This is a genomic window from Micromonospora sp. DSM 43699 (assembly GCF_055517075.1).
The window spans coordinates 1-40,990 of record NZ_JBTMMT010000058.1; the positions used below are offsets into that span (position 1 = coordinate 1).

The window sequence follows — 40,990 nt, forward strand, 5'->3', positions numbered from 1 at the left end:
GGACGGGGGGGCAGCGGGGCGGGGGCAGGGGGAGTGAGGGTAGGTGGGAGCGGGGGTAGGTGGGAGTGGGGGTGGGGGTAAATGTGTTGAGGGGAGGGGGTTTGGGGGGCAGGCTGGGGGGACCGCCGCCCCGAGTCCGGAGGGAATCTCCATGCGCCTGCTCCGTGATCTCTGGGCCTCCGCGCCGCGTCGCGTGACGGTCGTGATCGTCCTCGTGGTGCTCGGCGCCGCCGGCCAGGCCGCCGCCTCGGCGGTCGCCGGGCCGGTACTGGTGCACCGCTCGGCCGGCTGGTTCACCGCGCTGGTCGTGGCGCTGGTCGTCGCCGTCTGCGCCGAGTTGGTGATCGCGCTGTTGATGGCGGGCATCACCGCCGACTGGTCCGCCGACGTGCGCCGCCGGCTCTGCCGGGTCGCTCTCGGGCAGGACCTGCCCACGCTGGAGGGCACCCCCGTCGGTGAACTGCTCGACCGGATCGACAACGACGTCTACCAGGTCGCCGCCGAGCTGCGGAACAACGGCGTACGGCTCGTCCAGGGGCTGGTGCTCTGCCTGCTCGCCACGGTCAGCGCGCTGTTCGTCTGGTGGCCGGCCGGCGTCGCCATGCTGCTGCTCACCGTGCTGCTCGGGGTGCTGCTGCGCCGCCCCACCTCCGCCATCGCGCCGGCGCGGATGTTCGAGGAGGAGGCCTGGTCGGACCTGGCCGCCGTGATGGAGGAGGCGGTGCACGGCCAGGACGACGTACGCACCAGCCTCGCCCAGCCGTACGTGCTGCGGCTCTACGCCCGGCGGGCGGCCGAGGTGCTGGCCCGCTGCCGCCGGGTCTTCCTGATGTCGGCGCGGGTTACCGCCGTCGCCGCCGGCACCATCCGGGTCGGGATCGCCGCAGTGGTGCTCGCCGGGGCCTGGGCGTTGACCACCGACCGGGTCGACGGGGCCCGGTTGACCGCGATCTGGCTGCTTGCGCTGAGCTTCGGCGCGACCGTCGAACACCTCTCCCGCTGGGTGCCACACCTTCAGTACGCGCTCGGCGCCTGGGCCCGGGTGTTGTTGCTCTCCGACGCCCGACAGGAACCGTCCGGCGGGGTCGTCCCCACCGAGGGCGACCTGACCCTGCGCGGGCTCACCTTCCGTTATCCGGCCGCCGGGGAAGGCGAGCGTCCGGCCGGCGGGGAGGGCGAGCATCGGGCCGCCGGGAGAGGCGAGCATCCGGCCGGCGGGGAGGGCGAGCGCAGGCCGGCACTGCGCGACGTCCGGCTCAGCTTCGTCCGGGGCCGGTCGTACGCGCTGGTCGGCCGGACCGGGTCGGGCAAGTCCACGTTGGCCAAGGTGCTCACCCGGGCGGTCGAGGTGCCGCGCGGGACCGTCCTGCTCGGTGACACCGACCTGTGCGACCTGGACGTCGAGGAACTGCGCCGGTGGATCGCGGTGGTGCCGCAGCGTACCGAGATCCTGGCCGGCACCCTCGCCGAGAACGTCGCCCTGTTCGACCCCGACCTGCTCGACGAGGCACCCCGGGCGCTGGCCGAGCTGGGCCTCACCGGCTGGGTCGCGGAGCTGCCGGAGGGCATCCGGACCCGGCTCGGCGAGGGCGGCCACGTGCTCTCGGCCGGTCAGGAACAGCTCGTGGCGTTCGCCCGCATCCTGGTCCGCGATCCGCACGTGGTGATCCTCGACGAGGCCACCGCGCGGCTCGACCCGGTCACCGAGGCCCGGGTACGCGAGGCGACCGAACGCCTGCTCACCGACCGGATCGGCATCATCATCGCGCACCGGCTCTCCTCCGTGCAGCGCTGCGACGAGGTGGTGGTGATGGCCGACGGGGCGGTCCTGGAGGCTGGACCGCTGCGTTCCTCGGCCCGCTTCGCCGAGCTGCTCGCCACCAGCCACGCCGCCGCGTACGCCCCGGTCGGGGTGGCCCTGGCCGGCGCCACCCGGGGCGGGGTGGACCTGCTCGACGGTCCGGGCGTCACCTGCCCGACCGCCGACGGGCCGGCTCGGGTCGGAGCCGACGGGCCGGCTCGGGTCGGAGCCGACGGGCCGGCTCGGGTCGGAGCCGACGGGGCGACCGGGGAGACCGGGGCGTCCGGGCGGGTGGCGGTTGCCGTACCGAAGGGGGAGCCGCCGCCGCTGCCGGCCGCCGCCCCCGCGCGGACCATGCGGGAGATCCTGCGACTGGCCACCAACGACCCGCGTTTCGGCCTGTTGTCGATCGCGATGTTCGTGGTGATGACCGTGTTCGGCCTGGACGGTACGGTGCTGCCCTGGCTCTGGGCGGACGTGGTCGACGGCGGCAACCCGTGGCTGCCGGCGATCGGCATCGCGGGCGCGCTGCTGGTCGTGCTGCCGTTGCCCTACTGGACCAACCTGCGCTTCCCCCAGTGGTGGGTACGGCAGATGCTGCGGATCAGCCTGCGGCTGGTGAACGGGCAGACCGGCCCGCGCCGGACCAGCGCGCACACCCCGGCCGAGGTGGTGGCCCAGGCTGGCGACACCGAACGGGTCGTGCAGCTCGCCGACAACATGTCGGACCAGTTCATCGCCCTGGTCATCATGGTGGTCATGACGGCGGTGACGGGCAGCTTCGTACCGGCGTTGTTCTTCCTCGGCGCGATGGCCGTCTCCGGGTTCGCCGCCACCCTGTTCGGCCCCCGGCTGGAACGCTCCGCCCGGGACACCGTCGCCGCCCGCGCCGCCTTCGCCACCGCGTTGGTCTCCTCGCTGTCGGCGGCCCGGACGGTCAAGTTGGCCGGCGCGACCCGGCCGGTGCTCGACCACCTCTCGGCGCTGGACCTGGTCCGCAGCGACCGGCAGCGGTGGGAGATCTCGGCGCAGGTGTGGGCCCGGTCCACCCCCTCGCTGGCCAGTGGACTGCTGCCGATCGGTGCGTGGGCGCTCTACCTGGCCGGCGGGCTCTCCGCCGGTGCCACCCTGGTCGCCGTCTCCACTCTCGGCGCGGCCCGCTGGTTTGCCTGGACCGCCGCGTCACTGGTCTCGCAGTACCCGTCGGCGCGGGTCTGGACCCGCCGGACGGTGGCGATGACCGGGACCGGGGCGTACTCGGCGCAGTTGCCCGGGGTGGACCTCGTCGCCGGGACCGCCCCCGCGCCGGAGCCGCCGCCCCGCCGGCCACTGCGCCGGTTGGAACTGGTCGGCTTCGGGGCGGTGCACTCCGACGGCACCCTGGCCGTCCGGGGTGTCGACCTGACCGTGGACCGGGGCCGACTGGTGCTGGTGGTCGGTCCGGTCGGCGCGGGCAAATCGTCGCTGCTGCGGGCGCTGGCCGGGATCGTGCACCACGTCGGCGAGCTGCGCTGGAACGGCGAGCCGGTGACCGAGCCGGAGCTGTTCCTCCGCCCCCAGCAGGTCGGTTACGTCAGTCAGCTCCCCCGGGTGCTCTCCGGCACGGTGGCCGACAACATCGCCCTCGGGCACGACGTGGACGCCGCCGGGGCGGTGACCACCGCCCAGCTCGCCCACGACCTGGCGACCGGGGGCGGGTTGGGGCTGCTCATCGGGCACAAGGGCACCCGGCTCTCCGGCGGGCAGTTGCAGCGGCTGGCGCTGGCCCGGGCCCTCGCGCCGCGTACCGAACTGCTTGTCGCCGACGACGTGTCGTCCGCGCTGGACGTCACCACCGAGCTGGCGCTCTGGGCGGCGCTGCGCGAGCACGGGGTGACAGTGGTCGGCTCCACCTCCAAACGGGCCGCGCTGGTCCGCGCGGACCACGTGGTGGTGCTTGTCGACGGCACGGTCGTCGCCCAGGGCCCGTGGCGTGACCTGGAGGACGACTGGGGCCACCTGGCCGGCTGACCCGGGGCCGGTGCGCCGGGTGCGCCGCTGCGATGCGGGATGGTGCCGCGCCTGGGGTGGGGCGACGTCGGGCAGGGTGGGTGCCGCAGGTTCGTGGAGAGTTCTTGTCGCTGGGGCGACAAGAACTCTCCACAAAGACAGCGACCGCGGGACCGCAGGGCGCGGTGACCCGGCGTGGGCCGCCGCCGGGCCGTCCGGCGCGGGGTCAGAAGGCGCGGGGTCAGAAGGCGCGGGCGTACGGGTCGGGCCAGTCGGGGGTGGCACCGAGCTTGGCGGCGGCGCGGCGTGGCCAGTACGGGTCGCGGAGCAGCTCCCGACCGAGCAGCACCAGATCGGCCTCCCCGCCGGCGACGATCTGCTCGGCCTGCTCCGGCTCGACGATCAGGCCGACGGCACCCGTCGGGACGCCCGCCTCGCGGCGGATCCGCGCGGCCAGCGGCACCTGGTAGCCCGGCCCGACCGGAATGGTCGCCCTGGCCGCCGCCCCACCGGAGGAGGCGTCCACCAGGTCCACCCCGGTCGCGGCCAGCTCGGCGGCGAGGGCCACGCTGTCGTCCACCGTCCAGCCGCCGTCGACCCAGTCGGTGGCGGAGATCCGGGCGAGCACCGGGACCTGCTCACCGACGGCGGCGCGTACCGCGCGGGCCACCTCCAGGGTGAGCCGCATCCGGGCGGCCCGGTCGCCGCCGTAGCCGTCGGTGCGGTGGTTGGTCAGCGGGGACAGGAATTCGTGCAGCAGGTAGCCGTGCGCGGCGTGGATCTCCACCACGGCGAAGCCGGCGTCGACGGCCCGACCGGCGGCGACGGCGAAGGCCGACACCACCTCGGCGATCCCCGCCGCGTCCAGCGCGGTCGGCTGCCGGTAGTCGGGCAGGAACGGCTCGGCTCCCGGCCCGACCGGCGTCCAACCGCCCTCGGCGTCCGGCACCCCGCCGCGCTCCTGCGCCCACGGCCGGTACGTGCTGGCCTTGAACCCGGCGTGGGCGAGCTGCACGGCGGGCACCGCCCCCTGGCCGGCGACGAACGCGGTGACCGGACGCCACGCGTCGACGTGCGCGTCGGACCAGAGGCCGGTGTCCTGGGGGCTGATCCGCCCCTCGGGGACGACGGCGGTCGCCTCGGTGAGGACCAGGCCGGCACCGCCGACGGCCCGGGAGCCGAGGTGCACCCGGTGCCAGTCGGTGGGCAGGCCGTCCGGGCCGGCGCTGTACTGGCACATCGGTGCCAGGGCGATCCGGTTGGGCAGGGTGACGCCGCGCAGGGCGAGCGGGGTGAACAGGGCACTCATGCGGGTGATCCTCCGGTACGGACGGGCAGCGGTGCAGGGCGGGGAGGACCCGGCCGGGTGCCCCACCGCCCCGACGGCAGGGCACCCGGCCGGCGCTCAGGCGGGTGCCGGCGTCAGTTCGTCCCGGCGGGTCGGCCGGTCGGCGTCGGCGGTCTCGTCGTCGGGGTCGATCAGGTCGCGCCGGCCGGCGTTGGCGTAGGCGTCCCGGTCCAGGGTGCCCTCGCGGGCGGCCACGATGGTCGGCACGACGGCCTGTCCGGCCACGTTGGTGGCGGTGCGGATCATGTCGAGGATCGGGTCGATCGCCAGCAGCAGACCGGCCCCGGCCAGCGGCAGGCCCAGCGTGCTCAGGGTCAGGGTGAGCATCACGATGGCACCGGTCAGGCCGGCGGTGGCGGCCGAGCCGACCACCGAGACGAAGGCGATCAGCAGGTAGTCGCCGACCCCGAGGTCGACCCCGAAGACCTGCGCCACGAAGATCGCGGCGAGCGCCGGGTAGATCGCGGCGCAGCCGTCCATCTTGGTGGTCGCGCCGAACGGCACCGCGAAGGAGGCGTACTCGCGGGGGACGCCGAGCCGCTCGACGGAGCGCTGGGTCACCGGCATGGTGCCCACCGAGGAGCGGGAGACGAAGGCCAGCTCGATCGCCGGCCAGGCACCGGCGAAGAAGCGCAGCGGGTTGAGCCGGCCGGCCGTCACCAGCAGCAGCGGGTAGACCACGAACAGGACGATCGCGCAGCCGACGTAGACGGCGGTGGTGAACTTCGCCAGCGGGGCCAGCAGGTCCCAGCCGTACGCGGCGACGGCGTGGCCGATCAGGCCGAGGGTGCCGATCGGGGCGAGCCGGATCACCCACCACAGCGCCTTCTGCACGATGCTCAGCACCGCCCGGTTGAGCTCGACGAACGGTTCGGCAGCCGCGCCGACAAGCAGCGCGGCGGCACCGACCACCACGGCGAGGAAGACGATCTGGAGCACGTTGCCCTCGACGAACGCGCCGACCGGGTTGGTCGGCACGATGCCGGTGAGGAAGTCCGTCCACGAGCCGGTGGTCTTCGGCGGGGTGGCGCCGCCGACGTCCAGGGTCACCCCCCGGCCCGGGTCGGTGAGCAGGCCGATGCCGATGCCGATGCTCACCGCGATCAGCGCGGTGATGCCGAACCAGAGCAGCGTCTTCAGCGCCAGCCGGGCGGCGTTGGCCACCCCGCGCAGGCTGACCACGCTGACCACGATGGCGGTGAAGACAAGCGGCGGTACGGCCAGCTTGAGCAGCTGGACGAAGAGGCCGCCGACGGTGTCGAGGGTGCTGGCCAGCCAGCTCAGGTCGTTGGCGCGGGCGAGGAAGCCCAGCGCCACGCCGAGCACCAGGCCGAGCAGGATCTGGGCGGAGAAGGGGAACTTACGCAGGGCGGAAGCCATCAGGATGTGTCCAAGGTCAGCAGGGGTGGTCGGCGGGCGGCGTCAGGAGCGCGGCTACGCCGGACAGACCCCGCTGGCCTGCCGTCGGAGGTCGACGTACAGGCGCACGGTCAGGTGCCAGACATTGGTCATCGCCTGCCGACGTTACTCCCGGCCGGACGGCAGGTGGAATGAGTGCCCGGCGTGAGGCTCCTTACACGGGTGTTCTCGACCCGGCGACCCGTTCGTCACGTCCGGCCTGCTCCGGATCACCTGTCACGCCTGGTCGGTCAGCTCCGGTCGCACCGGGCCGGACCGCTGCGGGCAGGTCGTGCCGGTGCCGGGTCAGCAGCAGAGCGGTGCTCAGGCCCCAGCCGGCGCAGATCACCAGCAGCACCCGTTCCAGGCCCCCCACCAGGCCACCCCGCCCCACCGTCAGCAGACCCAGCGCGATCACCCCGGCCACCGGCAACGCCACCACCCCGGCCATCCGGGCCACCCGTCGCAGGGCCGCCGTCGCCGGGCGGAGGAACCCGACCACAAGCATCGCGAGCACTGTCGCCCCGGCCGCCGCGATGCTGGCCCCGGCGTGCACCAGGTCGGCCGGCGTCGTCGCCTCGAACGGTGGCAGCGGGCAGCCGGCGCTGCACGTCACCGCACCGGAGAGCGCCGTGCCGGCCGCGCCGGCCGCGAGCAGGCCGGCCGCGAGCCGCAGCGCCGCCGGCAGCGCGGCGGCCAGCACCAGCAGCGCCGCCGCCAGGGCGAAGACCCCCATCCGGTACGTCGACGCGAAAGCGTTGCCGGTGATGCCGGCCTCACTGACGTACCCGCTCGACAGGCTGACCGGACCGGCCGCGACGGCGACCGTCACCGCGACCGTGCCGACCAGCACGCACCCGGCGGCGGCCCACCCGGCGACCACCCGGACCGGTACGGGTCCGGCCTCGGGGCCGGGGGGTGCTCCCGCTTCGGCACCGAGGTCAGGGGCGAGCGCGGGGCCAGCGTCGGACCCGGGGACGGGGTCAGGCACGGCCGTGCGGGGTGAGCCAACCGGCGGTGTCCGGACCCGCCGGCACGACGCCGGTCGGATTGATCTCGCGGTGGGTGGCGTAGTAGTGCCGCTTGATGTGGTCGAAGTCCACCGTCGCACCGAAGCCCGGGGTCTGGAACAGATCCCGGGCGTACGCCCACAGCACCGGCATCTCGGTCAGCTTCTGCCTGTTGCACTTGAAATGTCCGTGGTATGCCACGTCGAAGCGGATCAGGGTGGTGAACAGCCGGACGTCCGCCTCGGTGATCGAGTCACCCATCAGGTAGCGCCGCTCCGCCAGCCGCTGCGACAGCGCGTCCAACCTGTCGAACAACGCCGTGTACGCCTCGTCGTACGCCTGCTGGGAGGTGGCGAAGCCGCACCGGTACACACCGTTGTTGACGTCGGCGTGGATGTCCGCCATCAACGCGTCCATGTCCGGCCGCAGCGCGACCGGGTAGAGGTCGGGGGCGTCCGGGGCGTGGAACCGTCGCCACTGTGTCGACAGGTCGAGGGTGAGCTGCGGATAGTCGTTGCTGACCACCCGGCCGGTCAGTGTGTCCACCAGCGCCGGCACGGTCACCCGGCCGGTGTAGTCCGGGTCGGTGGCGAGGTAGGCCTCGGAGAGGAAAGAGACGCCCAGCGCCGGGTCGACGCCGTCCGGATCCAGGGTGAACCGCCACCCCCGTTCGTCGCGGATCGGGTCGACCGTGCCCAGCGAGATCACCTCGTCCAGGCCGAGCAGACCGCGCACGATCCGGGCCCGGTGTGCCCACGGGCAGGCCCGGCACCAGATCAACCGGTAGCGACCGGCCTCCAGCGGCCAACGCCCCTGGTCGTCCGGGCCGCCGCCCGCGGGCGACGTGGAGTGCGGGCTGACCCGGCCGGTGAACCGGTTGGGCTGGCGGACGAAGGCCCCGCCGCCGGAGGTCTCTGCGCTGAACTGGGCCCGGGTCATACCGCCAACCTATCCGGCGCGGGCCAGGCCGACAGGCGTCCCGTCGTGGCGCGGGTGTGCGGGAAGCCCTCCGGCGCGGGCCCGGATATCCTGACGCCGACGTCCCCCGTGACCCGGGCGACCGCCAGCCCCTTCCCACCCCCGAAGGACGTGCGTCGATGACCGTGGCATACCTCGTGGCCGGAGTCCGTACCCCGATCGGCCGGTACGCCGGCGCCCTCGCCGGGGTGCGCCCCGACGACCTGGCCGCCCACGTGCTGCGCGAACTGGTCTCCCGACACCCGACGGTGGACTGGAACCGGGTCGACGACGTGGTGCTGGGCTGCGCCAACCAGGCCGGTGAGGACAACCGCAACGTGGCCCGGATGGCGGCGCTGCTGGCCGGCCTGCCGCAGGAGGTGCCGGGCAGCACCGTCAACAGGCTCTGCGGTTCCGGCCTGGACGCGCTGGCCACCGCCGCCCGCGCCGTGGCGGCCGGGGAGGCCGACCTGGTGCTCGCCGGTGGTGTGGAGAGCATGAGCCGGGCCCCGTTCGTCATGCCGAAGGCCACCACGCCCTATTCCCGCGCCGCCGAGGTGTACGACACCACCCTCGGCTGGCGGCTGGTCAACCCGCTGATGGAGGCGGGCTGGGGCATCGACTCGATGCCGGAGACGGCCGAGAACGTGGCCGCCGAGTTCGGCGTCGACCGGCGCGCGCAGGACGAGTTCGCGCTGCGGTCGCAGCAGCGGGCCGCCAAGGCGCAGGCCGACGGCCGGTTCGCCGAGGAGATCGTGCCGGTGACCGTGCCGGCCGGCCGCCGGGAGACGAAGCTGGTCGAGGTCGACGAGCACCCCCGGGAGACCACGCTTTCGAAGCTTGCCGCGCTGCCCACCCCGTTCCGGGCCGGCGGCACGGTCACCGCCGGCAACTCCTCGGGCGTCAACGACGGCGCGGTGGCCCTGCTTGTCGCCTCCGAGGCGGCGGTGTCCCGGTACGACCTGACCCCGCTCGCCCGGGTCCGCGGCGCGGCGGCGGCCGGCGTACCGCCCCGGGTCATGGGGATCGGGCCGGTGCCGGCCACCCGCCGGCTGCTGGACCGGCTCGGTGTGGCCCTGGCCGACGTCGACGTGATCGAGCTGAACGAGGCGTTCGCCGCGCAGGGGATCGCGGTGCTGCGCGAACTGGGCCTGCCGGAGGACGCCGAGCACGTCAACCCGAACGGCGGGGCGATCGCCCTGGGGCATCCGTTGGGGGCCAGCGGGGCCCGGCTGGCGTTGACCGCCGCCCTGGAACTGCGCCGCCGGGGCGGCCGGCGGGCCCTGGCGACCATGTGCGTCGGGGTGGGCCAGGGCATCTCCCTGCTGCTCGAATCCGCCGACTGAACCGGCTCGGCCGGCTATCGGTGACCCGCCGCCTGACCCGGCCGGGCCGATCACTGTTGGCCATAGGGCCAGACCGGCCGGGCCGACCGTCGGACCTCCCGCCGATCAACCGGGGCGGGGTGTCCGGTCCGGCTACCGCCGTCACCTTTCGGTGTGCGCTTGACTTCCTACGGTGACCGCAGGTCAGCCAGGCTGTCCGGCCGGCCACAGATCGGGCTGAGCTGATCTCCCGTACCTGGACCGACGGGCCTAGAGTGGTCAGCACCACACGATCCGCGGGTCGGCCGGTGCGGCTCCGCGTGCCCGCGCACGCCGCCGACGCCGGTGCCCTCCCGCACCGCGGCGACACACTGGGGGCCAGGCAGAGATGCAGACGCCGGACGGACTTCCCGCCGAGATCGACCTGAGCCGGCCCAGTGCCGCCCGGGTCTACGACTACTTCCTCGGCGGTGCGCACAACTTCGAGATCGACAGGCGGCTCGCCGAGCAGATCGCCAGCATGACCCCGAACCTCGCCGCCACCATGCGCTCCGGCCGGGAGTTCCTGCGCCGCGCGGTCCGGGTGCTGCTCGACGCCGGCATCGACCAGTTCCTCGACATCGGTTCGGGCATCCCCACCGTCGGCAACGTCCACGAGGTCGCCCAGGCCGCCAACCCGCAGGCCCGGATCGTCTACGTCGACATCGACCCGGTCGCCGTGGCGCACAGCCGGGAACTGCTCGCCGGCAACGACAAGGCCGTCGCCGTCCACGCCGACCTGCGCGAGCCGAAGAGGATCCTGGACGAGGCCCAGGCCAGTGGCCTGATCGACTTCGACCGGCCGCTCGGCATCCTGCTCGCCGGGGTCGTGCACTTCGTCCCGGACGCCGACCGGCCGGCCGACATCCTGGCCATCCTGCGGGCCGCCGCCGTACCCGGCAGCTTCCTGGTCGTCTCCCACTCCACCTTCGAGGACCAGCCACAGGAGATGCTGGACGCGCAACGCCTCTCTGCGCGTACCGACACCGAGATCACGCTGCGGTCCCGCGCCGAGATCACCGGTTTCTTCGGCGACTGGACGGTACTGGAGCCCGGTGTGGTGCACATGCCGTTGTGGCGGCCCGACTCGCCGTCCGACGTGGACGATCACCCCGAGCGGTTCGGGGCGTTCGGCGGCGTCGCGCGGCACGACCGTCCGGCCGGCTGAGCCGGACATGTCCGCCGTACCGGAATCCGGCGGCACCGACGCGGCCCGTCCGGGCGCCCAGGGCTACGCCGCCGACTGGGCCCGGGCGGTACGCCGGCTCGGGTTCGTGCCGATGAGCGCGGACGAGACCGAACGACTGCTGCTCGTGCACACCGTACGGCTGGCGCAGGCCCTGCTCGCCGACGACTTCTCCACCACCCCGGCGGAGGACGTCGGTCGGGCGCTTGTGGAGGCGCACCTGACCGAGCCGAGGATTCTCGACTGGTCGGTGCGGGCGCTGGGTGAGCAGTTGCCGCAGCGGGTGCTGCCCCCGGTCGACCTGCCGGCCGACCTGGCCGCCCGGGTGGCCGCATCGCAGGGCGGGCTGGCGGCCGGGTTCGGCCGCGCGCTGCGGGACCGTACCTTCAGTCAGCAGGAGCGGATCGCCAGGTCGGCCTGGCAGGCCCGGGACTCGGTGGAGCGGGCGCTGCGCGACAGCGAGGCCCGGTTCCGGGCGGTCTTCACCGGCGCGGCCATCGGCATCGGCATCGCCGGCATCGACGGTCAGATCATCGACGTCAACCAGTCCTTCGCCGACATGCTCGGGTACACCCCTGAGGAGCTGCGGCAGGCCAACGTGGCGTCGCTCTTCCACGCCGAGGACGCGGCCGGCATGTGGGAGCTCTACCAGGAGCTGATCGAGGGCAAGCACGACAGCGTACGGGTGGAGAAGCGCTACTACCGCAAGGACGGCACCGTCGTCTGGACGGATCTGGCCGTCTCGCTGATCCGGCACGACGACGGCCGCCCCCGGTTCACCGTCGCGATGATCGAGGACATCACCCAGCGGTACGAGCTCCAGCAGCGGTTACGCTTCCAGGCACTGCACGACCCGCTGACCGGCCTGCCCAACCGGACGCTGTTCTTCGAGACCCTCGGTCAGGTCTTCGCCGACGCCGCCCCGGATCAGCGGATCGGCGTCTGCTTCCTCGACCTCGACGGCTTCAAGGCGGTCAACGACAGCCTCGGCCACGACCTCGGCGACCGGCTGCTGGTCACCATCGCCCGCCGGCTCTCCGACTGCGTCATCGGTCAGGGGCACCTGGTGGCCCGGATGGGCGGGGACGAGTTCGTCATCCTGGTGAACGGCGGCGAGGGGATCGACGACGCGGTGGGGGTCGCCGAGCTGGCGCTCGCCGCGGTGGCCGCGCCGGTGCTGGTCGGCGACCACCAGCTCGCCGTCTCGGCGAGCATCGGGGTGGTCGAGTGCCCGGCCAGCGAAACCAGCGTCTCCGAGCTGATGAAGGCCGCCGACACCACGCTGTACTGGGCTAAGGCGGAGGGCCGGGGCCGCTGGGCGGTGTACGACCCGGAGCGCAGCGCCGCCGACATCGCCCGGTCCGCGCTGGCCGCCGGCCTGCCGGCGGCCCTGGATCGGGGCGAGTTCGTGGTCCACTACCAGCCGATCGTCTCCCTGCTGGACGGCTCGATGATCGCGGTGGAGGCGCTGGTCCGCTGGGCACACCCGGAGCTGGGCCTGGTCGGCCCGGACCGGTTCATCGGGCTGGCCGAGGAGACCGGGCTGATCGTCCGGCTCGGCGAGTGGGTGCTCCGGCAGGCGTGCCGCGACGCCCGCGCCTGGCACCGAGAGTTCCCCGAGGCGAAGCTGGTGGTCAGCGTCAACCTGGCGGCCCGACAGGCGGACGATCCGGCCATCGTGGACACGGTGGCCAGCGCGCTGAGCCGGACGGGCCTGCCGGCGGAGCTGTTGCAGTTGGAGTTGACCGAGAGCGCCGTGATGGGCACCGCCGGGGAGCCGTTACGGTCGTTGTACCGGTTGGCCGATCTGGGCGTACGACTGGCCATCGACGACTTCGGCACCGGCTACTCCAACCTGGTCTACCTGCGACGGCTGCCGATCCACTGTCTGAAGCTGGCCGGACCGTTCGTCGAGGGCATCCGGGGTGACGGCGGCGACTCCCCGCCCGACCACCGCGACGAACGGATCGTGGACGCGCTGGTCCGGTTGGCGCACGCGCTGGAGCTGTGGGTGACCGCCGAGGCGGTGGAGACCGGGGAGCAGGCTGAACGGCTGCGGGCGCTGCGCTGCGACACCGGGCAGGGCCGGTGGTTCGGCGCGCCCGCCCCGGCGGACCAGATCACCGCCCGCCTGCGCGGGGAGACGACGGAGTGACCTGCTCCCCGGCCAGTTCGGGGTGGGGCGGCCGGAAGCGGCCGGTCGGGTGCGGGTGGCCGGCGGGGAGCCCGGTGCTCTGGCATGGTGACGACGTGACCGGGCGGGACCGTGCGGGGGAGAGGTGGCGGGGTGAGCCTGACCGATGGTGGGGCGGCGGTCTCGGTGGTCGCGGCGATCGCGATAGTCGCCGGGCTGGCCGGGGTGGTGGTGCCCGGTCTGCCGGCGCTGCCGCTGTGCTGGGGTGGGGTGCTGCTCTGGGCGATCTTCGGCGACGCCGGGCCGGGACGCTGGGCGGTGCTCGGCGCGGCCACCGTGGTCGCCGCCGCCGGTGCCGTGATCAAGTACGCCTGGCCGGGGCGCAACCTCAAGCGCACCGGGGTGCCGACGTCGTCGCTGCTCGTCGGGGGGCTGCTCGGGTTGGTGGGGTTCTTCGTCATCCCGGTGATCGGCCTGGTGATCGGCTTCGTCGGCGGGGTGTGGGGGGCCGAACGGCTGCGGCTGGGCAGCAACCAGCTCGCCTGGCCGGCGACCGTGCAGGCGCTGAAGGCCGCCGGCCTGTCCATGCTGGTGGAGTTCCTGGCCGGCCTGGTGGTCGCCGCCCTCTGGATCGCCGGCCTCCTCTTCACCTGACCCGCCCACCGTGGACCGGCGATGGACGGGCGGCAGGTCAGGCAGCGGGGCCGATCTGCTTGGCCAGGTCGACGAACGCCTGCCAGGTGTCCGGCGCGAGGGTCAGGGTGCCGCCGTCGCGGTCCTTGGTGTCCCGCACCAGGACGACGCCGGGGAGGTTGTCGGCCACTTCGACACACGAGCCGCCGTTGCTGCCGCTCCTGGTGCTCTTGCGCCACTGTGCGCCGGTCAGGTCCATGTATTCGCTGCTTCCTTGATCAGGTTGAGTGATTGCTTACGGGAGAAGGCTTCGCCTCTGATCACCTCCCACGTTTGCTGGAGGGTAACAAGGTCATCGGTCTCATTCACCACCTGCGCTCGCACTTGATGATCGAGATGTGCCACTACTGAGCCGTCACCAAGGGTGCCAAGAATGAAGCCGCCCTGTAGTCCAGGGTAGAGCCCAGTGTCCTCACTCACCACGAGGATCTGTATGTGCGGTAGCTCGACCATCTCGGCCAGGTGGGTGAACTGTTCCTTCATCGCGGCGGGGTGACTCTTCATTGGGCGACGTAACGCCGCCATGTCGATGACGGCGACGAGTTGCGGGGGCCTGTCGCTGGTGAGGATGGAGCTGCGATCGAGCCGCGAGGCCACGCGCTCCTCGATCTCGTCCGGAGGCAGCAGGTTGTGTCCCAGTGTGGCTCGCGCGTACGCCTCGGTCTGGAGCAGGCCGGGAACCCAGGTGTGTTCGTACCACCGCAGCGCGACCGCTTCGCGCTCCCAGTCGACCCATTTTCTCAGCCACTGTGGCTCGCGGCGCTTGAGGACATCGGGCCATAGGTCACCAACGTCCCGGCCGAGGATGGCGGCCACTGTCACCCGTCGGCGTGGTTGCGGCACACGTCCCGGAGATATCCACCGCGCTGCCGTCTTGGGGTCTACGCCTGTTTGAGCAGCAAGACTCTCTGCTGTCTCGCCGACCTCTGCCATGGCCTCCTGAAGTGCGTGGTTCATCCCGCCTCTATGGTGGATGTCACGAACGTCCGTGAGCATAGATTAACGTCGTGTACTGATCCCATCACGATCTGCTGGTCCTCGTGGCGTCGGCACTGTGGCTCCGCAGGCGACGGACGGCGATCGACGGGGACGACGTGGTCCTTGACCTGGCGGCGTCGGCGCAGGCCCGCCGTCGTCTGGACGATCACCGGAACCCGACTGACGGCAGTAACCTCCGCAGCACCGGTGGCAGCCTCTGACCGGACGGTTCACCGTCGCGGCAAGGGCGGTGCGCATGGTCACCAGGGCGGTCGGCCCGGTGTCGACCGGGTACGGCGATGCGGGACGTCCGTCGGGTACGGCGACACGCCGTACGTGAGAGAGAGGTGGACGCCCCGCGCCGCCGTGAGCCGGGCTCCTGCCGAGCGCCCGGCGTCGGCCCGTCGCGATCGGGCCTGGTCACGGGCTCAAGCATGCGTCGGTGCAGTGCCCGGGGCAACCTGATTACCGCCGGGCCGGGACGTCCCCACCGCCGCGCTGGGGCGACGCGATTTTACGAGTTCGGCACCGGCGACGGATTGACCGTGGTGATCGGCGGGACGAGACTCGGGCGCACTCGCACCGGGACCACCCGGGCAGCACCGGGTACCACCTCAGGGAGGTGTGCTGTGGCCACAACGCCCCCGCCGACCACCGGACAACCGCCGACCGTCGGGCAACCGCACGCGCCGGACGACGACGCCCGACGACTCGCCGAACTCGGCTACCAGCAGGAGCTGCACCGCAAGTGGAGCGGCTTCTCCAACTTCGCCATCTCGTTCTCGATCATCTCGATCCTGGCCGGCTGTTTCACCACCTTCGGCCAGGCGTGGAACAACGGCGGGCCGGTCGCCATCTCCTGGGGCTGGCCGCTGATCTCGCTGTTCATCCTGATCATCGGGTTCTGCCTGGCCGAGCTGGTCTCGGCGTACCCGACGGCCGGGGGGATCTACTGGTGGGCGGCGAAGATGGGCAGGCCGGTGCACGGCTGGTTCACCGGCTGGCTCAACCTGATCGGCCTCGTCGCGGTCACCGCGTCGGTGGACTACGGCTGCGCCACCTTCCTCAACCTGACCCTGTCGGCGCTCTTCGACGGGTGGGAGGGGACGCTACGGCAGGCATTCGTCCTGTTCGTGATCATCCTGGCCCTGCACGGGCTGATCAACATCTTCGGGCACCGGATCATCGACGTACTCCAGAACGTCTCGGTCTGGTGGCACGTGGCCGGCGCGGCCGCCGTGGTGGCCATCCTGCTGCTGGTGCCGGACGAGCACCAGAGTTTCCAGTTCGTGTTCACCGAGCGGTTCAACAACTCCGGATTCGGTGACGGCGACACCGGCGGGTTGACGTTCTGGTTCTATGTGCTGCCGCTGGGATTCCTGCTCACCCAGTACACGATCACCGGATTCGACGCCTGCGCGCACGTCTCCGAGGAGACCCGGGGCGCGTCGCAGGCCGCCGCGAAGGGGCTGTGGCGGTCGATCTTCTATTCGGCGGTGGGCGGCTGGATCCTGCTGCTGGCGTTCCTGTTCGCCGCCACCGACGTGGACGCGATCAACGCGGCCGGCGGATTCTCCGGGGCGATCTTCGAGTCGGCGTTGACCCCGTTCTTCTTCAAGACGGTCATCATCATCTCCACCATCGGGCAGTTCTTCTGCGGGATGAGCTGCGTGACCTCGATGAGCCGGATGACGTACGCGTTCAGCCGGGACCGCGCGGTGCCCGGCTGGCGGCTGTGGTCCAAGGTCGACCGCAACGGCACCCCGGCCAACGCGATCATCGGGGCGACGCTGGCCGGCCTGGTGCTCACCCTGCCGGCGCTCTACCAGAGCGGCGGTGTCCCGGTCGCCTTCTACGCGGTGGTGTCGGTGGCGGTGATCGGCCTCTACCTGTCCTTCGTCATCCCGATCGCGCTACGGCTGCGGATGGGGGACCGGTTCGAGCCGGGGCCGTGGACGCTCGGCCGCAAGTACAGGTTGTTCGGGTGGATCGCGGTGGTGGAGATCGTGATCATCTCGGTCTACTTCGTGCTGCCGATCGTGCCGGCCGGGGTGCCCGGCAACGCGGAGTTCAGCTGGTCGGCGGTGAACTACGCGCCGCTGGCCGTCGGCGGGGTGCTGCTCGGAGTGGGCATCTGGTGGTACGCCTCGGCCCGAAAGTGGTTCACCGGCCCCCGCCGCACCGTCGACGTACCCGGGCCGGGGGCGCATGCGACGGCGGACGCCGCGCGGGCCGACGGACCGGCCTGACCACGGACCTTCCGGTCGCCCACGGTACGCCAGTGGGCAGCCCCTGGCGGAAGCCTCCGGGAGGAGGGCTCCGGCCAGGGGCTGCCCTGGTGCCGGCCGGTGTGCGCCGGTGCGGGTCAGAGGATCAGAGGTAGACGCTGTTGCTGAAGGTCAGCGGGATGAAACTGGTGGAGCCGCCGTAGGTCCAGGTGATGAAGGCGTCCGCACCCGTCTGGTATTGGCCGGTGGACCGGGGGTACTCGGTGTCGACGGTACCGAGGGTGGTGCTGTAAGCCGTCTTGGTGTTGTAGGTGACCTGGGTGCCGTAGCGGAACAGGGCGACCTCGACCTGGATCGCGTAGACGGGATAGGTGCACTGCACTGACGCGAGGCCCTCCTCGCCGCCGCCGTACGGGCCGCCGTAGTAGACGAACGGGGTGCTCGGCGTCAGCGTGCAGGTGACACTGATGGAGCCGACGGTCCCCGTTATCGAGGTCGAGGCGAGCGTGCCGGAGGAATTCGCCGACCGACCGATGTTTCCGGCGGAAAGGGAAGTCAGGGGGCCTGTCGACTCGGCGCCGGAGGGGGGTGCGGCCTGGGCCGGGGCGGCCACCGCGAGCAGCACGGTGGAGAGGGCGATCGCCACCAGGGCGGCGAAGGATCGGGGTGTGCCACGCCTACGTACTCTCGTCATTACCCGTCCTTTGTGCGTCGTGATGGAGCAGTTCGGGCGGTGCTGGAATCCCATCGGGTGCGACGGATGCGCCGACCAGCCGTTTTCCCGATGAACGCACCGCGCATCGCGCGCACCTGCGCAGGTGTTCGCCGGGAAAGGTGGGCGGGTCATTCGATAAAGCGCGGTGCGTCGAAACCGATTGGTCAGAGTCTGGCAAGGCGGCGACCTTCACGCAAGGTCACCGTGCGATTACCGATAACCGGATTGATGGTCTGCCCGAACGGATGAACCGCGTTTCGCCGTGCATCTTTCCCGCGCGCGAAAGGATCGCCTCCGGTGTTGTGCGCTCCTGCAATTCCCGCCTGTATGGCATAGCATCTTCCGCCCGTGTCGCACGGCATCTTCCGCCTGCACCGCAGGGCATCTCGCGTCCGTGTCGCGTGGCGTCCGCACGCGCCGGGGAACCCGAGGGTCGGCCGGAGTACGGTCGCCGGACAGGGGCGGCCGGGTGCCGCCCGGCGACCCGGCCCGGGCCGGGTCGGTGTGCCCGCCGATGGGGGTTTGCCGGGACGTCCGGACGGGGCATTGACGGTGATCCGCTAGGCCGGTAGACCTTGGTGATGGAGGCGCACGGATGAGAAGAGCCCCGCTCACGTTGGAACAGCTCCGGGTCGCCGTCGCCGAGGGCGAGATCGACACGGTGGTGCTCGCCCTGACCGACATGCAGGGCCGCCTCCAGGGCAAACGGTTCCACGCCCCGTTCTTCCTCGACCAGGTGGTGGCCAACGGGAGCGAGGGCTGCAACTACCTGCTCGCCGTGGACGTCGACATGAACACCGTCGACGGGTACGCGATGTCGAGCTGGGAACGCGGCTACGGCGACTTCGCCATGCGCCCCGACCTGTCCACCCTGCGCCGGATGCCCTGGCAGCCGGGGAGCGTCCTGCTCCTGGCCGACCTGGAGTGGCTGGACGGCTCCGGCCCGGTGGTCGCCTCGCCCCGGCAGATCCTGCGCCGGCAGCTCGACCGGCTGGCCGACCACGGGCTGACCGCGTACGCCGGCACCGAGCTGGAGTTCGTCCTCTACCGCGACTCGTACGAGGAGGCCTGGCAGCGCGGTTACCGCGACCTCACCCCGGCCAACCAGTACAACGTGGACTACTCGCTGCTCGGCACCGCCCGGGTGGAGCCGCTGCTGCGCCGGATCCGCACCGAGATGGCCGGCGCGGGGCTCACCCCGGAGAGCGCCAAGGGCGAGTGCAACCTCGGCCAGCACGAGATCGCCTTCCGGTACGACGAGGCGGTGGCCTGCGCCGACCACCACGTGATCTACAAGAACGGGGCCAAGGAGATCGCCGCCCAGGAGGGCGTGTCGATCACCTTCATGGCCAAGCCGAACGCCCGGGAGGGCAACTCCTGCCACATCCACTTCTCGCTGCGCGATATCGACGGCCGCTCGGCGATGCTCGGCGACGGGCCGGCGCAACTCAGCGTGACCGGGCAGCGGGTGCTGGCCGGGCTGCTCGCCACCATGCGGGAGATGAGCCTGCTGTTCGCCCCGAACATCAACTCCTACAAGCGTTACCAGCCCGGTTCGTTCGCGCCGACCGCGCTGCGCTGGGGCACCGACAACCGCACCTGCGCGCTGCGGCTGGTCGGCCACGGGCAGGGCATGCGGGTGGAGAACCGGGTGCCCGGCGCGGACGTCAACCCGTACCTGGCGATCGCCGCCCTGGTCGCCGGGGCGGTGCACGGCATCGAGCAGGAGCTGGAGTTGCCCGACGAGTGCACCGGCAACGCCTACGACGACCCGACGGCCGAGCGCGTCCCGCCCACCCTCCGCGACGCCCTCACCCTCTGGCAGACCTCCGACCTCGCCCGCACCGCCTTCGGCGAAGAGGTCCACGCCCACTACACCAACATGGCCCAGGTCGAACTCGCCGCCTTCGACGCCGCCGTCACCGACTGGGAACTCACCCGTGGCTTCGAACGCCTCTGACCCCCACCCCCGGATCGATCATGGAGTATTGGTGGGCGGTATGTGGCTGATTGTGGCTTATGTGGGGGACCGCAACTCCATGATCGACGGGGAAAGGGGTGGGGCGTGACGCGGGTGGTGGATCCGGCGAGTGGGGCGGTGGTCGCGGAGGTGGCGGGGGCCGGGGTGGGGGAGGTGGATGCGGCTATCGGGCGGGCTGCGGTCGCGTTCGAGAGCTGGCGGGCGGTCGCGCCGGGGGAGCGGGGGCGGATTCTGCGGCGGTTCGCCGGGTTGGTGGACGCGCACCTGGAGGAGTTGGCGCTGTTGGAGGTGCGCAACTCGGGGCACACCATCGGCAACGCGCGCTGGGAGGCGGGCAACGTCCGTGACGTGCTCGACTACTACGCGGGCGCGCCGGAGCGGCTGACCGGGCAGCAGATCCCGGTGCCCGGCGGGTGGGACGTCACCTTCCACGAACCGCTCGGCGTGGTCGGGGTGATCGTGCCGTGGAACTTCCCGATGCCGATCGCCGGCTGGGGCTTCGCCCCGGCACTGGCCGCCGGCAACACGGTGGTGCTCAAGCCCGCCGAGCTGACCCCGCTGACCGCCCTGCGCCTGGCCGAGCTGGGGCTGGCCGCCGGCCTGCCGGAGGGGGTGTTCACCGTGCTGCCCGGCCGGGGTGACGTGGTCGGCGAACGCTTCGTCACCCACCCGGCCGTACGCAAGGTCTGCTTCACCGGCTCCACCGAGGTCGGCACCCGGATCATGGCCGGCTGCGCCGCCCAGGTGAAGCGGGTCACCCTGGAGTTGGGCGGCAAGAGCGCCAACCTGGTCTTCGCCGACGCCGACCTGGAGAAGGCGGCGGCCACCGCGCCGTACGCGGTGTTCGACAACGCCGGCCAGGACTGCTGCGCCCGCTCGCGCATCCTGGTCCAGCGCCCGGCGTACGACAGGTTTCTGGAACTGCTCGAACCGGCGGTCCGGGCGCTCCGGGTGGAGGACCCGGCCGCCGAGACCGCCGAGATGGGCCCGCTGATCTCCGCCGCCCACCGCGACCGGGTCGCCGGCTACCTCGACGGCGCGACTGTCGCCTTCGCCGGCACCCGTCCCGACGGCCCCGGCTTCTGGCACGCCCCGACGGTGCTGCTCGCCGACTCCCCGGCCGACCGGCACTGGCGGGAGGAGATTTTCGGGCCGGTCGTCTCGGTGCTCCCCTTCGACGACGAGGCCGACGCCGTCCGGCTCGCCAACGACACCGAGTACGGCCTGTCCGGCTCGATCTGGACCCGGGACGTCGGGCGGGCGCTGCGGCTGGCCCGCGCGGTGGAGGCGGGCAACCTGAGCGTCAACTCGCACTCCTCGGTGCGTTACTGGACCCCGTTCGGTGGGATGAAGCGTTCCGGGCTCGGCCGCGAGCTGGGGCCGGACGCGCTGCACGCCTTCACCGACGTCAAGAACGTCTTCATCAGCACAGAGGAGTGACGCCAGTGCAGGGTCGGCTACAGGACCGGGTCGCCGTGGTGACCGGGGCGGGCAGCGGGATCGGGTTGGCCACCGTGCGGCGGTTCGCCGCCGAGGGGGCCCGGGTGGTCTGCGTCGACATCGACGCCGAGGCCGGTGGGCGGGCCGCCGAGGAGGTCGGCGGGGAGTTCGTCGCCGTCGACGTGGCCGACGAGGCGGCCGTCCGGAGCCTCTTCGACGGCGTCGCCGAGCGACACGGCCGGGTCGACGTGGCGTTCAACAACGCCGGTATCTCCCCGCCCGACGACGACTCGATCCTCGACACCGGGCTGGACGCCTGGGAACGGGTGCTGCGGGTCAACACCACGAGCGTCTACCTGTGCTGCAAGTACGCGATCCCGCACATGCGCCGGCAGGGCAAGGGCTCGATCATCAACACCGCCTCCTTCGTGGCGCTGATGGGGGCGGCCACCTCGCAGATCGCGTACACCGCGAGCAAGGGCGGGGTGCTGGCGATGACCCGGGAGCTGGGCGTGCAGTTCGCCCGGGAGGGCATCCGGGTCAACGCGCTCTGCCCCGGCCCGGTGGCCACCCCGCTGCTGCTGGAGCTGTTCGCCGCCGACCCGGAGCGGGCCGCCCGCCGGCTGGTGCACGTGCCGATGGGCCGGTTCGGCGCACCGGAGGAGATCGCCGCCGCGGTCGCCTTCCTGGCCAGCGACGACTCGTCGTTCATGACCGCCGCCCAGTTCGTCGTCGACGGCGGCATCACCGGCGCCTACGTCACCCCGTTGTGAGCGGCCCGGGCGGTGATCCCACCAGGCCGGAGGTCCGCGCCGCCGGGCGTCGGGAGACCGGCCGGGCCCGTCCGCTGATCGGGATCACCGGGTACGTCGAACCGGCGAGCTGGGCGGTCTGGCGGGACGTCCCGGCGTCGCTGGTGCCGCAGGCGTACGTCCGTTCGGTGACCGCCGCCGGGGGCCGGGCCGTGGTGCTGCCCCCGGACGACCTGGACGCCGACGTGGTCGACGTCCTCGACGGACTGCTGCTGGCCGGCGGTGCGGACGTCGGCCCGGAGCACTACGGCCAGCCGGTCGATCCGCGCACCGAGCCCCGGCCGGACCGGGACGCCGGGGAGTCGGCCCTGCTGGCCGCCGCGCTCGCCGTCGACCTGCCGGTGCTCGGGGTGTGCCGGGGGATGCAGTTGCTGGCCGTCGCGCACGGCGGGGCACTGCACCAGCACCTGCCGGACGTGGTGGGCCACGACCGGCACCGCCCCGCCCCCGGGGTGTACGGCGCACACCCGGTGCGGTTCGCCCCGGGGAGCCGGACCGCGAGCGTGCTGGCCGGGGTGGACCGGGTCAACTCGTACCACCATCAGGGGGTGGCCGACCCGGGTGGGCTCACCGTCACCGGCTGGGCCGACGACGGGGTGGTCGAGGCGGTGGAGGACCCGGCACGCCGGTTCCTGCTGGGGGTGCAGTGGCATCCGGAGAACGACGACGACCCGCGCCCGGTGACCGCCCTGGTCCGGGCGGCCCGCGCGGTCTGACCAGGGACCTGGGCCGGTCACGGATCGGGCTGGCCGGGCGGGGCCGATGGCCCGAACGGCAGCGCCGGGTAGTCGGCAGGCAGTCCTGACCGGGACGGCCGTCCTGGCTGGCGGGAATGGGTCTCCCGGAATGCGGTCGGCGGGAGCAGGATGGCGGCATGGGGACCGTGTATCCGGCACTCGACGGGCGGCTGCGGGAGTTCGTCGAGGCGCAGCCGATGTTCTTCGTGGCCACCGCGCCCAGTGGTGCCGACGGGCACGTCAACGTCTCGCCCAAGGGGATGCGTGGCACCTTCGTGGTGCTCGGCCCGCACCGGGTGGCCTGGCTCGACTACCACGGCAGTGGGGCGGAGACGATCGCCCACCTGCGGGACAACGGTCGGATCACGCTGATGTTCTGTGCCTTCGACGGCCCGCCGAAGATCCTGCGTTTGCACGGCCGGGGCGTCGCCACCCCGGTCACCGACCCGGGCTTCGCCGCGCTGGTGGCCGATTTTCCCGACCCGCCCGACCTGCACGCGGTCCGGGCCGTGATCGGGGTGACGGTGGAGCGGGTAAGCGATTCGTGTGGCTTCGCGGTGCCCCTGATGGACTACCGGGGCGACCGGGACCTGTTGCTCACGTCACACTCCAGGCGCACCGCCGAGGACCTGGTCGACTACCGGGCGACGAAGAACGCCGCCAGCATCGACGGTCTGCCGGTGTTCTGAGCGCTGCCCGGCCCTCCTCCGCCGATCTCACCATGCGCCGTCGGGGGAATGACGGCAGGATGAGCCGCGGGTTACCAGCGTCTGCGGGAACCCGTGCGTTACGTTCCTGATCCGTCGGGGTAGAAGACGGGGCACGGCCGGCATCTGCCGAGGCGTTGGGGGGCACGACCGCCGAAGCAGGGGGCGCGGATGAGCTCGGCCTACGGGGGCGAGGAGGGACGAGGGCTGTCCTTCCTGCCGGCTACCGACGCCATGCCGTCCGACGACCCTGCGCTGTCCGGCGACATCAGGCCGTCCGGTGGCCTCACGCCGGCCGGCGACGCCGCGCCCGGCGACGGCGCGTCGGCACCGGATGGCGGGCTTTCGCCGGCGCTGGCGGCGTCCTTCGCGGCGGGTGGCGAGCTGGGCCGCCTGCTGCATGGGTACGACTGGGCGACCAGCCCGTTGGGCCCCCCCGACACCTGGCCGCCCGCGCTGAGCCACGCGATCGGCATGATGCTCTCCTCGCGGGCCCAGATCGTGCTGTTCTGGGGCCCCGACCAGCTCGCCTTCTACAACGACGCCTACCGGCCGACCATCGGCGACAAACACCCGCAGGCACTGGGTCGCCCGGCCCGGGAGCACTGGGCGGAGACCTGGGACGTGCTCCGCCCGCTGCTGGACGGCGTGCGCCGCACCGGCGAGTCGTACCGGGGCGAGGACCACCCGTTCCTGCTCGACCGGCACGGCTTCGTCGAGCAGGTCTACTTCGACGTCTCCTACGACCCGATCCGGGACGCCGACGGCAGCGTCAACGGGGTCTTCTGCTTCGTCAACGAGACCACCGGCCGGGTCCTCGGCGAGCGTCGGTTGCGGGCGTTGGCCGAACTCGGCTCGCAGCTCGGCGCGGCGAGCAGCATGGCCGAGCTGGGGCGGGCGGCGGCGGCCGTGCTGGACGGGCACCGGGCCGACATCCCCTTCGCCCTGATCCACCTGACCGACGAGACCGGCCGCCCGACGCTGACCGGGGCCAGCGGCGTCGACCCGGCCCGGGTGCCGGCCGAGTTGCCGACCGTGCTGTCCCGCGTCGCCGCCGGTGGGGTCGCCGCCCAGGTCCACGTGGCCGAGCTGTGCGGCGAGGTGCCTGACGGTGCCGCCGAGCGGGCCCTGGTGCTGCCGCTCACCGCCACCAGCGAGCCGGCCGGGGCGCTGGTGGTCGGCCTCTCCGCCCGGCTGCCACTCACCGACGAGTACCGCGACTTCCTCGACCTGATCGCCGCACAGGTCTCCCGGGTGGTGGGCCAGCAGCGGGTGTACGAGCAGGAGCGGGCCCGCGCCGCCGAGCTGGCCGCGCTGGACCGGGCCAAGACCAACTTCTTCGCCAATGTCAGCCACGAGTTCCGGACCCCGCTGACCCTGGTGCTCGGCCCGCTGGAGGACATGCTGGCCGATCCCACGCTGCCCGCGTCGCACCTCGACCGGCTGACCGTGATGCACCGCAACGCGCTGCGCCTGCTCAAGCTGGTCAACACGGTGCTCGACTTCTCCCGGCTGGAGTCCGGCCGGCTGACCGCCCACTACCAGCCCACCGATCTCGCCGTGTACTCCTCCCGGTTGGCCAGCACCTTCCGTTCCGCGACGGAACGGGCCGGGCTGCGGCTCGTGGTGGACTGCCCGCCGCTGCCCGCACCGGTCTTCCTGGACCGGGACATGTGGGAGAAGATCGTCCTCAACCTGCTCTCCAACGCGTTGAAGTTCACCTTCGAGGGCGAGATCCGGGTCCGGGTGCGCATGGTGGACGGCGCGGCCCGGCTGGAGGTATCCGACACCGGGGTGGGCATCGTCGCCGAGGAGCTGCCGCACGTCTTCGAACGGTTCCACCGGGTGCCGGGGGTGCGTTCGCGTACCCACGAGGGCACCGGGATCGGGCTGGCCCTGGTCCGCGAGCTGGTCGAGATGCACGGTGGCACGGTGGCGGCCGAGAGCCGGGTCGACCACGGCACCACCTTCACGGTGACCGTCCCGTTCGGTGCCGCGCACCTGCCCGCCGACCGGGTGGCGGTGGCCACGCCGCTGCCCCTTGTCGAGTCGTCACAGGCGCCGCTCTACGTCGCGGAGACCGCGCTGTGGACCGCCGGTGAGCAGTCCGTCCCGGCCGACGGCGGGACCGGGCGGGCCGGCCGGGTCCTGCTCGCCGACGACAACGCCGATCTGCGTGAGCACGTCACCCGCCTGCTCGGCGCCGAGTACGAGGTGGTGGCCGTCCCGGACGGCGCGGTGGCCCTCCAGGAGGCCACCGGGAGCGCCTTCGACCTGGTGTTGACCGATGTGATGATGCCCCGGCTGGACGGGTTCGGCCTGGTCGCCGCGTTGCGGGCGAACCCGCGTACCCGGCATGTGCCGATCGTGCTGCTCTCCGCGCGGGCCGGTTCCGCCGAGGCGGTCGCCGGCCTCTCGGTCGGCGCCGACGACTACCTCACCAAGCCGTTCTCCGGGGCCGAGCTGATCGCCCGGGTCCGGGCCAACGTCGAGCTGGGCCAGCTACGCGGGCAGATCATCCGCCGGCTCCGGGCGCTGGCCGACGCCGCCGTGGCGGTCAACACCGCGAAGTCGACCGCCGAGGTGGTCCAGGTCGCCGCCCGGCACGCCCTGCACCTGGCCGAGGCCGCCCGGGTGGTGGTCACCACGGTCACCGGCGCGCGCCACGAGGCCGACGGCGGCGGCACCGCCCGCGACGAGCCTTCGCAGGTGCTGCCGCTGACCGGCACCGCCGGTGGGCAGCTCGGCGAGCTGCGGGTCTGGCGTTGCGACGGTGACGGCACCGAGCAGGCCGCCGTCGGGGAACTGGCCCGCCTGGTCGGCGTACGGCTGGAGAACGCCCAGCTCTACGAGGCCGAACACCGGATCGCCACCACCCTCCAGCACAGCCTGCTGCCCCGTTCGCTGCCCCAGTTGCCCGGGGCCGTGGTGGCCAGCCGCTACCTGCCCGGCAGCACCGACGTCGAGGTCGGCGGCGACTGGTACGACGTGATCGGCATCGGCGACGACGAGGTGGTGCTGGTCATCGGCGACGTGGTCGGCAAGGGCGTCCGGGCCGCCGCCGCGATGGGTCAGCTCCGCAACGGTCTGCGGGCCTACCTGCTGGAGGGGTACGACCCGGGGCAGGCGTTGACCCGGCTCAACCGGCTGGTCGGCTCGACCGAGCGGCAGTCGTTCGCCACCGTCTTCTGCCTCTCCTTCTCTCCGCGCACCGGCCGGCTGCGGTACGCCAGCGCCGGTCATCCGTCCCCCCTGCTGATCCGAGGAGACGACGTGGCCTTCCTGCACGAACGGGCCCTCGGGCCGCCGATCGGCGCGATCGTGGGCACCGACTACCGCACCGTCGAGGGTGAGCTGGCCCCCGGTGGCCGGTTGCTGCTCTACACCGACGGGTTGATCGAGGACCGGCACGCCGGCATCGACGCGGCGCTGGCCCAGCTCCGGGCCGACGCCGGCATCGGCGGCGAGCACGTCACCGACCTGGTGGACGCCGTGGTGCAGCGGGTCGACGGGCGTAACCGGCACGACGACGTCGCGGTGCTGGCCCTGGAGGCCGCCGAGCTGAACCGGTTCGCGTTGCGGCTGCCTGCCGACCCGACCCGGCTCAGTGTGCTACGCAAGCGGCTGGAGGACTTCCTGGTCGCCCACTCCGTCGTCGAGAACGACCTGTTCGACCTGACCGTCGCGGTCTCCGAGGCCGCCGCCAACGCCATCGAGCACCCGGTCGATCCGGTCGAGCCGACCATCTCCGTCGAGGTGTCGATCGTCGACCGGACGGTGGTGGCGACGGTGCGTGACACCGGCCGCTGGCGGGAGTCGACCGGGGCGGGCTTCCGGGGTCGGGGGCTCGCGTTGATCGAGGCGCTGGGCGAGCTGACGGTACGCCGTACCGGGGAGGGGACCGAGGTGTCGCTGCGCCGCCGGCTGACCGACTGAGCCGGCCCGGCCCGGCGCGGACCCGGGCGGGGCCGGTGCGGACCCGGTGTCGGGTAGGGCGGTCAGAGAGGGCGGAGCCACTCCTGGTCGCCGAGGCCGGAGATCTCCAGCACCCGACTGACCTGCCGGGACGGGAACACGGTCAGCGCGCCCGGGAACCGCTGGGCGAGCTGGACCACCGCGTGGATGGCGGCGGAGTCGAAGAAGGTGACCGCGCGCAGGTCGAGGGTGATCTGCCGGGCCGGCTCCCGCAGCGTGGTCTGGACCATGGTGTCGGCGGTCGCCATGTCGACCTCACCGGCCACCGTCACGCGGAGGTGATCGCCGGCGAGCTCCGCACTCGCGGAGAACACGGGAGTTGCGCCCCCTAGATCCACGCAGCCACAATGGCACAGCGTGGTTGCCACGGCAACAACCGCCGGGCCGTGCCGGAGCCACCGGGGTGCCCGGAGATAGTCTGTCGTCATGACCGTCCGTGCCCCGCTCACCCCAGGCACGCTCTCCCCGTGGCGAGCGGTCCCTGGCCACATCGCCCGACCGGAATACGTGGGCAAGAAGCAACCGCAGCAGTGGCGCGGGTCGCACGTGCAGACCCCGGAGACCATCGAGAAGATGCGGGTCGCCGGCCGGTTGGCGGCCCAGGCCACCCAGCTCGCCGGCGAGCACTGCAAGCCCGGGGTGACCACCGACGAGATCGACCGGGTGGTGCACGAGTTCCTCGTCGACCACGACGCCTACCCGTCGACTCTTGGCTACAAGGGCTTCCCCAAGTCCTGCTGCACCAGCGTCAACGAGGTCATCTGCCACGGCATCCCCGACTCCACAGTGCTCGCCGACGGCGACATCGTCAACGTCGACGTCACGGCCTACCTGGGCGGGGTGCACGGCGACACCGACGCCACCTTCTGCGTGGGCGAGGTCGGCGAGGAGGCCCGGCTGCTCGTCGAACGCACCCACGAGGCGATGATGCGGGGCATCCGGGCGGTCCGCCCCGGGCGGCAGATCAACGTGATCGGCCGGGTCATCGAGTCGTACGCCAAGCGCTTCGGCTACGGGGTGGTCCGCGACTTCACCGGCCACGGCATCGGCGAGGCGTTCCACAGCGGCCTCTACGTGCCGCACTACGACAGCCCCCGGCCCACCGACATCATGGAACCGGGCATGACCTTCACCGTCGAGCCGATGATCACCCTCGGCACCTACCAGTACGACATGTGGGACGACGGCTGGACGGTCGTCACCAAGGACCGGAAGTGGACGGCCCAGTTCGAGCACACCATCGTCGTCACCGACGACGGCCACGAGATCCTGACCCTGCCGTGACCGAGACCCCGGCGGCGCTGCGGGAGGCGCACCACGCGGACGTGTCAGGCGGTTGGCTCCGGCCTGCCGTCTTCGGTGCGATGGACGGGCTGGTCACCAACATCGCCCTGATCGCCGGCGTCGGCGGCGGCGGGGTGTCGGCGCACAGCATCGTGCTCACCGGCACCGCAGGCCTGGTCGCCGGCGCGATCTCGATGGGCCTGGGCGAGTACACGAGCGTCCGCTCGGCCAACGAGCAGGTCGCCGCCGAGGTGGCCAAGGAGCGCCGGGAGCTGGAACGCCACCCGGAGGCGGAGGCCCGCGAGCTGGCCGACGCCTGGGTGGCCCGGGGCCTGCCCCGGGACCTGGCCAACCAGGTCGCCGAGGCGGTACGACGTAACCCGGAGGAAGCGCTGCGGGTGCACGTACGGGAGGAGCTGGGCGTCGACCCCGACGACCAGCCCAGCCCCTGGGCGGCGGCGGTCTCGTCGTTCCTCTGCTTCTCCGTCGGCGCGTTGATCCCGCTGCTGAGCTACCTGCTCGGCTTCACCAGCCTGGCGTTGGCGCTCGCCGTCGGCGGGGTGGGGCTCGTCGTGGCCGGGGCGGTCGTGGCCCGGTTCACCCACCGCCCGTGGTGGATCGGCGGGCTGCGTCAGCTGCTGCTCGGCGCGGCGGCGGCCGGCGCGACGTACCTGATCGGCATGTTGATCGGTATCCAGGGCGGTCTCGGCTGACGTTCCACCGGGCCTGCCGGGCTGTCGTGGTGCGTTCCGGACGCCCGGTCACGGTCGGGCGGGGCCGGTCGGGACCAGCCGGAAGATGTGGATCTCCCGGCCGCCGGACCGGCGCACGTACGTCAGGTAGGCCGGCCACTCGGTGACCAGCAGCTGCCAGAGCCGCTCCCGTTCGGCGCCGGTGGCCCGGTCGGCCCGGACGGCGAGCCGGCGACCCTTGACGGCCACCTCCGCCTGCGGCCGGGCGAGCAGGTTCAGCGCCCAGCCCGGCTGCTGCCGCTGGCCCCAGTTGGAGCCGATCACCACGAAACCGTCGCCGTCCGGCACGTACAGCAGGGGATTGCTGCGCGGCAACCCGGACCGGTGCCCGGTGGTGGTGATGATCAGCGACGGGACCAGCCCCAGGGCGACCACCCGGCCCCGGGTGAGCCGTCCGACCAGCCGGTCGACGGGCACCAGCAGACGCATGGTGGTACCGAACCACTCGCGGTGGCCGAGCCGGCGGGTGAGGGTTCCGATGACGGGCACCCGGCCAGTCTGCCCGGTCGACCCGGCATCCGCACCCACCGCTCAGTCCAACCGGCGTTCGACCGCGAGGCGGGAGCGGGTGAACAGGCCCGCGCCGAGCATCGCCACCAACGGCACCACCACCAGCACCCCGAGGGTCTGCCAGGGCACCACCACCGGGTATGGCGGCTGGACGGGCCACGCCGCGGCGTACTGGCGGTTCACCGAGGTCAGGATGATCAGTGCGGAGGCGAGGCCGGCGGCGATGCCGAGCACCGAACCCACCACGGCGATCACCCCCGCCTGGCAGAGGGAGAGCACCCGGCGTACCCGGGGACTGGCCCCCACCGCGGCGAGCGTGGAGAGGTCCCGACGACCCTCCGCCGCCGCGAGCCCGGTGGCCACCCCGGCGGCACCCACCGTGATCACGCCTGCGGCGGCGGCCAGCAGAAGCAGCAGTGCCCGCTGCTCGGAGCTCGGCGGACCACGTTCCGCCTGCGCCGACACCGGCAGCACCGGTCGCAGCGCACTGACCACCCGGTCGAGCTGTGCCGGGGTCGGCACGGTGGGGGTGTCGACGGCGTAGCCGATCGGCTGCGCGACCAGCGCGGCCCGGCCGGCGGCAGCCGGGGAGAGCACCAGTCGATCGACCGGCAGCCCGCCACGCAGCAGGTAGCCGGGGAGGGTGACGGTGGTCGACTCCGACGGTCGGGAGTCGCTGACCGAGCGGTCGACCCGGACCACCACCCGGCCATCGGCGAGGTACCGGGGATCGGTCACCACCGCGCCGCCGGCGTGCAGCACCGCGGTGGCCGCCGCGATCTCGTCCGGTGGGGCCCCGCTGACCGCCCCGAGGGCGGCGCCGTCGTCGACCAGGGTGGGCAGGTAGTAGCCGTTCATCCTCCGTACCGACTGGACACAGCGCGGGTCGGCGAGCGCCTGTCGACGTACCGCCGCCGTACGGTAGGACTCCCCGTCGTACGGGCAGATCCGTTCCGGTGGCAGCACCGGCGCCACCGAACAGTAGTCGTCCGTGCCCTCCTCGGCGCAGCCCGGCACCGCCAACGGCAGCACCGCACCGGTTCCCAACTCGGCCCGGACCCGTTCGGTGACCAGCGGCAGCGGGGGCAGCGGGCCGGTGCCGTCGCGGTCCGTCCGGATCAGCAGCACCCGGTCGGGCGGCAGGCTCGGTTGCCACTCGGCCCGGTTGCGGGCGTCGTCGCTTGCCACGTAGACGCCCAGGGCGACACTGCCGGCGACGGCGGCCATCACCGCCGAGATCGCCGGGGCGGCCGAGGAGCGGTTGCGGCTGGCGTCGCGCAGCGCGATCCGGGGTGCCGGTGGCAGTAGCCGGCCGAGCCGGGCGAGCAGCCCGATCAGTGTCGGCGTGGCGAAGACCAGCCCCAGCTCACCCAGGATCAGGCCGGTGAGGATCACCGGGGTCTCGCTGCGGCCGGCACCGAGGGCGGCGGCCAAGGTGCCCGACACGGTGAGCACCAGCCCGAGGAGCAGCCAGCGGCGGCGGTGCGGCGGCGCGGCCCGGCGACCGGCCAACCCGGCCACCACGTCCTGCCGTGCCGCGGTAAGTGCCGGGGCGAGCGCGGCCAGCACCCCGGCCAGCACCGCGACCGCCGCGATCGCGGCGAGCGCCGCCGGGAAGACCCGGTAACCGCCGCCGCGCGCGCCCAGGACGTACTCCTCGACCAACGACCGGCCGGCGAGCGCGGCGGTGACCCCGAACAGCAACCCGAGCGCCGCGCCGAGACCACCGAGGACCACCCCGTCGGCGAGCACGACCCGCCGCAGGTGGACCGGGTCGCCACCGGCCACCGCGACCAGTGCCAGGTCCCGCCGCCGGCGGCGGACCCCGACCGCGAAGGCCGGCCCGACGAGCAGGACGACCTCCAGCAGGCCCAGCCCACCGACCAGCACCGAGTTGCTCGCCACCACCGGATCGGGCAGCGGGATACCCGAGCCCGGGGCGTCGGACGACCCTCCGCCCGGCACCGGTGTCCGGGCGCTGACCGTCACGCCGTGTGCGTTGAGCCGGTCCACCAGGGCGGCGTCCAGCTCACCCGGGAGGTCGACCAGCCAGCTCTCGTCGTAACCCTGACCGACGCGGGGCAGCCCGCCCGGGGTCAGGGCGACCACCTCGCCCAGCTGGTCGGGGAACTCCACCACGCCGACCACCCGCCACCTGCCGGAACCGTCGGCCGCGGCGACCGTCCCGCCGACCCGTACGCCCAGTCGTGTGGCGGCCCGGGCGCTGACCATGACCTCGTCGGGGGCGGTGGGCACCCGGCCGGAGCGCAGCCGCACCGTCGAGCGGGGCAGCGGGTCCGTGAGGTCCAGCACCCGTCCGTCCAGCGTGATGGTCCGATCACCGATGCGGACCTCGAACGGCACCCACCAGCCGACCCGGCTGATCCGGCTGCCGGCGGGCAGTAATGCCTCGACCTCTGTCCGGCTCACCGGCCGCTCCCGGTTCACCTGCTCACCCTGCCGGGCCCAGGTCGTCTCACCCCAGCCGTCCTGGTGCAGGGGATTCTCCGCCACCCAGCGCAGCTCGACGTCGGCGGCACCGCCCCGCTGGTCGAAGCGCTCGACCCGGGTGAGGTCGGCCATGTCGTAGCTGACCGCGACGAAACTCAACGCCGACACCGGCAACGCGATCATCGCCAGTACCAGCGCGGTACGCCCCCGCGCCCGGCGGGCCTCCCGCCTGGCGATCCGCAACGCCGCCCGCCAGGAGCCGACCGCCTCGCGGAGCCGACCGGGTCGTTCCCGCCGGACCGGCCGGCTCACCGGTCGCTGCCGGAGAGCAGGTGCTCGACCCCGGTCAGCGGCGCGGTGGAGTCGACCAGGACACCGTCGCGGAGGAAGACCACCCGGTCCGCCCAGCCCGCGTGCCGGGCCTCGTGGGTCACCAGCACCCCGGCCGCGCCCGCGTCGACCCGGCGGCGCAGCAGGTGCAGCACCGCCTCCCCGGTCTGCGAGTCCAGCGCCCCGGTCGGCTCGTCGGCCAGCACCAGCCGTCGCTCGCCGACAAGTGCCCTGGCGATCGCCACCCGTTGCTGCTGCCCGCCTGACATCTGGTCGGGAAAACGCCCGCCGAGCCCGGTCAGGCCCACCTCCTCCAGGGCGGCCAGCGCCGCCCGCCGGGCCTGCCGCACCCCGACCCCGTCGAGTTCGAGCGGGAGGGAGACGTTCTCGGCGGCGGTGAGGCTGCCGAGCAGGTTCAGATCCTGGAAGACGTAGCCGATCCGGCGGCGACGCATGCGGGCCAGCCGTCGCCCGTCCAGCCCGCCGAGCGGTTCCCCCTCGACCAGCACCTCGCCCCCGGTCGGCCGGTCGAGGCCGCCGGCCAGGGTGAGCAGGGTCGACTTGCCCGAGCCCGAGGGACCCATCACGGCCACCAGTTCCCCCGGCCGGACGGTGAGGCTCACCCCGCGCAGCGCGTGCACCGTGGCCTCGCCACTGCCGTGGGTCCGGTGGACGTCGCGCAGTTCGAGTATCGCGGAGTCCCGGTCGGTCACCGGCTTGCCTCCTGGTCGGTCCGGTCCACCACCTCCGGCGGTGACCCGCTGCGGGCGGTCGGCGGGGTGGGCCGGTACCGGACCAGACTCGTCTCGCAGTGGTCGAGCCAGCGGACCTCCGCCTCGGCCTGGAACATCATCGCGTCCAGCACCAGCCGCCAGGGCAGGTCCTCCGGCCGGTCGCTGGCGTACTTCAGCCGGGTCAACTCCTGGAGGGTACGCATGGTGGCGCTGCGCTGGGTCTGCACCACGGCCCGGACGTCCACGCCGGGGGTGGTCAGTGCGAGAGCCAGCTTGATGGAGAGTTCGTCGCGGGGTCGGTCGGTGCGGCTGATCGGGGTGACGAACCACAGCGCCAGGTCCGCCCGTCCGGCATCGGTGATCTCGTACGGCCGCTGGCCGCCCTCGTGCTCGGGCAGCGAGCGGACCAGGCCGTCGCGTTCCAGCCGGTTGAGGGTGGTGTAGACCTGCCCGATGTTCAGCGGCCAGGTCGAGCCGGTCGACTCCTCGAACGCGGCCCGGAGTTGGTAGCCGTACATCTGGCCGCGCTCGAGCAGGGCGAGCAGGCCGTGACGGATGGACATGGCAACGGAGTATGCATACCCCGTATGCGGACCGCAACCGCTGCACGTGCGGAACCGCCCTGGAGACCCGCTGAATCGGTCGAATATGCCGGAAAACCCCCGGCCGGGCGGCGGTGATCTGTCTCTCCGGGAAACCGGTGTCGACGCCGGCCCGGCACGTCGGCCGGTCGGTGCGGTCGCCCGGCGGCCGGTTCGGTCAGGTGGGTCGGTCAGGTGGTCAGGTGGGGCGGCCGGGGAACGGGACGGTCAGCGGGGCGATCCCGGCGCTGCGCCGCCAGCGGGTGGCCCGTACCGCGCAGTCGGTAAGCGCGTTGAGCGCCCGGGTGCGGTCCGCGCCGGTGGTGACCGGCAACGCCGCCCGCCAGAACGCCGCGGTGCGCTCCTCCACCTGCACCGCCAGCCGCAGCGCGCTGGCCCGGTCGGTGACCGGGAACGGAAGCGCATAACCGGCCTGGTCGGCGGGGACCGCACCACCGGCGGCACTGAGCTGGAGCACCAGCGCGTCGCGTCGGGCCCGGTGGGCCGCCTCGGCGGTGCGGGCCGCCCGCCGGTCGGCGTCGGTGAGGCGTACCCCGATCGGGCCGTAGGCGTAGATCGCGGCGTACTCGGCGGCCAGCGCGTCGGCGAGCGCGTCGCCGGGGGCGGACGGGGCGGTACGGCGGTTCACTTGAGCGCCTCCAGGTGGGTGGCCCGGGCGGCGGCGATCGAACCGAGCACGGCGACCCGGTCGGCCGGCGCGTCGGCGCAGGCCCTGGCCGCGTTGTCCCGGCCGCTCTGCTCGGCGGCCCGCAGTTCGGTCAGGAGGGTGTTCCGCGCGCCGTCGCCGGTGGTCGGGCCCGGTGACGCCGGGCCGGTGGGTTCGGGGCGGCCGATCAGCCGGCGCAGCTCGTCGGCGTGCGCGGCGTGCGCGTCGGCGATCGGGGTGAGCCGGTCGGCCAGCCCCGGGTCGGCGGCGATCGCGGCCCGGTGCCGGGCGGCCAGCGCCCGGGACTCGCCGGCGAGGGGCTCCAGCGGGTCGGGCGGTGGGGCGGGCTCGTCGCGGTCGAGGAGACCACAGCCGGTCAGCGGTACGGCGGCGACGCCGACCGTCAGGAGCGCGCCGGCGCGCAGCACTGTGCGCCGGGATCGTCCCGTTCCGTCGGGGTGCGTTGTCGTTCTGCCCGTGGCCACCGGACAAGTCAACACCATCCGTGTGGGCCGGCGGGCGACCGCCGTCGGTGCGCCGCCGGGACCGTCGTCCCGACGGCGCGTTACGCTCTGCGCAACCACCGGCGCTGCCGCCCCGGTGGCGTCCCGGCGTGCCGGTCCGACGACCGCCGCCGCTCAGGAGAAGGGTGCCCAGATGACGCAGCGTGGTCGTGCTACCAGGCCGACGGCGCCGGCGGGACGATCCCGTCGCACCGACGGCCCCCGGGGCGGGGACCGCGCGGGCGCATCCCGGGGCGACCTGGCCGCCCGCCGCACCAGGCTGCGCGACGTGATCGGGCCGGTGATCACCGAGGCGGGCTACGACCTGGAGGACGTCTCCGTCTCCCGGGCCGGCCGCCGGCACGTGGTGCGGGTGATCGTGGACGCCGACGGCGGAATCAACCTGGACGCCGTCGCGGACGTCTCCCGGGTGATCTCGGCGGCGCTGGACGCGGCCGAGGAGTCCGGCGGGGACATCGTGGCGGGGGAGTACCAACTGGAGGTCAGCTCCCCGGGGGTCGACCGCCCGTTGACGCTGCCCCGGCACTGGCGACGCAACGCCGGCCGGCTGGTCAAGGTGACCGTCCGGGCCGAGCGGCCCGAGGGGGAGCCCGCCGTGGACCGTCAGGTCACCGGCCGGGTGGTGACGGCCGACGACGAGCGGGTGGTGCTGGAGACCGGGTCCGGCCCGGTGGAACACCGCTACGCCGAACTCGGTCCCGGCCGGGTGCAGGTCGAGTTCCACCGCCTGGACGAGATCGACGAGGCGGACGAGTCCGGCGCGGACGACGAGTCCGGCGACGACACCGACGACGAAGATGACGACGACGAAGATGTGGAGGACGAGGAGAGGTGAACATCGACCTCGCGGCGCTGCGCGCACTGGAGCGCGAGCGGGAGATCCCGTTCGACACGATCCTCGCGGCGATCGAGACCGCGTTGCTGACCGCCTACCGGCACACCGAAGGTGCCGAGTCACACGCCCGGGTGGAGATCGACCGTAGGAACGGGGCCGCCCAGGTCTACGCCCAGGAGCTGGACGACGACGGCAGTGTGGTGCGGGAGTGGGACGACACCCCGCACGACTTCGGCCGGATCGCGGCGATGACCGCCAAGCAGGTGATCCTCCAGCGGCTGCGGGAGGCCACCGACGAGGTGCACTTCGGCGAGTACGTCGGCCGCGACGGCGACCTGGTGACCGGCGTGGTCCAGGCGCACGAGGCCCGCAGCGAGAAGGGCATCGTCAGCGTCGACCTCGGCAAGCTGGAGGGCGTGCTGCCGCAGTCCGAGCAGGTGCCCGGCGAGCGTTACACCCACGGTGAGCGGATCCGCTGCGTGGTGGTGCACGTGACCAAGGGGATGCGCGGTCCGCAGATCACCCTGTCCCGGTCCCACCCGGCGCTGGTGAAGAAGCTCTTCGCGCTCGAGGTGCCGGAGATCGCCGACGGCACGGTCGAGATCGGGGCGATCGCGCGTGAGGCAGGTCACCGCACCAAGATCGCCGTACGCTCCGCCGTCCAGGGCGTGAACGCCAAGGGCGCCTGCATCGGTCCGATGGGTCAGCGGGTCCGCGCGGTGATGAGCGAGCTGCACGGCGAGAAGATCGACATCATCGACTGGTCGGACGACCCGGCGACCTTCGTCGGCAACGCGCTGTCGCCGGCCAAGGCGCTCCGGGTCGAGGTGGTCGACCTGGCCACCCGGACGGCCCGGGTCACCGTTCCGGATTTCCAGCTCTCCCTCGCCATCGGGCGGGAGGGGCAGAATGCCCGGCTTGCCGCGCGATTGACCGGTTGGCGGATCGACATCCGCTCCGATGCGGAGCAGGCCGGCACCGGCGGTCGGGGCGGGGTCCCGGAGCCGGGCGGAGCGATCTCGGGCGGCTAGGGGTAGACTTCTTCCAGTGGTACGACGCGTGCAACCGGAGCGCACCTGTGTGGGTTGCCGGAAACGCGCGCCGGCCAGCGAATTGCTGCGGATCGTCGCGGTCGGTGACGAGGATGGTCACAGTCTCCGGCCTGATCCGAGCCGCAGTCTGCCGGGTCGGGGAGCGAACCTGCACCCGGATCCGGCCTGCTTCGCGCTGGCGGTGCGGCGTCGCGCCTTCGGGCGGGCGCTGCGGCTCACCGGGGTCCCTGACCACGGTGCCGTCGCGGAGCACGTCGATGCGCCAACCACTACGCCCGGTCAACCCGACCGGGCGAGGGTCGCTAGCAAGGTAGGACGACCGACATGAGCACACGATGAAGTCCCTGAAATGACCAGGCTTCAAGTGCAGGAGTGAGGTCGCTGCGGGTGCTGCCCGCACGACCTCGGAGTGAGGAGTGCAGTGGCAGGTAAGGCCCGCGTACACGAGCTTGCCAAGGAGCTCGGGGTCGAGAGTAAGACAGTGCTCGCCAAGCTGAAGGAAATGGGCGAGTTCGTGAAGTCCGCGTCCAGCACCGTCGAGGCGCCTGTCGCCCGACGGCTGCGTGGCGCATTCGTGGCGTCCGCCGGTGGTTCGTCGGCACCGACCGCTCCGGCGGCGGCCCCGAGCCCGGCACCGACCCCGACGCCGTCCCCGACCCCGGGTGCCCCCCGGGTCTCGGCCCGGCCGATGCCGCCCCGGCGGCCGACCGCGCCGACCCCCGGACCGAAGCCCAAGGGCCCGGTCCCTGGCCCGCCGCAGCCGGTGACCCCGGTCGCCAAGCCGGCGAGCGCACATGACATCGAGGTGGCGGCCGCCGAAGCGCGCGCCGCCGCGCTGAAGGCCGAGCAGGAGGCGGCGGTCAAGGCCGCCCAGGCCGCTCGGCAGCAGCAGCGGGACAACGTCCGACGGGAGCCCCCGACCGAGGGTGGTCCCCGTCCGGGTCCGGGTCCGCGTCCTGGTCCGAACGCCGTGCCGCCGCGTCCGGGTACCCCGGCCGCCGGTCGTCCCGGTGGTGCCCCGGCGGGTCCGGGTGCCCGGCCCGGTGGTCGTCCGCCGGCGCGCGGCGCCGGTAACAACCCGTTCGGCATCCAGGGCGGTCAGCCCCAGCGGCCCCCGGCCGCCGGTGCGGGCGGTCCCCGGCCGAGTGGTCCGGCCGGCATGCCGCCGCGTCCGAGCCCGGCCTCCATGCCGCCGCGTCCGAGCCCGGCCTCCATGCCGAGCCAGCGGCCCACCACGGGTCGCCCCGGCGGCCCCGGTGGCGGTCGTGGTGGCCCCGGTGGCGGCGCTGGTCGTCCCGGTGGCGGTGGCGGTGGCTTCCGCCCCGGTGGCGGCGGTGGCGCCGGCGGTGGTGGTGGTTACCGTGGTGGTCCCGGTGGCGGCGGTGGCGCCGGCGGCGGTGGCTACCGTGGTGGCCCCGGTGGCGGCGGTGGCGCTCCCGGTGGCGGTTTCCGTCCGGGTGCCCCGGCCGGTGGCGGTGGTCGTCCCGGTGGCGGCGGCCGTGGCCGTGGCGGTGGCGCCGCGGGTGCCTTCGGGCGTCCGGGTGGCCGACCGACCCGTGGTCGCAAGTCCAAGAAGCAGCGCAGACAGGAGTTCGACAACCTGTCGGCTCCGACCATGAGCTCGGGTGCTCCCCGGGGTCAGGGTCAGGTCGTCAGGCTCTCCCGCGGCGCTTCGCTGTCGGACTTCGCCGACAAGATCAACGCCAACCCGGGTTCGCTGGTCCAGGAGATGTTCAACCTGGGCGAGATGGTCACCGCGACCCAGTCCTGCTCCGACGAGACCCTGCTGCTGCTGGGTGAGCACCTCGGCTTCGACGTGCAGATCGTCAGCCCGGAGGACGAGGACCGTGAGCTGCTCGCGCAGTTCAACATCGACCTCGACGCCGAGGTCGCGGCGGACCGCCTGGTCAGCCGTGCGCCGGTGGTGACCGTCATGGGTCACGTCGACCACGGTAAGACCAAGCTGCTCGACGCGATCCGCAAGGCGAACGTCGTGGCCGGCGAGGCGGGTGGCATCACCCAGCACATCGGCGCGTACCAGGTCCACGTCCCGCACGAGGGCGAGGACCGCGCGGTCACCTTCATCGACACCCCGGGTCACGAGGCGTTCACCGCCATGCGTGCCCGTGGTGCCCAGGTCACCGACGTCGTGGTGCTGGTGGTGGCGGCCGACGACGGTGTCATGCCGCAGACCATCGAGGCGCTCAACCACGCCAAGGCGGCCGACGTCCCGATCGTGGTGGCGGTCAACAAGGTCGACAAGCCGGATGCCAACCCGGACAAGGTCCGCCAGCAGCTGACCGAGTACGGCCTGGTCGCCGAGGAGTACGGCGGCGACACCATGTTCGTCAACGTGGCGGCCAAGCCCGGCATCGGCATCGACGAGCTGCTGGACGCGGTCCTGCTGACCGCCGACGCGTCGCTGGAACTGACGGCGGCGATCGACGGACCGGCGCAGGGTGTGGCCATCGAGGCGCACCTGGACAAGGGTCGCGGTGCGGTGGCCACGGTGCTGGTGCAGAAGGGCACCCTGCGTGCCGGTGACTCGATCGTCGCCGGTGGGGCCCACGGCCGGGTCCGCGCCATGCTCGACGAGAACGGCAACCAGGTCACCGAGGCAGGTCCGGCCCGTCCGGTGCTGGTTCTCGGTCTGACCGCGGTGCCGGGCGCGGGTGACACCTTCCTCGCCGCGGCGGACGACCGCACGGTGCGGCAGATCGCCGAGCAGCGGCAGGCACGGCGGCGGGCGGCGTCCTTCGCCAACTCCCGTGGCCGGGCCACCCTCGAGACGCTCATGGAGCAGCTCAAGGAGGGCGAGAAGACCTCGCTCAACCTGGTGCTCAAGGGCGACGTCTCCGGTTCCGTGGAGGCCCTCGAGGACGCGCTGTTCAACCTCGACATCCCGGAAGAGGTCCAGCTCAGGATCATCCACCGGGGCGTGGGCGCGATCACCGAGAGCGACGTCATGCTCGCGAGCGCCTCGTCCGAGGCGGTCACGATCATCGGCTTCAACGTGCGGGCCGCCAACAAGGTCCGCGAGATCGCCGACCGCGAGGGCGTGGAGATCCGGTACTACACGGTCATCTACCAGGCCATCGAGGAGATCGACGCCGCGCTCAAGGGGCTGCTCAAGCCGGAGTACGAGGAGGTCGAGCTGGGCAGTGCGGAGATCCGCGACGTCTTCCGCTCGTCCAAGATCGGCAACATCTCCGGTTGTATCGTCCGGTCCGGCATCATCCGCCGCAACGCCAAGGCGCGGCTGCTGCGGGACGGGGCGGTCGTGGCGGACAATCTCACGATCAGTTCGCTCAAGCGGTTCAAGGACGACGCGACGGAGGTCCGCGAGGGCTTCGAGTGTGGTCTGACGCTGGCCGGTTTCAACAACGTCCAGGTCGGCGACACCATCGAAACCTTCGAGATGCGGGAGAAGCCGCGCGCCTGATCCGAGGCTGACACAGTGCTCAAGGGGTTTACGCCTTCCGGCGTAAACCCCTTGAGCATGTCCGGGGTGGTTCCGTAACGTCCGGGGCGATGTATACCGGAACCGCACTCTTCGACCTGCTCCTGCCGGGCGACTCCCGATCGCTCAAGGCAAAGAGATCGTATGTCCGGCCGATCGTGGCGGCACTACGCCGCTTCGAGGTGTCGGCCGCCGAGGTGGGCGCGCTCGACCTGCACGGTCGGGCCGAGATCGGGGTGGCCGTGGTGGCCGCTGAGGCGGCTCACGTCCGCGATGTGCTCGACTCCTGCGAACGACTGGTCGCCGACCGCCCCGAAGTCGACCTCCTCTCCGTCCGCCGCCACCTCCACACCCCCG

33 protein-coding genes are annotated in these 40,990 nt (G+C 72.8%); 19 read left to right on the top strand and 14 right to left on the bottom strand.

Annotated elements, in window-relative coordinates; genetic code table 11:
• The first annotated feature begins 151 nt into the window (after positions 1–151).
• Positions 152–3,811, top strand: coding sequence for an ATP-binding cassette domain-containing protein (locus AC0AIB_RS23675; RefSeq protein ID WP_465097507.1), 3,660 nt, complete (start codon positions 152–154; stop codon positions 3,809–3,811).
• A 220-nt stretch (positions 3,812–4,031) separates the two neighbouring features.
• On the opposite strand, the gene AC0AIB_RS23680 is transcribed toward AC0AIB_RS23675, so the two are convergent.
• From AC0AIB_RS23680 to AC0AIB_RS23695, 4 genes are all read right to left on the bottom strand, one after another.
• Positions 4,032–5,099, bottom strand: a complete 1,068-nt coding sequence (locus tag AC0AIB_RS23680) for an NADH:flavin oxidoreductase/NADH oxidase (RefSeq protein WP_328339039.1) — start codon at positions 5,097–5,099, stop codon at positions 4,032–4,034.
• 96 nt (positions 5,100–5,195) lie between these two features.
• A complete protein-coding gene (locus AC0AIB_RS23685; RefSeq protein ID WP_328348893.1) occupies positions 5,196–6,506 on the bottom strand; it encodes a dicarboxylate/amino acid:cation symporter in 1,311 nt (436 codons plus the stop codon).
• A gap of 205 nt (positions 6,507–6,711) precedes the next feature.
• Complete coding sequence (locus AC0AIB_RS23690; protein ID WP_465097508.1) at positions 6,712–7,527, bottom strand: DUF998 domain-containing protein; 816 nt, start codon at positions 7,525–7,527, stop codon at positions 6,712–6,714.
• Complete coding sequence (locus AC0AIB_RS23695; RefSeq protein WP_465097509.1) at positions 7,520–8,485, bottom strand: glutathione S-transferase family protein; 966 nt, start codon at positions 8,483–8,485, stop codon at positions 7,520–7,522. The genes AC0AIB_RS23690 and AC0AIB_RS23695 overlap by 8 nt, the downstream gene beginning before the upstream one ends.
• Positions 8,486–8,643: 158 nt before the next feature.
• Between AC0AIB_RS23695 and pcaF the strand changes: the two genes are divergently transcribed.
• From pcaF to AC0AIB_RS23715, 4 genes are all read left to right on the top strand, one after another.
• Positions 8,644–9,849, top strand: a complete 1,206-nt coding sequence (pcaF, locus tag AC0AIB_RS23700; protein ID WP_328339033.1) for a 3-oxoadipyl-CoA thiolase — start codon at positions 8,644–8,646, stop codon at positions 9,847–9,849.
• 367 nt (positions 9,850–10,216) lie between these two features.
• Positions 10,217–11,035: an SAM-dependent methyltransferase gene (locus AC0AIB_RS23705; RefSeq protein ID WP_328339031.1), complete on the top strand. Its 819-nt coding sequence runs from the start codon at positions 10,217–10,219 to the stop codon at positions 11,033–11,035.
• A 7-nt stretch (positions 11,036–11,042) separates the two neighbouring features.
• The gene (locus tag AC0AIB_RS23710) at positions 11,043–13,208 is read left to right on the top strand and encodes a putative bifunctional diguanylate cyclase/phosphodiesterase (RefSeq protein WP_328339029.1); all 2,166 of its coding nucleotides are present in this window, start codon (positions 11,043–11,045) and stop codon (positions 13,206–13,208) included.
• Between the two features lie 132 nt (positions 13,209–13,340).
• Positions 13,341–13,841: a DUF456 domain-containing protein gene (locus tag AC0AIB_RS23715; RefSeq protein ID WP_328339027.1), complete on the top strand. Its 501-nt coding sequence runs from the start codon at positions 13,341–13,343 to the stop codon at positions 13,839–13,841.
• A gap of 37 nt (positions 13,842–13,878) precedes the next feature.
• On the opposite strand, the gene AC0AIB_RS23720 is transcribed toward AC0AIB_RS23715, so the two are convergent.
• Together AC0AIB_RS23720 and AC0AIB_RS23725 are read right to left on the bottom strand one after the other, a co-directional pair.
• On the bottom strand, positions 13,879–14,073 hold the full coding sequence (locus AC0AIB_RS23720) for a DUF397 domain-containing protein (protein ID WP_328348892.1): 195 nt from the start codon (positions 14,071–14,073) through the stop codon (positions 13,879–13,881).
• Positions 14,070–14,837, bottom strand: a complete 768-nt coding sequence (locus AC0AIB_RS23725; RefSeq protein ID WP_465097510.1) for a DUF5753 domain-containing protein — start codon at positions 14,835–14,837, stop codon at positions 14,070–14,072. The genes AC0AIB_RS23720 and AC0AIB_RS23725 overlap by 4 nt, the downstream gene beginning before the upstream one ends.
• Before the next feature lie 650 nt (positions 14,838–15,487).
• Here AC0AIB_RS23725 and AC0AIB_RS23730 point away from each other — a divergent pair.
• Positions 15,488–17,107, top strand: a complete 1,620-nt coding sequence (locus tag AC0AIB_RS23730) for an amino acid permease (protein WP_328339023.1) — start codon at positions 15,488–15,490, stop codon at positions 17,105–17,107.
• 124 nt (positions 17,108–17,231) lie between these two features.
• On the opposite strand, the gene AC0AIB_RS23735 is transcribed toward AC0AIB_RS23730, so the two are convergent.
• Positions 17,232–17,780, bottom strand: a complete 549-nt coding sequence (locus AC0AIB_RS23735; protein WP_328339021.1) for a hypothetical protein — start codon at positions 17,778–17,780, stop codon at positions 17,232–17,234.
• Between the two features lie 616 nt (positions 17,781–18,396).
• Here AC0AIB_RS23735 and AC0AIB_RS23740 point away from each other — a divergent pair.
• From AC0AIB_RS23740 to AC0AIB_RS23765, 6 genes are all read left to right on the top strand, one after another.
• Positions 18,397–19,761: a glutamine synthetase family protein gene (locus tag AC0AIB_RS23740; protein ID WP_328339018.1), complete on the top strand. Its 1,365-nt coding sequence runs from the start codon at positions 18,397–18,399 to the stop codon at positions 19,759–19,761.
• 105 nt (positions 19,762–19,866) lie between these two features.
• Complete coding sequence (locus AC0AIB_RS23745) at positions 19,867–21,222, top strand: aldehyde dehydrogenase family protein (protein ID WP_465097511.1); 1,356 nt, start codon at positions 19,867–19,869, stop codon at positions 21,220–21,222.
• Between the two features lie 5 nt (positions 21,223–21,227).
• Positions 21,228–21,995, top strand: a complete 768-nt coding sequence (locus tag AC0AIB_RS23750; protein WP_328339016.1) for a 3-oxoacyl-ACP reductase — start codon at positions 21,228–21,230, stop codon at positions 21,993–21,995.
• Between the two features lie 74 nt (positions 21,996–22,069).
• Complete coding sequence (locus AC0AIB_RS23755; RefSeq protein ID WP_465097516.1) at positions 22,070–22,750, top strand: gamma-glutamyl-gamma-aminobutyrate hydrolase family protein; 681 nt, start codon at positions 22,070–22,072, stop codon at positions 22,748–22,750.
• 158 nt (positions 22,751–22,908) lie between these two features.
• Positions 22,909–23,460 carry a pyridoxamine 5'-phosphate oxidase family protein gene (locus tag AC0AIB_RS23760; protein ID WP_328339013.1) on the top strand — a complete coding sequence of 184 codons (552 nt, stop codon included), beginning with the start codon at positions 22,909–22,911 and terminating at the stop codon, positions 23,458–23,460.
• A gap of 189 nt (positions 23,461–23,649) precedes the next feature.
• Positions 23,650–27,414 (top strand): SpoIIE family protein phosphatase, encoded by a 3,765-nt coding sequence (locus tag AC0AIB_RS23765; RefSeq protein WP_328339011.1) that lies wholly within the window; start codon positions 23,650–23,652, stop codon positions 27,412–27,414.
• Positions 27,415–27,476: 62 nt separating this feature from the next.
• Here AC0AIB_RS23765 and AC0AIB_RS23770 read toward each other — a convergent pair whose 3' ends face one another.
• Positions 27,477–27,725 carry an STAS domain-containing protein gene (locus AC0AIB_RS23770; protein WP_328339009.1) on the bottom strand — a complete coding sequence of 83 codons (249 nt, stop codon included), beginning with the start codon at positions 27,723–27,725 and terminating at the stop codon, positions 27,477–27,479.
• A gap of 154 nt (positions 27,726–27,879) precedes the next feature.
• Here AC0AIB_RS23770 and map point away from each other — a divergent pair, with 154 nt between their 5' ends.
• Positions 27,880–28,737, top strand: a complete 858-nt coding sequence (gene map / locus AC0AIB_RS23775) for a type I methionyl aminopeptidase (protein WP_328339007.1) — start codon at positions 27,880–27,882, stop codon at positions 28,735–28,737.
• Positions 28,734–29,450 (top strand): VIT1/CCC1 transporter family protein, encoded by a 717-nt coding sequence (locus tag AC0AIB_RS23780; RefSeq protein ID WP_328339005.1) that lies wholly within the window; start codon positions 28,734–28,736, stop codon positions 29,448–29,450. Before map ends, AC0AIB_RS23780 begins: the two co-directional genes overlap by 4 nt.
• Positions 29,451–29,498: 48 nt before the next feature.
• Here AC0AIB_RS23780 and AC0AIB_RS23785 read toward each other — a convergent pair whose 3' ends face one another.
• The 6 genes from AC0AIB_RS23785 to AC0AIB_RS23810 form a co-directional block, all read right to left on the bottom strand.
• Entirely contained in the window at positions 29,499–29,978 is a 480-nt protein-coding gene (locus tag AC0AIB_RS23785) for a nitroreductase/quinone reductase family protein (RefSeq protein WP_328339003.1), read from the bottom strand.
• A gap of 42 nt (positions 29,979–30,020) precedes the next feature.
• A complete protein-coding gene (locus tag AC0AIB_RS23790; protein WP_465097512.1) occupies positions 30,021–32,762 on the bottom strand; it encodes an FtsX-like permease family protein in 2,742 nt (913 codons plus the stop codon).
• Positions 32,759–33,493 carry an ABC transporter ATP-binding protein gene (locus AC0AIB_RS23795; protein WP_328338999.1) on the bottom strand — a complete coding sequence of 245 codons (735 nt, stop codon included), beginning with the start codon at positions 33,491–33,493 and terminating at the stop codon, positions 32,759–32,761. The genes AC0AIB_RS23790 and AC0AIB_RS23795 overlap by 4 nt, the downstream gene beginning before the upstream one ends.
• On the bottom strand, positions 33,490–34,077 hold the full coding sequence (locus AC0AIB_RS23800; RefSeq protein WP_328338997.1) for a PadR family transcriptional regulator: 588 nt from the start codon (positions 34,075–34,077) through the stop codon (positions 33,490–33,492). The genes AC0AIB_RS23795 and AC0AIB_RS23800 overlap by 4 nt, the downstream gene beginning before the upstream one ends.
• 217 nt (positions 34,078–34,294) lie before the next feature.
• Positions 34,295–34,744, bottom strand: a complete 450-nt coding sequence (locus AC0AIB_RS23805; RefSeq protein WP_328338995.1) for a ferritin-like domain-containing protein — start codon at positions 34,742–34,744, stop codon at positions 34,295–34,297.
• Entirely contained in the window at positions 34,741–35,247 is a 507-nt protein-coding gene (locus AC0AIB_RS23810; protein ID WP_465097513.1) for a hypothetical protein, read from the bottom strand. Before AC0AIB_RS23810 ends, AC0AIB_RS23805 begins: the two co-directional genes overlap by 4 nt.
• A gap of 172 nt (positions 35,248–35,419) precedes the next feature.
• Here AC0AIB_RS23810 and rimP point away from each other — a divergent pair, with 172 nt between their 5' ends.
• The 5 genes from rimP to AC0AIB_RS23835 form a co-directional block, all read left to right on the top strand.
• The gene (gene rimP, locus AC0AIB_RS23815) at positions 35,420–36,121 is read left to right on the top strand and encodes a ribosome maturation factor RimP (protein WP_328338991.1); all 702 of its coding nucleotides are present in this window, start codon (positions 35,420–35,422) and stop codon (positions 36,119–36,121) included.
• The gene (nusA, locus tag AC0AIB_RS23820) at positions 36,118–37,152 is read left to right on the top strand and encodes a transcription termination factor NusA (RefSeq protein WP_328338989.1); all 1,035 of its coding nucleotides are present in this window, start codon (positions 36,118–36,120) and stop codon (positions 37,150–37,152) included. Before rimP ends, nusA begins: the two co-directional genes overlap by 4 nt.
• A gap of 16 nt (positions 37,153–37,168) precedes the next feature.
• On the top strand, positions 37,169–37,501 hold the full coding sequence (locus tag AC0AIB_RS23825; protein ID WP_328338987.1) for a YlxR family protein: 333 nt from the start codon (positions 37,169–37,171) through the stop codon (positions 37,499–37,501).
• A 93-nt stretch (positions 37,502–37,594) separates the two neighbouring features.
• Complete coding sequence (infB, locus tag AC0AIB_RS23830) at positions 37,595–40,615, top strand: translation initiation factor IF-2 (RefSeq protein ID WP_465097514.1); 3,021 nt, start codon at positions 37,595–37,597, stop codon at positions 40,613–40,615.
• Positions 40,616–40,704: 89 nt separating this feature from the next.
• Positions 40,705–40,990, top strand: a 286-nt coding sequence (locus tag AC0AIB_RS23835) for a DUF503 domain-containing protein (protein WP_465097515.1), incomplete at its 3' end; no start/stop codon positions are given.

What these genes read in the sequence shown, in the direction of transcription:
- AC0AIB_RS23675 (WP_465097507.1), top strand. Translation starts at nt 152, where the DNA reads ATGCGCCTGCTCCGTGATCTCTGGGCCTCCGCGCCGCGTCGCGTGACG.
- AC0AIB_RS23680 (WP_328339039.1), bottom strand. Translation starts at nt 5,099, where the DNA reads ATGAGTGCCCTGTTCACCCCGCTCGCCCTGCGCGGCGTCACCCTGCCC.
- AC0AIB_RS23695 (WP_465097509.1), bottom strand. Translation starts at nt 8,485, where the DNA reads ATGACCCGGGCCCAGTTCAGCGCAGAGACCTCCGGCGGCGGGGCCTTC.
- pcaF (WP_328339033.1), top strand. Translation starts at nt 8,644, where the DNA reads ATGACCGTGGCATACCTCGTGGCCGGAGTCCGTACCCCGATCGGCCGG.
- AC0AIB_RS23705 (WP_328339031.1), top strand. Translation starts at nt 10,217, where the DNA reads ATGCAGACGCCGGACGGACTTCCCGCCGAGATCGACCTGAGCCGGCCC.
- AC0AIB_RS23710 (WP_328339029.1), top strand. Translation starts at nt 11,043, where the DNA reads ATGTCCGCCGTACCGGAATCCGGCGGCACCGACGCGGCCCGTCCGGGC.
- AC0AIB_RS23725 (WP_465097510.1), bottom strand. Translation starts at nt 14,837, where the DNA reads ATGAACCACGCACTTCAGGAGGCCATGGCAGAGGTCGGCGAGACAGCA.
- AC0AIB_RS23735 (WP_328339021.1), bottom strand. Translation starts at nt 17,780, where the DNA reads ATGACGAGAGTACGTAGGCGTGGCACACCCCGATCCTTCGCCGCCCTG.
- AC0AIB_RS23740 (WP_328339018.1), top strand. Translation starts at nt 18,397, where the DNA reads ATGAGAAGAGCCCCGCTCACGTTGGAACAGCTCCGGGTCGCCGTCGCC.
- AC0AIB_RS23760 (WP_328339013.1), top strand. Translation starts at nt 22,909, where the DNA reads ATGGGGACCGTGTATCCGGCACTCGACGGGCGGCTGCGGGAGTTCGTC.
- AC0AIB_RS23765 (WP_328339011.1), top strand. Translation starts at nt 23,650, where the DNA reads ATGAGCTCGGCCTACGGGGGCGAGGAGGGACGAGGGCTGTCCTTCCTG.
- map (WP_328339007.1), top strand. Translation starts at nt 27,880, where the DNA reads ATGACCGTCCGTGCCCCGCTCACCCCAGGCACGCTCTCCCCGTGGCGA.
- AC0AIB_RS23800 (WP_328338997.1), bottom strand. Translation starts at nt 34,077, where the DNA reads ATGTCCATCCGTCACGGCCTGCTCGCCCTGCTCGAGCGCGGCCAGATG.
- rimP (WP_328338991.1), top strand. Translation starts at nt 35,420, where the DNA reads ATGACGCAGCGTGGTCGTGCTACCAGGCCGACGGCGCCGGCGGGACGA.